Genomic DNA, 49,190 nt, shown 5'->3' with positions numbered 1-49,190 from the left:
GACGACCGCCGCTACCTCGATATGTCCCTGCTGAAGTCAAACTCAGACACCGCTGCATGACCCCGCCAAGGAGCATTCCTCCCCCGAACCCCCTCCGAACCAACTACACACGATTCGGGACTTGACCCGGGGGGCCCTTTTCGGATCCTCACCGGACTGGGACTCTCGGGATTAAGCCTTAGGCGTGGTGTCTCCTTGGAGCCTGTAGTTCGGATCCTTGGTGCTCCTGAACCGGCTGCGTGGATGTGAGCTTGGACGCAACACTGCTCGCCACCACCGCAGCGAGTCCCACTGGCACCGCGTTCCCGAGCTGGCGCATGACCTCGGACCAAGCGCCTTCAAATCGCCAAGCGTCCGGGAACGTCTGCATCCTCGCAGCCTCCCGGACGGTAAGGTAGCGTACGGAGCCATCCTCGAAGGCGATCATGTTCTCGCCGCCAGGTACGCCATGCACGCCCGCCTTGAGGGTCTTTGACGGCATGTCGATCGGGCTCCCCGTGTGCCCGGGGTAAACCTTGGCTCCCGACATGAGCTTGTGGTTCGTGAAGCCCTTCGCGTCCCTGTCCGCGCGAGGCTCGGGCATGTCCGCGATGGTATCCCGGATGGTGACCCAAGGCTTCGTCGTGATGGGAGGGCCGTTCTCCAAATCGCGCATGCGTACGCCGCTGAGTGAGAAAGACCTACTCGAAGCCGGGCGCCGAATCCCATGGCGCTTCCAGTACTCGCCCGTGACGTACTTGTCCCAGATGAGGGCGTCCTCGCTGTGCGTGGGCTCGGGAAAGTGCCACTCCAAGCCGGTATCCGCGCGGAAGCCCACGATGAAAACGCGCTCCCGCTGTTGCGGCACGCCATAGTTGGCGGAGTTCAAGAGTTGAGCGACGACGTTGTACTTGACCCCCTGGAACCGGCCTTTCGTGTGGACATCCTCCAGTCGGGCCCGATGCTCTGGCCAGTCCTCCGTCCGCTTCTTCGTGATGGTCGGGTACGTCAGGTGCAACTTGATGTACTCGAAGTAGTTCTGGAAGCTCGCCCGGAGCAGGCCCTTCACGTTCTCGAGAATGAAGGCTCGTGGCTGGAGCTCGCGCACGGCGCGTACGAACTCGGGGAACATGTTGCGTGCGTCATCTTGTGCGCGATGCTTCCCTCCCAGGCTGAAGGGCTGGCAAGGCGCTCCACCCGCCACGAGGTCCACGTCTCCACTCCCGAACCTGTCAAAGGAAAGGAGGCGGATGTCGGTATGGTGGATTCTCCAGTCATCGATGCCGGGAACCGAGTTGGCGCGCGCGTTGTTGCGCAGAGTGTCGCAAGCGTCCTCGTCCCACTCGACGAGTCCTCGATGGCGGAATCCGGCTTGGTGCGTGCCCAGGGCCAGTCCACCCGCTCCGGTGAACAGCTCGATGGAGTTCATGGGGGGCGTATCCATGTCGTTCCCGGCCTCGAAGTGCAAGGGGGTTTTGGTCGGGGCGCGGGCAACCGTGCGCCCGCCTCGCGTCTCACGGAGGAGGGATCGCATCCAGTTTCGGAGACGTGTCCAGAAACTCGCGGACGATTTCGCGCAAGGCGTCCTCGTCGCGCAGCTGGCACTCCCAGATAACGAGTGCCGACCAACCTAGATTCCGAAGCTCCTCGAGTTTTCGCATATCGCGTGCGCGGTTCCCCTCCAGCTTGGGTATCCAAAAATCGAGCCGGGATTTAGGCGTGCGCGCGAGAGGACAGCTCGGCTGTGGGTGTCGATGCCAGAAGCATCCGTGAACGAAGATCGCCTTCTTCTTTCCGGGGAATGCAAGGTCCGGGCGGCCAGGAACTTTCTTGTACTGGAGTCGATACCGATATCCCATTCCCGAGATAAGGCGGCGGACACGCAGCTCTGGTTTCGTGTCCCGATTGCGCACTCGGGACATTCGCTCGCTGCGTTCCTTGGGACTCAGCGTATCCATGCTCGAATCGGCTCAAGGCGTGAGGTGCACCACTACCTCGGAGCCGGGTCCCCCGCGGGCAGCGCCATCACATCTGGCATCTCCGCCAGCATGTTGGCGTTGGGATAGAGCGTGAGCTGTCCCGCTTGTCGCTCGATGAGCCCCGCGAGCCCGCCGGCCGTCTCCTCGAACGGCGCCCCATGCGTCTGGAAGGCGAACGCCTCCCACAGCCGCGCCACGTGCTCACGCCATGAGCCCGGCAGCTTCTGGAACGTCACCCGCGCCTGCTCCGCCAGCGCCGAGGACTCCGAGACCTCCTCCCCCGCGAACACCCGACGGCGGAACAGCTCCCGCTCCCGGTTCCGCTCCTGGGGCGTCGCCTTCGCCAGCGCGCGGATGCCCGCCGACAGGTCCTTCCACAGCTCCAGCGTCGCCGTGGACGGAATCGTGGTGATGAAGCTGTTCACCATGACATGCATCGCCCCGAAGGACTCCACGTGGTGCCACCAGAAGGGCGGAATCAGCAGCGCCTCCCCGGGCTCCACCACCGCCACGCACGCGTGCTCCATCGCCGTGCGAAACCGGGGGAAGCGCTCCAGGTCCAGGTTCAACAGGTGCACGGGCGTCGTGGGCGCCCCGCCGCCCAGCACGTCCAGCGGCGCGTGGTACAGGTTCGCAAGCTGCTCCGGCGGGAACATCGTCACCCGCTTGGTGCCCTCGAACATGCAGATGAAGTTGATGCAGTCGTCGTAGTGCAGGTTCACCACCTGCCCGTCCGAGCCCACCCAGAACTTGCTCTCCACCCCCAGCGGGTCGCTGAACGACAGGAAGTCGAACCGCAGCTTCTCGCGCACGTGGGACTGCTCGAGCATCCCGTTCTGCATGTACACGTACTCGCCCGTGCGCACCGCCGCCTTCAGCCGGTCCGCGAAGTCCGCGAAGCTGCCCTGCTCGGGCATCACCGCCACGCCCCCCTCCGCGTCGCTCACCACCAGCTTGGGCCGGTAGTGCCCGCCCGACTCCGGAGGCAACACGCAGAAGTAATGCTGCGGCCGCTCCCCCAGCTGCGCCTCCAGCACCGCGAGCTTCCCGTCCAACGTCCCCTGCGCGCGGAACGCGTCCAGCGCCCCCGAGGCGTCCAGGAGCCCCCGGACGATGACCGGCTCACGGTAGTGCCACTCCCGCAGCTCCTCGAGCGACGGGCGCTCCAACCTGCGGACCGGCCTGGCGGAAAAGGGCAGGGGCTTCATCGGCATGGGGCTCCAACTCGCGGCACGAGGGAGCCCTCACGCTACCACGTCCACGCGGGGGCCCTAGATGAGCCCCCCGGACACGGGCGGCGGCGCCGCTTCACGGTAGATGCGCAGCGTGTCCGCCACGCTGTGCCGGTACTCGAACCCCGTCGCCTCCAGGAAGCGCCGGTTGTCCACCACGATGGGATAGCGCAGGTGATCCAGCGCCCCCACCGACAGGCGCGGGAAGCCCGCCCGCCCCAGCAGGAACGACAACACCTGCGCCGGCAGCGGCACCGCCGTGCGCCGCGTCTCGCGCACGATGACCGACAGCGGAATCGGCGGAGGCCCGGCCACGTTGAAGATGCCCCGGATCTTCTTCTCCAGCGCCAGCTGCAGCGCCGTCACCACATCCTCCTCCTGGAGCACGTGGAACAGCGGGTCATAGCCGAGCACCAGCGGCACCCGTCGCCCCTTGAGGAACGAGGCCAGCGTCCCCGTGCCCGGCGCGCCCAGCGTGTACGGCAGCCGCAGCACCGCCGTCGTCACCTCGGGCAGGCGCCACAGCGCCGTCGCGGCGTACAGGTCCGCGGCCACCAGGTCCGCCAGCTCCGGGATGGCCTCCAGCGCGCGCGGCGGCTCGTCCTCGGAGTGGTACAGCGGCGAGTCCGGCGCCGCGCCATAGAAGGTGTGCCGCCCGACGAAGAGCAGCTGCTTCACGCCGTGCGTCGCGCAGTGGTCGAACACCGCCTTGGTGCCGTCCAGGTTGATGCGCCCGCGCTCCGCGCCCGGCACCGTGAAGGCCGTGACGGTGGCCATGTGCACCACCGCGTCCGGACGCCAGCGGCGGAAGACGTCCTCGGCCACGCGCTTGCGCACATCGCCGCGGAACACCTGGATGTCCGCCTCCTGGGCCGTGTCCCAGGGGCGGATGTCCACCCCCGCCACCTCGTGGCCCGCCCGCTTCAACCGCAGCGCCAGCTTGCGCGCGATTCCTCCGGAGATACCCGGGATGAGCACCCTCATGGCAGCAGCTTTCTGGCCAGCCCGCGGTGCTGTCGCCCCGCCCGGCCGCGCTCGATGAGACCCGCGATGCGCTCCTTCACCTTCGCCACATACCCCTCGATGACGTGGTCCTCCTCGTCCCCGGTGCCCCGGAAGACGAGCGGCTCGCCATAGTGGATCTCCAGCCGCACCGGCAGCGGCACCGGCAGCAGGTACGGCGTCAGCGGCACGTACGGCACCCCCAGCAGCCTGCCCAGCGTGTACGCGTTGAACACCGTGGGGATGGCCGAGCCGCCCCCCAGGAACGCGAACGGGATGATGGGCGAGCGCGTCTGGAGCGCCAGCCGCACGAAGCCCGTGCCGAAGTCCACCAGCGAGTAGCGGTCCGGGAACAGCTTCGCCGTGCCGCGCGCGCCCTCGGGGAAAATCATGAGCAGCCGGTCGTCCTCGAGCAGCCGCCGCGCGTGCTCGGGCAGGCCGGTGAACTGGCCGGTGCGGCTGGCCCACAGCGAGGAGACGGGGAACTTGTGGAGGAAGCGCTCCACCATGCCCTGGGCGAGCCGGGGCGGGTCCATCTCCAGCAGGGTGGACGTCAGCACCATGGCGCCGTCCACGGCCACGCCGCCCGAGTGGTTGCCCACGAGCATGCCCCGGCCCCGGGCGGGGATGTGCTCGATGCCGTGGCAGCGCACCCGGAAGTAGTACCGGTAGATGAGCGCGAAGACGCGCAGCGCATCCCTCACGTGCTTCCGGGAGATTCCGTACGGGTCCACGCCGTACTCGTTGAACGGCAACTCCAGCCGGTCAACCCGCGCATCCAATCCGTCGCTCAGGGCCACGGCGGCGGACCGTAGCACCCCCGGACGCGGCCCGCCGCATTCCACGCGCGCGCCGTTGGGCCCCGGCCCGCCTTGGGCCATACTGCCGCCCACTCCCCCCATGACATCCCCAGACGAGCTCGCCATCGAGGTGAAGGGACTGGTCAAGCGCTTCGGCGACATCACCGCCGTGGACGGCATCGACCTGGACATCCGACGCGGCGAATGTGTCGGCCTGCTCGGCCCCAACGGCGCCGGCAAGACGACCACCGTCGAGATTCTCGAGGGCCTCCAGGAGCCGACCTCCGGTCATGTACGGCTGCTCGGGCTGGACTGGAGGCGCGACGCGACGAGGCTTCGCCAGCGCATCGGCCTGACGCTCCAGGAGACGAAGCTGGTGGAGCAGCTCACGGTGGAGGAGACGGTGCGGCTGTTCGCGTCCTTCTATCCGCGCCCGCTGCCGCTCGAGGAGCTGATTGGCATGGTGCAGCTGGGCGAGAAGCGGCACGCCCGGGTGGGCAAGCTGTCGGGCGGCCAGCGGCAGCGGCTGGCCCTGGCGCTGGGGCTGGCGGGAGACCCGGACCTGCTCTTCCTGGACGAGCCGACCACGGGCCTGGACCCGCAGTCGCGCCGGGCCCTGTGGGACGTGGTGGCGACGCTCAAGGCCAAGGGGCGCACCGTGGTGCTGACGACGCACTACATGGACGAGGCGGAGGTGCTCTGCGACCGGCTGGTCATCATCGACCGGGGGCGCGTCATCAGCCGGGGCACGCCCGGGGACATCGTCGCGTCGCTGGGGGCCGAGCAGGTCATCGAGCTGGAGGCGGAGCCGTCGCTCGACCTGGGGCGGCTGTCGCCCCTGTCCACCGTCGTCTCCGCGCGGCGTCACGCGGACCGGCTGTCCCTGCGGGTGAGGGCGCTGCACGAGGCGCTGCCGTCGGTGCTTCGCGAGGTGGAGGCGTCCGGCGCGAAGCTCAAGCACCTGTCCACGCGGCGGCCCACGTTGGATGACGTGTTCATCGGATTGACGGGGCGCTCGCTGCGCGAGGGCCACGAGGAGAAGGCGGCGTGATGGGCTCGCTGGGTGAGCTGGTGTTGATGCGCCTGCGGGTGCTGTGGCGGCAGCCCGAGGTGCTGTTCTGGACGTTCGTCTTCCCCATCGTCACCACGCTGGTGCTGGGGCTGGCCTTCCGCAACGAGTCGCTCGGGCCCGTGCGCGTCGCCATCGCGCAAGGCGAAGGGGCCACCGAGCTCTCCGCCCGGCTCGCGGGCACGCCGGAGCTGGAGGTGGAGACGCTGGAGCTCCTCGAGGCGCGCCGGCAGCTCGCCCGGGGGCGCGTGATGCTGGTGCTGGTGCCCGGCACGCCGGAGCCCGAGGCGCTGGTGGACCCCAGCCAGGCGGAGGGGAGGACGGCGCGGCTGCTCGTCATGCAGGCCCTGTCGCGCGCGCCGGATGCGCCTCGGCTGGAGGCGGTGCGGACGACGCCGGTGTCGGAGCCGGGCAATCGCTACATCGACTTCCTCATCCCGGGCCTCCTGGGGATGTCGTTGATGTCCTCCAGCCTGTGGGCGCTGGCGGTGCCGCTGGTGTCCATGCGCGGCGGCAAGCTGCTCAAGCGACTGGCAGGCACGCCGATGTCGCGCACGCACTTCTTCCTGGCCTTCTTGCTGGGGCGCACGGCCTTCGCGGTGCTGGAGGTCGCCTTCTTCTGCGCCTTCGCGCGCTGGCTCTTCGGGGTGCCGATGTTCGGCAGCTACGTCGCGCTGCTGGGCATGGGGTTGATGGGCGCCATGTGCTTCGCCTCGCTGGCGCTGCTGGTGTCCATCCGCGCGCACAACGAGGAAGCGGTGGGCGGGCTGGTCAACCTGGTGTCCATGCCGATGCTGTTCCTGTCCGGCGTCTTCTTCGCGTCGGACAACTTCCCGGGCTGGTTGCAGCCGGTCATCCACGCGCTGCCGCTGACGGCGCTCAACGACTCGCTGCGCGCCATCATGCTGGAGGGGACGTCGTTGCTGGCGCTGGGCCCGGCCATGTGGGTGCTCGTGGCCTGGACGGTGCTCCCCCTGGTGGTCGCGCTGCGCTGGTTCCGCTGGGTCTGAAGGAGAGTCCATGTCGAAGCCTCCCGCGTCGCCCGCCTTCGTGCAGCAGCTCAACTTCCTCGGCCGTGACGCGAGCAACGAGTCGGCGGCGCTCCAGGCCGCGTTCTCGCTCGGGCTGTTCGGACAGCTCTCCGCGGGGCCGGGCGCGTGGCCCCTGTCCTTGGACTCGCTGGCCGAGCACCTGGGCGCGAATCGCCGCGGGGTCCGCGCCATCCTCGAGCCGCTGGTGGGCCTGGGCTTCGTGTTGTTCCAGGAGGGCCAGGGGTATCTGCTCGCGGAGGACACGGCCGCGTTCCTCGCGGATGCGTCGTTCCGTGCGCGGCTGCGGGCGGTGCCGGACTGGTGGCACGTGGTGGCGAAGCTGCCCGAGGCGGTGCGCACCGGCGCCGCGGTGGACGGGCGGGATTTGCTGGGGTGGTTCCGCGCCCTGTTCCTGGAGCCGTCGCCTGCCGCGCCCAACGCGCGGGCCGAGGAGTTCTTCGACCGGTACGCGCGCAACTTCGCGCGCACGCAGGCGCTGGTGACCGCCGCGGAGCTGGGGTTGCTCACGCGGCTGGTGGAGACCGCGACGCCTCGCGACGTGCTCGCCGCCGGGTTGAAGGTGCACCCGGAGGGGCTGGGCGTGCTCCTGGGCGTGCTCGCCTCGCTGGGCGTGGCGCGGGAGGAGGCGGGGCGCTGGTCCTTCACGGAGGCGGCGGCGCGGATGCTCGACGCCACGAGCCTGCCGTACTTCCAGCGCGCGCTGCCGGCGACCATGGCGTACTGGGAGGCCTTCGGGCATCTGGGGGAGGCCGTGCGTGAGCAGCGCTTCCGCCTGGACCTGCGGGACCCGGAGACGGCGCGCCGCATCTACCAGGAGAACGCCTCGCGCATCTCCGGCATCTTCGGCTCGCACCTCCGGCTGAGCCGCAAGGCGGCGGAGCTGGTGGGGCAGATGCGCTCGCTCGCTGGCGCGCGGGTGCTGGACGTGGGCACGGGCTCGGGCGTGTGGGGCGCGGCCTTCGGGCTCGCGGCGCCCACGACGCACGTGACGTACCTGGACTCGGTGCACGTGCTGGACGCGGTGCGCCCGCACCTGACGAAGCTGAAGCTGGAGGCGCGCTCGCGGCTGTGGGAGGGGGACTGCCTCTCGGTGGACTACGGCGAGGCGGAGTACGACGTCATCCTCCTGCCGCAGATCATCCCCGCGCTGCCGCCCGATGCGCTGCCCGGCTTCTTCGCGAAGCTCGCGCGGGCGCTCAAGCCCGGCGGACTGCTCCTCATCTCCGGCTATCTCTTGACGGACCGCCGCGATGGGCCGCTCGACGCGCTCTACTTCGCGCTGCGGCGCTACGTGTCCAATGAAGGGGACGTGCTGTCCCTGCCGGAGTTCCAGGCGCTGCTCTCGCCGGTGGGCCTCACCGCGGCGCGAGCGTTCGACATGCCCATCCAGCAGGTGGTGGTGGCGCACCGCGGGGATGTCGCCTGGCCCGAAGTCGCCGCCGTGCCGGCCGCCTGAGTCCTCACATCCGGAGTCGAGATGGAACCGCTGCGCTCATTCTTCATGGAGGACTACCTGGAGGGCTCGCGGTTCACCGCGCGCTACAACCTGGGGGAGTCCGGAGGCCGTCCCGTCACCGTGGGCGAGCTCTTGACGGGCTCGGGGGTGAGCCCCGACGAGGCCTCGGCCGTCTTCCTGTCCACGCTGCTGCGCGACAGCCCCAACTGGGGACGCGCGGACCTGCGCGACCTGGTCGCCGCGATGCACCCGGGCGCCACGCGGGAGAACGTGCTCATCACCACGGGCACCAGCGAGGCGCTGCTGCTGCTGTTTCGACAGCTGCGTCCGCGCAAGGTGGCGCTGGCGTGGCCCGCGTTCCAGCTCCTCTATGAGCTGCCCATGCAGCAGGGCGCGCAGGTGGTGCGGCTGCCCGTGCGCTGGGACGAGCGGGGCCGGCCGTCCATCGACGCGGGCGACTGGGCGGCGCGGCTGGAGCGCGAGCGCCCCGACGTGGTCATCCTCAACACGCCCCACAATCCGAGCGGCCTCGTGCTGGACGCGGGCCTCTTGGACACCGTGGCGAAGTGGGCGGACGCGAACGGGGCCACGGTGGTGGGCGACGAGCACTACCGCTTCCTGTCCTCCGAGGACGCGGTGCTGGGGGCCACGGTGTATCGGCCGGGCACGCGCTCGTTCGTGACGGGCTCGTTCATCAAGTGCCTGGGCTGTCCGGGGCTGCGCATCGGCTGGTGCGTGGGCGACACGGCGATGCTGGCGCGGATGCAGAACGAGAAGAACTACACGACGCACACGGTGAACCCGGTGACGGAGTGGATTTCGTACGAGGTGCTCAAGGACCTGCACAGCCCCGCGCTGAAGCGGGCGCGCGAGGACTGGCTCCAGAACCGGCGCACCCTGGCTGCGTTCCTGGAGCGCTCGCGGGGCGTGTACGGCACCGCGCCCCAAGGGGGCCTCGTCACCTGCATCGGCGTGAAGGGGGCCCTGGAGCCCGCGGCCTTCACCTCGCGGCTGGAGGCCCTGGCGGCGGAGGGCGTCTTCGTCCTGCCGCTGAGCGCCATGGAGGTGGGAGATCCAAACGGCAGCCACCCGCTGGAACGGGGCCACGGCTTCCGGCTGGGACTGGGCGCCGAGCCCGCCCATTTCGCGGAAGCGCTCGCGGTGATTGAGCGCGCCACCGCGCCGTGAACCCTCTCGGAGTGAATACGCGCGGAGATTTGTCACTCTCCGTCTGGAAATCTCTCGCGGAGACGGGGGCTGCTCTACAGCCCGGGTAGAAATCTCACAATTTTGTAAACAGGCAGAGAATTGCGGGGCGATCAGCAACTCAGCCAGGGGAACCCCGAGAATAGGGCAGGAGCTTTTATGGCCAACTACCGGATCAATCCTCGTGAGCGCCGTACGACCCCCAAGGACTACGTGATTCAGCGTGGCGACACGCTCACGAAGCTGGCGGCTCGGTTCGGCACCACCGTCGACAAGCTGGCGCGCGACAACAACATCGCGAACAAGGACCTCATCTTCACGGGCGCGTCCCTGAAGGTGGGCTACTCCGGCAAGGACACCTTCGAGCCGAGCGGCTCGCGTCAGGGCCTCCGCGGCGGTGGTCGTCCGACGGGCGGCCAGGACGTGGGCGGTCCCACGGGCGTGGGTCCCAGCAGCGCGTCGTCGGGCATGTCCCGGCTGGCGGATGCCGCGCGCCGCGCCGCGATGGGCATGGGCGGCTACAACAGCCAGGGCCTGTGCGCCACGGGCGTCAGCCGCGCCATCCGCGATGCGTACGGCATCGGCGTGTCCGGCAACGGCAATCAGATCGACAACAACCTGCCGCGCGACAAGTTCAAGCAGGTCAACATGTCGCTGGAGGAGGCGCTGAAGATTCCGGGCCTCGTCCTCACGTGGGAGAGCACCTCCACGCGCCTGGGCAGCATCTACGGCCACACCGCCATCACCCTGGGCGACGGCCACTCGTCCGCGAGCGACTTCATCGAGCGCAACACGACGAACAGCGGCCGCACCGGCTTCAAGGTGTTCATGCCCATCGAGTAACGTCCGGCCCACACCGGCGATGCTCCAGAAAGCCTCGGTCCCTTCAGGGGGCCGGGGCTTTTGCGTTCCGGCGTGACGCCTGGAACCAGGGGCCCCGGAGCGGTGAGGCCCTCGGGGCTCGCTGCGCCCTCGGCTTCGCTACCGCAGCAGCGCGGAGAAGGAGTGGTCCCTGGCCGAGTAGTCCGCGTCCTCGAGCAGCAGCTGGTGCACGCGGCCCTGGAACGCGGTGGGGACGGCGGGGAACAGGTGGTGCGTCAGGTGGTACTGGTCATGCCGGGGGAAGAGCACCCGGTTGAGCCAGCCCCACGCGAAGATGTGATTGCGCGATCGGTGGAACTCATCCGCCGAGCCGATGACCCCCGCGTGGTCCACCGCGTCCGACCAGTAGCGAATCACCTGGTACGGCACCACGTACGGCACCACGTAGAAGAGGGCGAACGCCTTCCAGCCGATGCCCCACTGCGCCAGCGCCGCGAGCCCCGCGATGAAGCCCCACCGCGCGAGCGTCACCATCCACGGGTCCGCGCGGTGGAAGAGCACCGGCTTGAGGAAGGCGGGCAGGTGCATCAGCGTCAGCGGCCGCAGCAGGTGGTCCTTCACGAACGGCCGGTCGGCCTCCGCGAAGCCGAAGCGGCGCCGGGGCGCGAAGTCCAAATCCTTCTGCGCATCCCCCAGGTGCAGGTGGTGCGTGAAGTGCTCGCGCGTGTACGGCTCCAGCGCCGTCCAGTCGATGATGGCCAGCACATGGCCGAGCGCGCGGTTGCGGCGCTTGCCGCGCACGAACATGCCGTGACAGGCCTCGTGCAGCATGTTGCCCAGCGCGCGGAAGCGGGTGCCGATGAAGAAGGCCACCAGCGGGTAGAGCCCCCAGCCGGCCCAGGGATGTATCGCCAGCAGGCTCGCGCACCCGAGCGCCGCGCCCGCGCCGAGACCGATGTGAAACAGCAGGTGTCCAACCCCGCCCGGCAGCGAATGCGAGTGATAGCCCAGCGAAGCCACCCGTCGGGCGAACCGTCCCCGGAGCTTCGCGGCGATGGACCCGCCCCGCTCGCCCGTCTCGGGTGAGGTCTGGGGGCCAGGGCTGTCGAGCTGCGGCGCTGCGCGCATCAGGACCTTTCAGGGGTCTTGCTCGAACGCGGGGGGAATCGGAACGGTAGTCGGGGTGAAGCACCGCGAGCAAGCAAGGGGCGGTGAAATCCCTCCGTGTGACGCGGCGCGTGCTCAGTCCGCCAGTCGGGAGGGCAGGGCCACCCCGGGCCGGGCCGCCAGAATCATCTCCTGCGTGGGCAGCGGGATGCAGACGGACGAGGACAACCCCACCGCCTGCAGGAGCTGTCCGTACTCGGAGGCGGACAGCAGATCCCCCTCGTTGGTCATGAACCGCCGCAGGCCGAAGTACAGGTGGTCCAGCGGACCGTCGCGCCGCTCGTTCAAGACATACTCGGCGATGAGCAGCACCCCGTCCGGCTTGAGCGCCCGGGCCACGCGCGCGAACAGGCCGGGCAGGCTCTCCGGCCTGAGCACGTTCAAGACCTGGGGAAGGATGATGACGTCGAAGGCCGCCTCGCCGAAGTCGTGGGTGAACAAATCCCCCGGCCAGAAGCGCGCGCGGTCCGCCACCTGGAGCCGCGCCAGGTTCGTCTTCACCTGCTCCAGCACCACGCCCTGGTCGAAGTAGGTGACGTGGGTGGTGGGCGTCGCGCGAGCGAAGGCCGCGCCCCACACGCCCGAGCCCGTGCCGATGTCCAGCACCGCCGCGCCCTCCAGCGGGTGCGCCTTCGCGAGCGTGGTGACCGCCTTGCGGCTGAGCTGGAAGTGCGACGCGAACACCGCGGTGATCTGATTGGAGTTGTCCGCGTAGAAGCGCCGGCTCACCTCCGGGTCCTTCAGGTCCAGGATGAAGCGCTCCTCGCGCACCGTCTCGTCCAGCCGGCCCAGCGCCTCGGTGTACTGCGCGGACACGCTGAGCGAGCGCACCAGGTACGCCAGCGCCTTGCCCTCGAGGAGCCGCTTCGCCTCCGTGCTCAGCCCGAAGGTCTCGCCCTCGCGCGTCACCAGCCCCAGCGCCTCCAGCACCTCCACCACGACGCGCAGCCCCGTCGTGCTCAGGTACGTGGCCGCGCCCAGCTCCGGCATCGTGCGCGGCGCGGACGCGAGCAGCTCCAAGAGGCCCAGCCTCCCCGCGGTGATGAGCACCTGCGTGCGCGCGCCGCTCCGGGCGAAGCGGTCGAAGAAGTCCTCCGCGCTCCCAGGTACTGCCTCGGCGCGCGTGTCCTCCAGGAACAGCGCGCGGTAGTGCCCGAGCACGTCCCAGCGCTGGCCCTCGTGCTCCACGGGCTCGCCCCGCTTCACCGCCTCGTCGAGCAGGGACAGGGGCCCCCACCAGGGCAGCTCGGCGCGCAGCCGCTCGAGAAAGGAGGCGTCGCGCAGGAACGTCGCGGCATGACGCGCCAGGGCGAAGTGGCGCGTGTCATCCAGGGAGGCGTAGCCCAGGCAGACGAGCAGCTCGAGCAGGGCTCGCAGCCCGCGAGGCGAGGACTTCGTCGCGGTGGCCAGGGCATCGAGCGAACACGCGGTGGTGGTGCCCTCCACCGGCAGTGCGTCGAAGAGGCCCAGGCGGAGCGAGGCGCGCAGGAGCGCGGACTCGTTCGCGGCGTTGCGTGCCCAGAAGTGGACCGACTGCGCGAGGGAGGGGCTGGGGGTGGCCGACATGCACTCGCAGCTTGGTCCGGTCGTCTCGCGTCGCGCAACCCGGCGGGGCGCATCGCTTGTATCGCCCGGGTGGGTTCTCTATCGTCGGGGGCTCCACGTCCGGTCGAGGACGCCCGCCCGCCCCGCTGGGGCGAGGGTGCAGGGTCCGCATCGCGAGGAGTCTCCATTGACGTTGCTGTCCTTCGCGCTTCAGAGCGTCGTGGCCCGGCCTCGGAGCTGGGTGGTCGCATTGCTGGCGCTCGGCTCCGCGCTGCTGCTCGCGTTGGGGCTCGCGATGGTGGCCGGCATCTCCGAGGGCACCCAGCGCAGCGTCATCGAGAGCGGCGCGGGGCACTTCCTCGTCTACAACTCCCAGTCCGCCGAGAAGGCCGTGGTGGTGACGGGCCCCACGGGCGCGCCGGTGCTGATGCCGCTGCCCGACTACCCGTCACTCGAGACCCGGTTGCGACAGACACCGGGTGTCCAGGACGTGGTGCCGCTCGAGGTGGGCATGGCCGCGACGTTCCGCGGCAACTACCTGGACGACAAGCTCTCCACCGCGCGCGCCGTGGCCCGTCAGCCTCCCTCGCCCGAGCGCGACGCGCGGCTCTCGCGGCTGGCCACCGATTTGGAGCGCACGCTGCGCGACGTGGCGCGCGACGCGGACCGTCAGACGGAGGCCTTCCTCACCGCCGACGAGGCGCGCATGGACCGCGCGGCGCTGGAGGAGACGACGAAGCCCGCGTTCTGGGAGCGCTTCCGCGCCGAGCCCCTGGTGGCGCTCGAGTACCTGGAGAACCACGTCGCCCGGCAGGTGGGCGAGGGCGAGTCCATCGACATCGAGTACCTGGGCAGCGACCTGTCCCAGTTCGCCCGCGCCTTCCCGCGCTTCGAGATGGTGACGGGCACGCTGCCGCCGGAGGGACACCGGGGGCTGCTCTTGGGCCACGGCCTCTACGAGCAGCGCTTCAAGCTGCCGGTGGCGGCGCGGCTGGATGAGCTGAAGCGGGAGCTGGACCGGGGCGCGCTGCTCGCGGAGGACGAGCGCCTGCGCACGCTGGTGGAGCGCGCCTCGGCGGAGCTGCCGGACCTGCTGGCCCGCGTGGACGCGGAGCGCTCCGATGCCGCGCGCGCGGTGCTCCAGCGTGTCCTGGGGCACGCGGGGGAGCCGGAGGCCCTGTGGCGCGAGTTCCTGCAACTGGACGACGGAAACTTCGCCGCCCGTCACCAGGTCTTCTACGCGGAGCTGGCGCCCCTGCTGCCGCTGTACCGTGTGAAGCCCGGGGACACGGTGGTGCTCAAGGGGTTGGACTCGCTCGTCAACGGCGTGCCGCTCAAGGTGTGGGGCACGTATCGCTTCCGGGGACTTGGCGGGGACACCAGCCGCGTCAACACGCTGAGCCTGATGGACCTGGTCAGCGCGCGCTACCTGTCCGGACGCCTGTCGCCGGACATGGTGGAGGAGGCGAAGCGCGATGCCCAGTCGCTGGGGCTCGACTTCCTGTCGGAGGCGGAGGTGGACCAGCTCAAGCCGGCCACGGTGGTGGAGGTGGAGACGGTGCCCGCGCGCGCGACGGACATCCCCGACTTCCCGCGCGCCCGCGCCTGGCCGGACACCTTCTCCGCGACGGAGCTGCGCGGAGGCAGCGTGCTCCAGGCCGCGGTGGTGGTGGCGCCGGACGCGGACCCCGCGCGGGTGGCCGAGGTCGTGGTGCAAGAGGGCACGAGCGCCTCGGCGCCGCTGGCCACGGTGGACTGGGAGGCCGCGGGCGGCTTCATCAGCGGCGTGGTGGGCATGACGCGGGTGGTGCTGCTGGCCTTCTCGGTGATGCTGTGCCTGTTCGTGGTGCTGGTCTCCGCGGGCACGCTGCTGCTGCTCGCGCAGGAGCGCGTGGGCGAGGTGGGGACGATGCGCGCGGTGGGCATGCAGCGGCGGGACGTGCTCGGCTCGCTCTTGATGGAGGGGCTCCTGTTGGGAGGCCTGGGCGCGGGCGTGGGCATGGCGCTCTCGGCGCTGCTGCTGTTCGGGTCCATGGGGGATGGCATCCTGGTCACCGACGAGGCGCTCCAGTTCTTCATGGGCGGCCCCGTGTTGATGCCCCGGCTGTCGTGGGGGCAGGGCCTGGGGGTGTGGCTGGGCGTGGTGGGCGTGGTGGTGGTGGCGTCGCTGGTGCCCGCGTGGCGGGGCAGCGCGGTGCCGCCCGCGGTGGCGATGCGAAAGAGGGAGGACTGAGGCGATGTTCTCCCTTCTGCATCTGGCGCTGCGAAACCTCTTCGCCCACCGGGAGCGGGTGCTCCTGCTGCTGGGCATCACCGCCGCGGCCAGCGGCGTCATCGTCGCCGTGTCGTCGCTGGCGGCCGGAGTGGCCACGGCCCAGCGCGAGGCCGTCACCACGTTCCTTACCGGCGACCTCAACGTGGGCGGCTTCTTCAAGGTCCACCCGGACTCGATTGCGCCGGTGGTGGGTGACGCCGGCAAGGTGCGCGGCGTGCTGGAGCCCCAGGTGCCGCAAGGCTGCTACCTGCGGGAGCGGGGCCGCAGCTTCGCGCTCGCGGGCGCGGGGCGCCGTCGCACGGGCTCCTTCCTGGTGGGCATGGACGTCGCGAGCGAGAAGGACTCCCTGGCCCGCTTCCGCGTGGCGTCCGGCCGGCTGGAGGACCTCGCGCGGCCGCGCACCCTGGCCGTGTCCACCACGCTGGCCGAGCGGCTCCAGGTGAAGACGGGAGACCTGGCCACGCTCTTCGCGCAGCCGGTGGGCGGAGGCCGTCGCAACGCGCTGGACGTGGAGGTGGTGGCCATCACCGAGAAGGCGGGCCTGCTGGGTGAGTCCGCCGGCCTGCTCGTCTCCAACGAGACGCTGCGGGAGCTGGACGGCTTCAAGCCGGGCTCGGCGGGTGTGCTCCAGGTGGTGTGCGGTGACACGCCGGTGGACGTGGACGCGCTGGGCACGTCGCTGCGCGACTCCCTGCGCGGCGCGGGCTTCGACGTGCTGCCCGCCGCGAACCAGTCCTACGCGGAGAAGCAGATGCTGCTTTTGCGCGAGGGCTGGCGGGGCCAGAAGCTGGACGTCAGCACGTGGGAGGACGAGTCCTCGTTCATGTCCTTCGTCACGCTGGGCCTCACGGCGCTGGCGGTGCTGGTGAGCCTGGTGGTGCTGGTGCTGGTGGTGATTGGCCTCTTCGTCGCGCTCAGCGTCGCGGTGCGGGAGCGCACGCGGGAGATTGGCACCCTGCGCGCCATGGGCATGCAGCGCCGGAGCGTGGTGGCCCTCTTCATGACGGAGGGGCTGCTCCTGGGCTTCGTGGGCTCCGCGCTGGGGGTGGTGGTGTCCTCGGTGCTGTGCGTGACCTTGCGCGGCGCGGTGCCCTTGCACGAAGAGATCGCCAACCTGTTCTTCAGTGGCACCTTGCCCCTGACGCCCAACGTGGGCCTGTGCGTCCTCGCCGTGGTGCTCGTCACCGTGGGCGCGGGGATTGCCACCTTCATTCCGGCGGCGCGTGCCGCCTCGCTGACACCTCGGTCCGCCATGGAGTCCCTGTGATGCAGACATCCATCCGCCGTCTCGCCGTGATGTTCGCCCTGTCGCTCGCGCCCCTGGCCCCGGCGGCGCAGAAGGAAGAGAAGCCCGCAGAGCCGAAGGCCGCGGAGTCCAAGGCCGCCGTGTCCGCCGAGGAGGTCATCCGGCGGGTGGATGCGCGCATGGCGCTCAAGAGCGACTTCAAGAGCACGGTGCGCCTGCGCGAGAAGCGCAAGGACGGCACCGAGGCGCTGCTGGAGATGCTGGTGTTCCGCCGGGACTCGTCGAAGGACCTGCTCATCTACATCACCAAGCCGCGCAACATGGCGGGTGGCGGCTACCTGCGCATCGGCCGCAACCTGTGGGAGTACGACCCGTCCGTGGGTCACTGGCAGCGGACCACCTCGCGCGGCAACATCGTCAACACCATCTCCTGCGAGGAGGACTTCGACCGCTCGCACCTCTTGGAGACCTACGAGGTGCAGGACGAGGGTGAGGAGACGGCGGCGGGCACGAAGTTCCGCAAGCTGTTCCTCAAGGTGCGCCCGGGCATGGAGGCGTCCTTCCCGCAGCTGCGTGTCTGGGTGGACCCCGACTACAACATCGTCAAGCGCGTGGGCTACGCGCCCTCGGGCCGGACGCTTCGCACCGACGTCATCCGCGGCTACCAGAAGATTCTGGACCCGGCCGCGGACAACCGGCCGGTGTACCTGATGCGCGAGGTGCTCGAGGTGGAGGAGGCCGAGGGCACGCAGCTCACCGTGCGCTACGACGAGGTGGAGCTGGCGCCGCTCAGCCCCAACATCTTCACCAAGACGTGGCTGGAGGGCCGCTTCCGCTAACGCGGCCCCCGCCTCACGCCTTGCCCAGCGCCGCGAGCAGCAGCGCGGCCAGGGTGTCGACCTCGGGCGGGTGGAGCACGGTGGCGTGCTCCCCTTCCATCTCCAGCACCTCCAGGTGCTCGGCGGGGAGGTGGTGCGTCCAGCCCAGGCGCGCGTCACCCACCTGCTCACGCAGCGCGCGGCTGGTGATGAGCGTCGGGCGCACGCGCGTCAGGGGGATGGTCCACGCGCGGGCCTGCGGCGTGAGCACCTCACCCAGCACCCGCCAGATGCGCGCGAAGTCGCTGCCCCGGAAGTGCGGCGCGGCCGTTCCCCGCTCGCGGGCCCGCTTCGCCACGTGCTCCCATTGCTGTTCGCGGGAGAGCGCGGCCAGCTCCTGCTCCATCGCCGCGTCTCGCACGCCGAACTCGCTGGCGAGCACCCGCACGGCGTCCTCATCGGACGACGGCGCGACGGCGCGGATGGCCTCCCACGTGGCGGTGTCCATCAGGGCGAGCAGCTCCACCGTCTCGCCCTGGGCCTCCAGCAGCGCGGCCACGCCGAGCGCCGGATAGCCGCCGTACGAGAAGCCCGCGAGCCGGTAGGGACCGTGGGGTTGGATGGCGCGGATGTCGCGCGCGTACGCCTCCACGCGAGCCTCCAGCGTCGCGTGTCCGTGGCCCGTGGCCAGTGTCTCCGGCGCCTGGATGCCATGGCAGCGGAAGTGCGGCTCCAGGCGGGGGACCAGGTCGCGGTAGTGGTGCACCTCGCCGTCGCCCGCGTGGAAGAGGAACAGCGGGGGCGTGTCCTCGGGGAGCCGGGGGCTCGACAGGCGCACCGCGCTGGTGCGGCGGGGGCCTTCTCGCAGCAGCGCGAGGATGGCCTCGGAGGACTCGCCCAGCGTGGGGCTCTGGAAGAGCGTGGCCAGGGGCAGCGGCAGGCCCAGCTCCTCCTCCAGCCGCGCGAGCAGTCGCATCGCCAGGATGGAGTCACCGCCCAGCGCGAAGAAGTCGTCGCCAGCCTGTACGCCCGGTCGGCCGAGCACCTCCGTCCACAGGCGCTGGAGCACCATCTCCAGCGTGGTGCGGAAGGGCGTCTCCAGCTTCGAGTCGGACGTGGGCGCGGACGCGGGTTCGGGCGCGACCACGGCGTCCGGGTCCGGCAGTGCCTTGCGGTCCACCTTGCCGTTGGCGTTGATGGGCAGCGCGTCCATCACCACGAACGTCGCCGGCACCATGTAGCCGGGGAGCTGTGAGGCGACGTGCTCGCGGAACGGCTCGGAGCGCGCGACGCCCGGAGCCTGCACGTAGGCGTACAGCGACGTCACGCCGGAGGGAGACACGCGCGCGATGACGACGGCCTCCTGGACCAGCGGGTGGCGGCGCAGGCACGTCTCAATCTCCGACAGCTCGATGCGGAAGCCACGGACCTTCACCTGGTGGTCGGCGCGGCCGAGGAAGCGCAGGCGTCCGTCGGGCAGCAGCCGGGCCAGGTCGCCCGTGTGGTACATGCGCGCGCCGGGCGTGGCGGAGAACGGGTCCGGCAGGAAGCGCTCGGAGGTGAGGTGTGGCGCGCGCAGGTAGCCGCGCGAGAGCGCCGCTCCGCCGATGTACACGCGGCCCGGCAGTCCGGGAGGCACCGGCTCCAGGTGCTCGTCCAGCAGGTAGAAGCACACGCGCGGCATGGGCCGGCCGATGGGGAACGTGGCGGCGGTGCCGAGCCCCTCCACCCCGGGGATGTCACAGGTGGCGGAGGTAATGGTGCACTCGGTGGGGCCGTAGACGTTGACCCACGGCGCGTGTCCACCGCCCACGCGCACCCAGGCCTCGAAGGTCTCCTTCTTGAGGACATCGCCACCGGGAGCGAGCAGCTTGAGGCGCGCGGGCACACGCTGGCCCAGCGCCTCCATCTGACGAATCCACTCCTCGATGTACGTGGGAGGCAGGCTGATGATCGTGATGCCCGTCTCCTCCAGGTACGGCGTCATCGCGTGCGCGGGCACCAGGCCGCTGCGCATCACCACCGTGCCGCCCACGAGGAGCGGTGGGTACAGGTCCTCGGCGGCGGCGTCGAAGGTGAGCGGCGCGAAGTTGAGCATCCGGTCCCCCTCCACCAGCCCGAAGCGCTTCGCGATGCCCACGTTGTGGTTCACCACCGAGCGGTGCTCCACCATCACGCCCTTGGGCTCGCCCGTGGAGCCGGAGGTGAAGACGATGTACGCCGTCTGCGCGTCGAGGACGCGGCGCGGCCCGGGCTCCAAATCGTCCGGGACGGACGCGGGCATGGGCGGCACCTCCACGTCCTCGACGAGTGACAGGTGCGGCTCCAGCACGTTCGCGTCCACCCACAGCCTGTGCACCTCGGCGCGCACGAGCACGTCGCGCTTGCGTGGCTCGGGCCAGTCCGCGTCCAGCGGGACGTAGGCGCCGCCCGCCTTGAGGATGCCGAGCAACACCGCCATGGCCTGGGTAGACGGCTCCATCACCACACCCACCCGCTCCTCGGGCTTCAGCCCTCGCTCGAGCAGGCGCGAGGCCAGGAGGTTCGCGCGTGCGTTGAGCTCCGCGTAGCTCCAGGTGACGTCCCCATGCGCGACGGCGGCCGCGTGCGGCGTGCGACGCACCTGGGCCTCGAACAGCGTGTGGATGCACGTGCCGGGCGCGATGTCCTGCGCGGGGCCGGCCAGCGCGGCGAGCACCTCCCCGCGCTGGGTAGGAGACAGCAGGGACAGCTGGGGCAGCGAGACCTCCGGCGCGCTCAGCGCGGAGGCGGCGAGCTGCTCGAAGGCGCGTGCGAAGCGCTCGCCGGTCTCGGGGGTGAAGAGGGCGCCATCCAGGGCGATGAAGCCGGACAGCGGGCCCGCGTCTCCGAGCGTGACGCTCACCACCACGTCATACGCGGGGATGACGCCGTCGACGTCCAGCTCCGTGACGGACAGTCCGTCCAGGCCGGGCAGCCCGGGACGCTCCGCCTGGAGCAGCGCCTGCGCGAGGCGGGGCGCGGTGCGGTCTCCATCCGGCTGCACCGTGTCCGCGATGCGCTTGAACGGCACCTCCTGGTGCGTGGTGGCGTGGGCCACGACCTCGCGCACGCGGCGCAAGAGCCTGCGCAGGCTGGGAGCGCCAGATACATCCGTGCACAGGGGCAGCACGTTGGCGAAGTAGCCCAGCAGCGACTCCACCTGGGGCGTGGAGCGGCCCGAGAAGGGCGTGGCGACGACGACGTGGGACTGTCCACTGAGGCGGTGCAGCCACGCCTGCGTCAGTGCCAGCAGGACGCTGAAGGACGAGACGCCCTCGCTCCGGGCGAGCGCGCGGATGGTGTCCGAGTGCTCCGCCGAGAGCGACACCGTCACCGCGCGCATGTTGTCGTTGAGCGCGGGCGCGCGGCGCGGGAAGTCGAGCGGCAGGTCCAGCAGCGGCGGTGCATGCGCCAGCGCCTGCTTCCACGACGCGAGGCCCTCCTCGAGCCTGCGCAGCTGCTCGGGCTGTCGCTGCCAGACGGCGTAGTCGGTGTACTGGAGCGCCAGCGGGGGCAGCCGCGCGGGGCGCCCCTCCACCGCCGAGTTCCAGGCCGTCGCCAGCTCCTCCGCGAAGGTGGCCAGACCCACGCCATCGTTCACGGTGTGGCTGAAGGCCAGGACGAGCGCATGGCGTGAGCCGCGCTCATCCAGCTTCAACAGCTCGAAGCGATACAGCGGGCCCTGCGCGAGGTCGAAGTGCTCCCGGTCCAGCCGCACCACGGCGTCGCGAGCGACCTCGAGCGCGTGCGTCGCGGACAGGCGGGACAGGTCCACGCGCGTGAGGACCGAGGCGCGTGGAGGATGGACGCGGACACGGAGCGCCTCACCCTGCTGGAAGAACGTGGTGCGCAGCGTCTCGTTGCGCTCGACCACGGCGGCCAGGGCCTCCTCCAACCGGTCCGCGTCCAGCGCGCCTTCGAGCAGCAGGCCGAGCGTGAGGACATACGGCGGCGCCTGGGGAAGCTGCAGCGCGTACCAGAGCCGCTCCTGGACCAGGGACGGGGGCAGCACCTCCGGGCGGGCGACGACGGTGGGGACCTCGAGCACCGCGCGAGGCGCCGCGTCGATGAACGCCGCCACCGAGGCGATGGTGGGGTTCGCGAAGAACACCGCCAGGGGCAGCTCGACGCCGAAGGCCTGACGCAGCCGCGCCACGAGCCGGGTGGCCGAGAGGGAGTGGCCGCCGTGCTCGAAGAAGTTCGCCTGACGGGAGAGCCGCGCCAGTCCCAGCGCGGCCTGGAACAGGGTGGCCACCCGCTCTTCCGTGGTGCCGTGGGGCGCGTCGTCACCGAGCGAGGGCAGCTCCTGTCGAGGCAGCTCCTGGAGCTCCAACGCCTTGCGGTCCACCTTGCGCGACGACGTGAGCGGCAGCGCGTCGAGGAGCACGAAGGCCGAGGGGACCAGGTGCTCGGGAAGGCGCTGACGCAGCCACGCGCGCACCGCGTCGACGACGAGGGCCCCGGGATGCGTGGGGACCAGGAACGCCACCAGCCGCGCGCCTCCGTCCACGTCCTCGCGAGGCACCACGGCGACTTCGCGCACGTCCTCGTGGCGGGTGAGCACGGCCTCGATTTCACCGGGCTCCACGCGGATGCCACGCACCTTGAGCTGCGTGTCCAGTCGACCCAGGTACTCGAGCTGCCCGTCCCCGAGCCAGCGCACCCGGTCTCCGGTGCGGTAGAGCCGCTCGCCCGGCGTGGTCGCCAGGGGATGAGGGATGAAGCGCTCCGCCGTCAGCTCCGGGTGCTCCAGATAGCCCCGAGCGAGGCCGGTGCCGCCGACGTACAGCTCACCGGGCACGCCGATGGGGCTCGGCTCCAGGCGCTCATCGAGCACGTAGAGGCGGGTGTTGGGCCAGGGCGTTCCCACCGTGACGCGGGACACTTCCGTGGACCCGCCGCCCGACGGACGTCCGAGCCCCGGGAAGGGCGTGACGGTGGCGGCCACCGTGACCTCGGTCGGGCCGTAGGAGTTGAGCAGCGCGCGGCCCGGGGCCCAGCGTCGGACCAGCTCGGCCGAAAGGGGCTCGCCGCCGGAGACGATGACCTGGAGCGACTCCAGTCCCTCGGGCTCGAGCAGGGTGAGGACCGTCGGCGTGAGCGCGCAGTCGGTGATGCGCTGCTCTCGCAGCAGCGTGCGCAGCGGCAGGTCGGGGAGCAGCCGCTCCTTGGGCGCCATCACCAGCGTGGCGCCGGAGAGCAGCGTGGAGAAGATCTCCCAGACCGAGCCATCGAAGGTCGCCGAGGCGAACTGGAGGACCCGCCGGCCCGGCTGGAGCCCATGGGCCTCCATCGCCGCGAGAGCCGTGTTGCACAGACCCTGGTGCGTCAGCAGCACGCCCTTGGGCTGGCCCGTGGAGCCCGAGGTGAAGATGACGTACGCGAGCTGCGCGCCTTGCGCGGACTCGGGCAGGTCCTCCACCGGCTTGCGTGAAATCTCCGCGGCGTCGGTGTCGACGTACGCGGACATGATGGCGACGGACGAGAACAGGTCTCCCAGGCCCTCTCGCGTCACGAGGACCCGCGCGCCGGCGTCGATGAGGAGCTGGGCGAGTCGCTCCGGAGGATGCGCGGGGTCCAGCGGCACGTAGGCCCCGCCGGCCTTCAGCACGGCGAGCATGGACACGATGAGCTCGGGGCCGCGCTCCAGGCAGAGGGCGACGCGCTCCTCGGGCCCCGCGCCGAGCTCCCGCAGGAAGTGCGCGAGCTGATTGGAGCGGGTGTGCAGCTCCCGGTATGTGAGCGTCTGTCCCTCGAAGGACAGGGCCTCCGCGTCGGGCGTGCGAGCGACCTGCGCGGCGAAGCGGGAGACGACGGTGTCGTGGGCGTCGCGGGCGCGTTCGGAGGCGTTGAAGTCGACGAGCACCTGTCGATGCTCCGCCTCCGTGAGCAGGGACAGCCGGCGCACGGGCGTCGTGGGCGCGAGCAGCGCGGATTCGAGCAGGCGCACGTAGTGCGAGACCATCCGCTCCGCGCTCGCGGACTCGAACAGCGCGGTGGGGTACTCGAGGTAGAAGCCGAACCGGTCTCCGTCCTCCTCGGCGGTGAGCATCACGTCATAGAGGCTGGCGGCCGAGCCGAGCTGCACCGGGCGCGCCTCCAGGCCGGGGAACCCATCCGAGAGTGTGCGCGGGCTGGGGCTCAGCTCGAACATCGCCTGCACGAGCGGCGCGTGGGAGAGGCTTCGCTCCACCTGGAGGGCCTCGACCACCCGCTCGAAGGGGACCTCCTGATGCGCGAACGCCTCCAGCGCCGTGGTCCGTGCCTGACCCAGGAGTGAAGCGAAGGAGGCCTCGGGGTCGACCTGCGTGCGCAGCGCGACGGTGTTGATGAACAGGCCGACCAGGGGCTCCAGGGACGGATGGACCCGCCCCGACACCGGCGTGCCGATGCTCAGGTCCGACTGTCCCGTGTAGCGATGGAGCAGCGCGGTGAAGGCCGCGTACAGCGCGATGAAGGGCGTGACCTGGTGCTCGCGGCACAGCTCCCGCAGCGCTTCGGCGAGGTGCACCGGCAGCGGATGGTGCCGTGTGAAGGCGCCCGCGTGTCCGCGCCCCGGATGCCGGGGGACGTCCGTGGGCAGCTCCAGCACGGTGGGCGCGCCGTCCAGCTTGCGCCGCCAGTACTCGAGGTGGGCATCCTGTCGAGCGAGTACGGCCGGCGTGCGCTGCCAGGCGGCGACGTCCGCGAAGTCGAGCGTCAGGGGCGGCGCCGTCGGCGAGCGGTTCTCGCGGCAGGCCGCATACGCTTCCGCCAGCTCGCGCAGGAGGAGGTCCATCGACAGGCCGTCCACCACGATGTGGTGGAACACGAGCAGCAGGACATGGTGCTCGGGCGCGAGGAGGAACAGGTGGAAGCGGTAGAGCGGCCCCGTGGCCAGGCGGAAGGGACGCTCAGACTCCTCCGTCAGCCGCCGCATCAGGACGTCGCGAATCGCGGCCTCGGCCGACAGGTCCTCGCGGTCGAGCACTCGCATCGGCACGGGCTGGAGCCCCAACCGCGGGCCCCCTTCGGCGGGCGTGAAGATGGCGCGCAGCGCGGTGTGTCGCTCCAGCAGGAACAACAACGCGGACTCCAGCGCCTCGACGTCCAACGGCCCGCGCAGCTCCGTGGCCTCCGGAATGGCGAGCGACGCGGAGTCTGGCTGGAGCTGCTGGAGGAACCACATGCGCTCCTGCGAGAACGACGGCACGGTGGGCGCGTCACCGGGCCGGGGCACGGGCTCGGGGAGCGGGAGGGCCTGTCCAGGCGCCAGCTCGGTCAGGGCTCGCGCGATGCCCGCCACCGTGGGCGCGAGGAAGAGGGTCTTGAGCGGCAGCTCCTGCCCCAGCGCCCGGCGGATGCGCGACACCAGCCGCGTGGCGCTCAGCGAGTGGCCACCCAGCGCGAAGAAGTCCGCGTCGCGGGAGACGCTCTCCAGTCCGAGGACCTGGCGGAAGAAGCTCGCGAGCAACTGCTCCAGTGGTCCGCGCGGCGGCGCATCGCCAGTGCCTCGCGCGACCTCCGGCTCCGGCAGGGGGAGCGAAGTGAGGGCTCGGCGGTCCGTCTTCCCGGAGGGCGTGAGCGGCAGCGCGTCCAGCACGACCACGGTCGAGGGGACCATGGCCTCGGGGAGCACGGGCTTGAGCGCCGCGCGTGACGCCGCGGCCTCCTCCGCGCGCCCCTCTCGCGGGACGACGTAGGCGATGAGGCGCGTATCACTCCGGGGGCTCGTTCGAGCCACGACGACCGCGTCGCGCACGGCGGGCAGTCGCCTCAGCGCGACCTCAATCTCCTCCAGCTCGATGCGCTGGCCGCGCACCTTCACCTGGAAGTCGGTGCGGCCCAGGTACTCCAGCGTGCCGTCGCCACGCCAGCGTGCGAGGTCTCCGGTGCGGTAGAGGCTCGCGCCGGGCGTGTCGCTGAAGGCGTCCGGGAGGAAGCGCTCGGCGGTGAGCTCGGGGCGACGCCAGTACCCGCGCCCGACCTGGAGGCCGCCGATGAAGAGCTCCCCCTGCACGCCCACCGGGACGGGGTGCCCCGCGGTGTCGAGGACGAGCAGGTGCGTGTTCGCCACCGGGCGACCGATGGGCACACTCGTGCGCGGGTCGCCCCGAGGGCAGCGCCAGTGCGTCACGTCCACCGCGGCCTCGGTGGGGCCATAGAGGTTGTGGAGCTCCGTCGTGGGCAGCCGCTCGTGGGCTCGCTGGACGAGGTCGGCGGAGAGCGCCTCGCCGCTGCACACGAGCGCGCGCAGGTCCGGGAAGGACTCCTGCCAGGGCTCATCGAGGAAGGCCGCGAGCATGGAGGGGACGAAGTGGGTGACGGTGATGTGCTCGTCGGCCAGGACTCGCGCGAGGTAGGCGGGCTCGCGGTGCCCGCCCGGCCGTGTCAGCACCAACCGCGCGCCCACGGTGAGCGGCCAGAACAGCTCCCACACCGAGACGTCGAAGCTGGTCGGCGTCTTCTGGAGCACGCTGTCACCCGCGACCAGCGGGTGGACCTGGCGCATCCACGTCAGTCGATTGACGACCGCGCGGTGCGCGTTCATCGCGCCCTTGGGGCGCCCCGTGCTCCCGGAGGTGAAGATGACGTACGCGAGCGAGTCGGGGTGCGGCCTGCCCGAGACGCGGGTGCTCGGCAGGCTCGCGAGCCGCGTGGCCTCCGCGTCGAGGAGGACCGTGTGGCCCGGGTGCGAAGGCAGGTGGCTCGCGAGCTCCTGGCGCGTGAGGACGACGGCGGCCCCTGCGTCCTCGAGCATCCCGGCCAGTCGCTCGCGAGGCAGCTCCGGGTCCAGCGGCAGGTAGGCCGCGCCGGCCTTGAGGATGCCCACCAGCGCGATGACGAGCTCCAGGGAGCGCTCCAGGAACACGCCCACGAGGACCTCGGGCCCCGCCCCGAGGGACTGGAGATGCCGTGCGAGCTGATTGGCCCGGGCCTCCAGCTCTCCGTAGGTGAGGTGGTGTCCCTCGAAGGTGAGCGCACGGAGCCCGGGCGTGCGCTCCGCCTGGGCCTCGATGAGCGAGACGAGCGTCGTGTCCGCGTCGTACTCCCGCCCGGTGTCGTTGAAGTCGCGGAGCACCTGGCGGCGCGCGTCGACCTCGAGGAGGGACAGGTGCGCGACCTGCCGACTCGGGGTGCGCAGTGCGTCCTCGAGCAGGTGGACGTAGTGGGACAGCATGCGCTCGATGGTGGGCGCGTCGAAGAGGTCGGTGCTGTACTGGAAGGACAGCTCGTGGCCCTGGGGATTCTCGGTGACGGTGAGGGCCAGCTCGGTCTGGGTGTTCAGGCCGTCGACGACGAGGGGCCGGGCCTGGAGGCCGGGGAAGGTCCCGGCGAGCGTGTTCTCCGCGCGCTCCCAGAAGAGGCCCACCTGGAACAAGGGTGCGTGAGCGAGGCTGCGCTCGACCTGGAGGGCCTCGACGACCCGCTCGAAGGGGGCATCCTGATGCGTGAAGGCCTCGAGCGCCGTGGTTCGTGTGTTCGTGAGCAGCTCGGCGAAGGTGGTCCCCGGGTCGAAGCGGGTGCGGAGGACGACCGTGTTGGTGAAGAGGCCGACGATGGACTCCATCGCGGGGTGCGGACGTCCGGAGACGGGCGTGCCCACGGACACGTCGTCCTGCCCGGAGTGTCGATGCAGCAGCGCCGCGAGCGCCGCGCTCAGCACCATGAAGGGTGTGACGTGGTGTTCCCGGCAGACCTGGGTGAGTGCCTGTTCCAGCGCGGGAGACAGTCGATGGAAGCGGCTCAGCGCGCCCGCGTCACCGAGGACGGAGGGGCGCGGCTTGTCGGTGGGCAGGGCGAGGAACGCGGGAGCGCCGGCGAGCTGGCGCTTCCAGTACTCGACGTGGTGGTCCTCACGGGCCCGGACGGGAGCGGAGCGTTGCCACGCGGCGACGTCGGCGTAGGTGAGCGAAGGCGTCGGCAGGGAGGGCGTCTGGTGCTGGCTCAGGGACGCGTAGGCCAGGGACAGCTCGCTCAACAGCAGGTCGATGCTCAGGCCATCGACCACCACGTGGTGCAGCACGAGCAGGAGGACATGGTGCTCGGGGGCGAGGCGGAACAGGTGGAAGCGGTAGAGCGGCCCCTGCTCCAGTGACAGGACGCGAGTGCTCTCCTCGCGCAGCCGGAGGTGCAGCGCGGGACTGTCCGCGTTGGTCGCGGAGAGCTCCTCGACGTGGAGCACCTCCACGGGAAGCGGGTTGTGTCGTGGAACCGGCCGCCCGTCCTCCGCGATGAAGGTCGTCCTCAGGACCGGGTGACGATCGAGCAGCAACCGCAGCGCGCCATCGAGCGCCGGGAGGTCCAGTGCGCCGCGAAGCTCCACGGCCTCGGGGATGTTGTAGGCGCGCAGCTCGGGTTGGAGCTGATGGAGGAACCAGAGGCGCTCCTGTGCGAAGGAGGGCTGGGGAGGCAGTGCGGAAGGAGCGGGAGAAGGGAGCGGAGTCGCGTCGTGGTGCTGGGAGAGGAGGAGAGCGAGCCCTGCGACAGTGGGGGAGGAGAAGAGGGCGGCGAGAGGAAGCTCGACGCCGAAGGCGAGGCGGATGCGGGAGACGAGGCGGGTGGCGGAGAGGGAGTGGCCGCCGAGGGAGAAGAAGTCCGCGTCGCGAGGGACGTGAGAGAGGGAGAGGACGTCAGCGAAGAGTTGGGCGAGGAGTGCCTCGGCCTGTCCACGAGGAGAAGCGTCGGAGGAAGGGACTTCCGCGGAGGAGATGTCGAAGGAGGAGAGGGCCGTCCTGTCGACCTTGCCGCTGGTGGTGAAGGGGAGAGAGGGGAGGGAGAGGAAGCGAGAGGGGACGAGGGCTTCAGGTAAGGAGGAAGCCAGTGCGTCGCGGAGGGAAGCCAGCGGAGGAGCGCCGTCGTCGAGGACGAGGAAGGCGACGAGGAAGGTGTCGCGAGAGGGGCGGAAGGGGAGGACGGCGGCCTGGCGGACGCCGGAGAGGCGAAGCAGAGCGGCTTCGATTTCTTCGACTTCGACGCGGACGCCGCGGAGTTTGAGCTGGAAGTCGGAGCGGCCGAGGAAGGAGAGGGAGCCGTCGTCATTCCAGCGGGCCCTGTCGCCGGTGTCGTAGAGGCGAGCGCCGGGTGAGCCACTGAAGGCGTCGGGGATGAAACGCTCTGCGGTGAGGTGGGGGAGTGAGTGGTAGCCGCGGGCCAGGCAGATGCCGCCGATGAAGAGGTTGCCGGGGACGCCAGGAGGGAGGGGCTGGAGGGAGTCGTCGAGGACGTAGAGGCGGCAGCGGGGAAGAGGGCTGCCGAGACGGACGGGCCGGTGAGGGAGGGAGATTTCAGCGGCGACGTTGATGCTGGCTTCAGTGGGCCCGTAGGTGTTGACGAGACGGGTGGAAGTCAGCGCGAGGGACTGGACGAGAGAGTCTGGGAGGACTTCGCCGCCTGTGACGAGGACGGAGAGGGAGCGGAAGGCGTCGAGGGCACCGGGTTCCTCGAGGGCGGTGGCGAGAGAGGAGGGGGTGATGACGACGTGGGAGACGCAGTGGCGGCGGATGTCGTTGGCGAGGCCAAGAGGGCCGACGTCGCGGAGGATGACGCGAGCGCCGCGGGAGAGGCTGAAGAGGATTTCCTCCTGGTGGATGTCGAAGGAGAGGCTGCCGGAGGCGGCCCAGGTGTGGCCCGTGGAGGTGGAGTAGAGGGCGTCGAAGGCGTCGAAGCAGTGGACGACATTCTGCTGGGTGGAGAGGACGCCCTTGGGAGTGCCGGTGGAGCCGGAGGTGTAGAGGACGTAGGCGAGGTTGTCGGGCAGGGCGCGCAGGGGCTCCGCCAGCGCCGCGTCAGCACGCTGCGCATCTCCTGGCTGCACCAGCACCGCGTCGAGCGCCACGCCCTCGAAGAGAGCAGGCGAAGAGACGACGAGGCAGGCACGGGACTGCTGAAGCAGTTGTGCGCGCCGGGCCGGCGGGTGCGAAGGCTCCAGAGGGAGGCACGCGGCGCCGGAGAGGTGGACGGCGAGGAGGGAGACGACAGCCTCGGAGGAGCGCTCGACGCAGACACCCACCACCGCTTCAGGACGAGCACCAAGAGCCGCGAGGTGAGCGGCGAGCCGCGAGACGCGCGAGTGGAGCTGGGAGAAGGTGAGGGTGGCGTCTGGCGCGACGAGGGCAACGGCGTCCGGAGTCCTCGCGAAGGAAGCGAGGAGCAGCGAAGCGACGGTGCCGTCGGAGTCGAAGGGACGGTGGGAGTCGTTGAAGTCGAAGAGGACGCGCTGGCGCTCTTCGACGGAGAGCAGCGAGAGGCTGGAGAGGGGCGCCTGGGGCGAGGCGAGGACCTGTTCGAGGAGGAGGACGAAGTGGGAGAGCATGCGCTCGACGGAGGCGTGCTCGAAGAGGTCGGTGCGGAACTGGAAGAAGAGCTGGAGGGAGGAGTCGGGCAGCTCGGTGGCGGTGAGTGCGAGGTCGAGCTGGCTGGTGCCGTTGTCGACGAAGACGTGCTGTGAGGAGAGGCCGGAGAAGGAGAGGGGCGAGTCGACGCGGCGCAGGTCGAACATGACCTGGAAGAGGGGCGCGTGACTGAGGCTGCGCTCGACGTGGAGCGCGTCGACGACTCGCTCGAACGGCGCATCCTGATGGCTGAAGGCGTCGAGCGAAGTGCTCCGGACCTGCGCCAGCAGCGCGGCGAAGGTCATCCCTGGTGGAAGCTGAGTGCGAAGGACCAGCGTGTTGAGGAAGAGGCCGACGATGTCCTCGGTGGCGGCGTGCGTGCGGCCGGAGACGGGAGTGCCGACGCACAGCTCGCGCTCACCCGAGTAACGGTGAAGCAAGGTGGCGAACACGGCATAGAGCGCCATGAACGGCGTCACCTGATGCTGTCGGCAGAGCGCCTCCAGTCGGAGGCGGACTTCACGAGGCAGGACCTGGTGACGCGAGAAGGCGCCTCGATCCGTGAGGACCGGCGGACGCGGCTTGTCCGTGGGGAACGCGAGCAGCGCGGGGGCATCGGCGAGCTGCCGCTTCCAGTAGTCGAGGTGGACATCCTCACGCGCGCGGAACTCGGGGGTCCGCTGCCACGCGGAGATATCCGAGTAGGTGAGGGGCGGCGTGGGGAGCAGCGGCGCTCGTTGCCGGCTCAGCTCTGAGTACGACTGCGCCAACTCGCTCAGGAGTCGGTCCATGGACAGGCCATCCACGACGATGTGGTGGATGACCATCAGCAGGACATGGCGATCGACCGCGACCCTGAACAAACGGAAGCGATACAGGGGCCCCTTCTCCAGTGAGAACGGGCGCGAGCTCTCCTCCTCCAGACGTTGCTGGAGCAGTGCGCGCAGTGCCTCCTCGCCACGGACGCGAGGCCGGAGGTCCTCCACGTCGAGCAATTGCTCGGGGACGGGCTGGAACGCCAACCGAGGCATCCCCTCCGACGAACCGAAGACCGCGCGCAACGATGAGTGCCGCTCCGGCAGCAGTCGCAGCGCGGCCTCCAGCGCGGCTGTATCCAGGACTCCCGTCAGCTCGATCGCCTCCGGAATCACATACGCGGCGGAGTCAGGCAGGAGCTGGTGGAGGAACCAGAGGCGCTCCTGTGCGAAGGAGGGCTGGGGAGGAAGAGAGGAGGGAGCGGGAGAAGGGAGCGGAGTCGCGTCGTGGTGCTGGGAGAGGAGGAGAGCGAGCCCTGCGACGGAGGGGGAGGAGAAGAGGGCGGCGAGAGGAAGCTCGACGCCGAAGGCGAGGCGGATGCGGGAGACGAGGCGGGTGGCGGAGAGGGAGTGGCCGCCGAGGGAGAAGAAGTCCGCGTCGCGAGGGACGTGAGAGAGGGAGAGGACGTCGGCGAAGAGCTGGGAGAGGAGCGCCTCGGCCTGTCCACGAGGAGAAGCGTCGGAGGAAGGGACTTCAGCGGAGGAGATGTCGAAGGAGGAGAGGGCCGTCCTGTCGACCTTGCCGCTGGTGGTGAAGGGGAGAGAGGGGAGGGAGAGGAAGCGAGAGGGGACGAGGGCTTCAGGTAAGGAGGAAGCCAGTGCGTCGCGGAGGGAAGCCAGCGGAGGAGCGCCGCTGTCGAGGACGAGGAAGGCGACGAGGAAGGTGTCGCGAGAGGGGCGGAAGGGGAGGACGGCGGCCTGGCGGACGCCGGAGAGGCGAAGCAGAGCGGCTTCGATTTCTTCGACTTCGACGCGGACGCCGCGGAGTTTGAGCTGGAAGTCGGAGCGGCCGAGGAAGGAGAGGGAGCCGTCGTCATTCCAGCGGGCCCTGTCGCCGGTGTCGTAGAGGCGAGCGCCGGGTGAGCCACTGAAGGCGTCGGGGATGAAACGCTCTGCGGTGAGGTGGGGGAGTGAGTGGTAGCCGCGGGCCAGGCAGATGCCGCCGATGAAGAGGTTGCCGGGGACGCCAGGAGGGAGGGGCTGGAGGGAGTCGTCGAGGACGTAGAGGCGGCAGCGGGGAAGAGGGCTGCCGAGACGGACGGGCCGGTGAGGGAGGGAGATTTCAGCGGCGACGTTGATGCTGGCTTCAGTGGGCCCGTAGGTGTTGACGAGACGGGTGGAAGTCAGCGCGAGGGACTGGACGAGAGAGTCTGGGAGGACTTCGCCGCCTGTGACGAGGACGGAGAGGGAGCGGAAGGCGTCGAGGGCACCGGGTTCCTCGAGGGCGGTGGCGAGAGAGGAGGGGGTGATGACGACGTGGGAGACGCAGTGGCGGCGGATGTCGTTGGCGAGGCCAAGAGGGCCGACGTCGCGGAGGATGACGCGAGCGCCGCGGGAGAGGCTGAAGAGGATTTCCTCCTGGTGGATGTCGAAGGAGAGGCTGCCGGAGGCGGCCCAGGTGTGGCCCGTGGAGGTGGAGTAGAGGGCGTCGAAGGCGTCGAAGCAGTGGACGACATTCTGCTGGGTGGAGAGGACGCCCTTGGGAGTGCCGGTGGAGCCGGAGGTGTAGAGGACGTAGGCGAGGTTGTCGGGCAGGGCGCGCAGAGGCTCCGCCAGTGCCGCGTCAGCACGCTGCGCCGTAGCAGGCTCGACGAGCGGAATCCCAAGCTGCACATCCGCGAAGAGAGCAGGCGAAGAGACGACGAGGCATGCACGGGACTGCTGAAGCAGTTGTGCGCGCCGAGCCGGCGGGTGCGAAGGCTCCAGAGGGAGGCACGCGGCGCCGGAGAGGTGGACGGCGAGGAGGGAGACGACAGCCTCGGAGGAGCGCTCGACGCAGACACCCACCACCGCTTCAGGACGAGCACCAAGAGCCGCGAGGTGAGCGGCGAGCCGCGAGACGCGCGAGTGGAGCTGGGAGAAGGTGAGGGTGGCGTCTGGCGCGACGAGGGCAACGGCGTCCGGAGTCCTCGCGAAGGAAGCGAGGAGCAGCGAAGCGACGGTGCCGTCGGAGTCGAAGGGACGGTGGGAGTCGTTGAAGTCGAAGAGGACGCGCTGGCGCTCTTCGACGGAGAGCAGCGAGAGGCTGGAGAGGGGCGCCTGGGGCGAGGCGAGGACCTGTTCGAGGAGGAGGACGAAGTGGGAGAGCATGCGCTCGACGGAGGCGTGCTCGAAGAGGTCGGTGCGGAACTGGAAGAAGAGCTGGAGGGAGGAGTCGGGCAGCTCGGTGGCGGTGAGTGCGAGGTCGAGCTGGCTGGTGCCGTTGTCGACGAAGACGTGCTGTGAGGAGAGGCCGGAGAAGGAGAGGGGCGAGTCGACGCGGCGCAGGTCGAACATCACCTGGAAGAGGGGCGAGTGACTGAGGCTGCGCTCGACATGGAGCGCGTCGACGACTCGCTCGAACGGCGCATCCTGGTGACTGAAGGCCTCCAGCGCGGTCGCCCACACGTGCGCCAGCAACATGGAGAACGGCGCGGAAGGCAGCAGATGTGTCCGCAGGACGAGCGTGTTGATGAACAGCCCGACGATGTCCTCGGAGGCCGCGTGCGTGCGTCCGGAGACCGGCGTGCCGATGCACAGCTCGCGCTCGCCCGAGTAGCGCTGGAGCAGCGTGGCGAACACGGCGTAGAGCGCCATGAACGGCGTCACCTGGTGCTCTCGGCAGAGCGCCTCCAGCCGCAGCCGGACCTCCCGAGGCAACACGTGGCGACGCGAGTACGCGCCGCGGTCGGACAACACCGGCGGCCGAGGCTTGTCCGTGGGCAGCGCGAGCAGCGACGGCGCGTCGGCGAGCTGTCGCTTCCAGTAGTCGAGGTGGATGTCCTCGCGCGCGCGGACCTCGGGCGTGCGCTGCCAGGCGGAGAGGTCCACGTAGTCCAGGGTGGCGGGCGCGGGAGGCGGGACGCGGCCTTCCTGGAGCGCGGAGTACGTCGTCGCCAGCTCGTTGAGGAGGATGCCCATCGAGAGGCCATCCACCACCAGGTGATGCAGCACCAGCAGCAGCACCTGGTGCTTGGGGCCGCTCGTGAACAGGTGGAACCGATACAGCGGCCCCTCCTCCACCGAGAGCGGTCGCGAGGCCTCCTCGCGCAGCCTGCGCTGGAGCAACGCCTCCGCGGTCCCACTCTCATTCGGCGGGCGTGACACGTCCTCCACCGTGAGCAGCGGCTCGCGGACCGGGTGGACGCGCAGTCGCGGGCTCCCCTCCACGGGCGTGAAGGTGACGCGGAGCGCGGCGTGCCGCTCCACCAGTCGCCGCAGCGTGTCCTCCAGCGCGGTCCTGTTCAGCGTGCCCCGAAGCTCCAGCGCATCGACGACGAGGTACGCCGCCGAATCCGGCTGGAGCTGCTGGAGGAACCACAGCCGCTCCTGCGCCAGGGACGGCATCGGCGCGACGTCCGCGGGGAGCGGCGTGGGGCCGGCGAGTGACGCAGAGAGCGACTCGGAGATGGGACCCAGCGCCCGGGCCAGACGAGCCACCGTCGCGTGCGAGAACAGCGCCGTCAGCGGCAGGTCCACACCCACCGCGTGCCGCACGCGCGCCAGCAGTCGCGTGGCGCTCAGTGAGTGCCCGCCCTGCTCGAAGAAGTCGCTGTCCCGGCCCACCCGCTCCACGCCCAACACCTGCTGGAACAACCCCGCCAGCAGTACCTCCAGCTCTCCACGCGGCGCGCTGTCCGCGGACGCGCTCGCGGCGTCGACGCGGCCGAGCGACAACGAGCCCAGCGCCTTCCGGTCCACCTTCCCGGAGGACGTCAGCGGAAGCGCGGTGAGCGTCACGAGCGCGGAGGGCACCAGGTGCTCGGGGAGCTGCTGCTTCAACCACGGGCGCAGCACCGCGCTCACCCGGGTCTCATCCTGTCCCTCGGCGGGGACGAGGAAGGCCACCAGGGCCAGCTCGCCCTCCGCGACTTCGCGAGCCACCACCGCGACCTCGCGGACCTCCGGATGGCGCGCGAGGACGGCCTCCACCTCGCCCGGCTCCACGCGCATGCCGCGCAGCTTCACCTGCGAGTCGACGCGGCCCAGGTACTCGAGCTCGCCGTCCACCGTCCACCGCGCCAGGTCTCCCGTGCGGTAGAGCCGCTCACCCGGCGTCGAGCCGAATGGATGCGGCAGGAACCGCTCCGCCGTCAGGTCCGGTCGCCCCAGATAGCCACGGGCCACGCCCACGCCGCCGATGAACAGCTCTCCGGCGACGCCAGGCGGCAGCGGCTCCAGCGCCTCATCGAGCACGTACAGCCGCGTGTTGGGCCACGGCGTGCCCAGGGTGATGGCGCCCGGCACCACCGCGTATGGCGTGATTGCCGCGCAGACCGTCGCCTCCGTCGGTCCATACGCGTTGAGCAGCCGCCGGCCCTGGCCCCAGCGCTCGGCCACCGCGATGGGAAGGGCCTCGCCCGCGGAGATGACGGTGCGCAGGCACTCCAGCCCGTCCGTCTCCAGCTGCGCGAGCACCGACGGCGTCAACGTCACCGCGGTGACGGCGCTCTCTCTCAAGAGAGTCCGCAGGGGCGCGTCCGGGAGCAGCCGCTGTCGGGGCGCGAGCACCAGCGTCGCGCCCGCGAGCAGCGTGGCGAACACCTCGCACACGGACGCATCGAAGCTCATGGACGCGAACTGGAGCACCCGGTCCTCGGGCCGGAACCCATGCGCCCGCACCGCGGCCAGGGCCGTGTTGCGCAGACCCGCGTGCGCCACCAGCACGCCCTTGGGCCGCCCCGTGGAGCCGGACGTGTAGATGACGTACGCCAGATGGTCCGCCGAGGCGACCGCCTCCAGCCGCTCCACGGAGTGCCGGGCGAACGGCGGCAGCAGGCCGTCCAGCTCCACGGTCAGCTCGCCTCGCAGCGGCAGCTCGTCCAGCATCTGCTGCCGCGCGAGCACCACGGGCGCGCCGCTGTCGGAGAGCACGAAGCCCTGCCGCTCCGCGGGATGCGCCGGGTCCAGCGGAACGAACGCGCCTCCCGCCTTGAGGATGCCCAGCATTCCCACCACCTGCTCCACCGAGCGCTCCGCGCACAGCGCGACGCGCGTCTCCGGCCCCACGCTCAGCGAGCGCAGATAGCGCGCGAGCTGGTTGGCGCGCTCGTCGAGCTGCCGGTACGTCAGCCGGGTGCCCTCGAAGTCGAGCGCCGTCGCGTCCGGCGCGCGGTCCACCTGCTGCTCGAAGCAGGCCACCACCGTGTCGCCGCCCTCCAGGTGCTGCTCGGAGGCATTGAAGGTGACGAGCACCCGGTGCCGCAGCGCCTCGGTGAGGACGGGACGTGGGGCCATCGCGCGCTCGGCCACGGGGGCGGCGTCGGGCGCGGCGGCGGAGTCGACAGGGGGAGCCTTCCGTCCGTGCGGACCGGGGGAGGTCGGGGCGGAATCGTCGTGAGCGGTCATCGTGAAGTCTGTGCTCTCAGAGCCGGAGTCGAACGTTGATGCCGGCGCGGAACAGGCCCATGTCCACCGGCGCGCTGGGGGCGATGCTGGCGTCGGGCTGGAAGCGGAACTCGCCGCCGCGCTCTCCAAAAGGAACTTCCACGTAGGCGGCGACCGTCACGTCGCGCAGCCGGGAGGCATTGATGTCCAGGCGCGCCACGTAGGACGGGTCTCCCACGTTGCCCATCACCGTGAGCGTCGTCGTGGGCTCGTAGATGTTGCGCGCGGTGACGGCCACCTGCGCCATGCCGTAGAAGCGGCCGAAGTAGAGCGGCTGGAAGTCACCCACCGCCTGCACCCACGTCAGCAGCTCGCGGTCGTCGCTGCCCAGCTGGTTGTAGAACCCCTCCAGCCGCACCACCGTCTTGAACGTGTCCGCCACGCGCAGCTCCACCTGCGCGCCGCCGCTGGCCTGCACCTGGAGCCCGTCGAGCGCCCGCACCTGGAAGCCCCCCGCCTGCGAGCGCTCCCACGTGGCCACGTCCGCGCCGTGCACCAGCGCAATCTCGGTGTTGAAGTCCAGTCGCCCCAGGCCAATCGAGTAATCCACGCCGTAGCGGGGCCGCCGGCCCTCCATGAACGAGCCCGAGACCGCCAGCTCGCTGGTGCCCAGCGCCATCTCCGCGCGCACCGCGCCGCCGTAGCGCACGCGGTCCCCGTCCGCCGTCACCTCGTCCAACAGGTCCGCCGTGCCGATGAGCCACAGGTTGGCCGCCATCTCCTCCCACGGCACGTTGACCTTCACCATGTCCACGCCCGGCCTCAGGTCGTAGAGGAACAGCGGGTCCGGGTTGCGCGCGCGCAGGAAGTCGGTGGTGTTCCAGATCTTCGAGCTGCCCCACTTGATGTGCTGCCGCCCCGCGGTGATGAAGACGTGGTCGAACAGGCCGAAGTAGATCCACAGCCGGTCCAGGCTCGTCGCGGGCGTGGAGAGCACCGGGTCCAGCGGGTCGTACGCCATGCGGCCCACCGCGAAGCTGCGCAGCCCGTCGAACGGCTTGAAGTCCAGGTACACGTCCAGGAGCGCCGGGAAGAACGGGTCCACTCCCGTGGCCGACGTGCTCGCGCGCCTGGCCCCGGCCACCTCCGCGCGCTGCAGATAGAAGCCGCCCACCGTGAGCAGCTCGGGCACCTTGAGGAACGCGGAGGGGTGCAGCGGGTCCTCCTCGACGGCGTCCTCCGTCACCGGCTGGGGCCCCGCGGTGGGACCTCCCGCCGCGGAGGCGATGCTCGTGCCCGACGCGGCCACGTCATCCACCACCACCGGCCGCAGCGACGTGTCCACGTCCATGGGCGGCGCGGGGCGCGGGGCCGCCGTCTCGCCCTCGATGGTGGGCACCGCCAGCTCCAGGCTCGCCACGGCGGGCTGCGTGGCGGCGGCGGGCTCCGCGAAGGCCTCCACCGTGTTGCCGTCCGCCGTCTCCGTATCGTCCTCGGACGCGGTGCCGGAGGCGGACACCGTGTCGCCTGCCTCCGCCGGGTCCACGGTGCCGGCGGAGGACAGCTCCGGCGGCGGCTCCACGCTCGCGGTGAGCGCGAGCTTGCCTCGCACGGGCTTCTGATACGTCAGCGCGCGCACGTCGCCACCGGCGAAGAACACCGCGAGGCCCCGCGACGGATAATGGAAATACAGCGAGGTGTCCGCCGTGGCCTTCACCACGTAGCAGGGCTTCTTGCTCCAGCCCGTCTTGGGACACGCGGGGCCGAATTGTTTCTCCACCGCGGCGCGCGTGGGCGCGCGGGTGGGGAAGACATCGATGCGCCGCAGCTTGCGCGTGCGTGTATCGACGGTGAAGCGCGCGCGCTGCGTCCCCGCTGGCGAGGACTGCCCTTGATAGTCGAGCACCAGCGCGCCGTCCTCGCGGCGTCTCGCGTCGGGCTCGCCGAACAGCATGCGCAGCTGCGCCTCGGTCGTGACGCCCGGTCTGGCTTTCTTCCAGGGCTCCGCGTGAGCCGTGCCATGAATCAGACACAACATGGCCACGATGCGCACGACAGAGGGGGCAGGGGGCATGGAGGGCCGCAGTCTAGTGGTGTTGTGACACGCGTGGAAACCCACGGTGGGTTGACATTCCCCCGCTCTTCCTCCGAGCATCCACCTCCCCCTGCGTAGTGGAGGCCACCCACATGGCGTCGGAAGAGGCGGTTCAGTCCCCATCCGAAACAGCGGCGAACGCGGTATCCACTCCGAATCCCTCCGAGGCTCCCGAGGCGGTGTCAGCTGCTCCCGAGAAGCTCGATGAGATAGAGGAGATCGACTTCCTCCTCGAGGAGATTGAAAGCAAGATCGCCCCGCTCGCCCTGGCATGAGCACGGCTGGCGAGGTCCGCTCGTACCGGGACACCTTCGTCCCGTACTGGCATCCGGTGGCGTACGCCCATGAGCTTCGGGAAGGCCCCCTGGCCGCCCGGCTCCTGGAGACGGAGCTGGTCCTCTGGCGCACCGCCTCCGGTGTCGCGGCCACCCAACGCTACTGCGCGCACCGCGGAGCAGACCTCTCCGCCGGGACTGTCACACCCCAGGGACTTCGCTGCGCGTTCCATGGATGGACATACGCCCAGAGCGGCTCGTGTGTCCGCATTCCCTCTCAACCCCAGACGCCCGTCCCCGAGCGGGCCCGGGTGAGCAGCTACCTTGCCGCACAGCGGCATGGGCTCATCTGGGTCTGTCTTTCGCCCGAGCCCGCGGCGCCGCTGCCCGAGTGGCCGGAGCTGGCCGACAGCGCGACGGTGGCCACGGTGCCGCTGCCCCGCCTGGACTGGGACACGTCCGCCGGACGCATGGTGGAAATCGTCCTGGACGTGGCTCACCTATCGTTCGTTCATGAGGGCACGTTCGGCAATCCGGAGCAGCCCGAGGTGCCGGCGTATGACGTGGAGAAGCTGCCGGACGGGCTGCGCGCGCAGATTGTCTACCCGGCGCTGGCGCCCGCGGTGGGGAGCGCTCCACCCCGGGTGGACCGCACCACGCTCACGTACGAGGTGACGTTCCCCTTCACCGCGCGGCTCACCTTCAAGCCCACGCTCTTCTATCCGCACACCGTCTACGCGGTGGCCTCGCCCTGGTCGGAGGAGAAGATGCAGTGCTTCTACTTCGCCTCGTACCACCCGAGGATCCGCAACTTCGCGGAGCTGTTCGTGAAGTCGGAGTCGGCCATCCTGGAGCAGGACCGCCGCGTCGCGGAGGGGCAGCGCCCGCGCGCGCACCCGCTGGACTTCTCCGGAGAGGTCCCCGTGAAGGCGGACCGGCTCCCCATCGAATACCGCCGGGCCCTCGCGGCCCTGCGCCTGGGCCGTCCTCCGGACGCGCCCGCATTGGATTAGCCACAGGAGTCGCTCGAACGTGAATGCCGGGGGCCGAAGCTGGGAGAGGTGCGTGTCCGTGGTGGCGCTGCTGGTCGCCGTGAGCGGCTGCCGTGAGAAGGACGCGGCCCCCAAGCCGCCGCCGCCCGCCGTCGTCGAGGCGAAGCCCGCCGCGCCTCCCGCACCCAAGCCCGTGTCCGCCCAGGCCGCGCTCGTGGAGCGGGGCCGCTACCTGGGTGAGTCGGTGCTCGGCTGCGTGGACTGTCACACGCGGCGCGACACGGGCCGCTTCGGTGGACCCCTGTCGGGTCCCCCGCTCGCCGGCGCGTGCTTCGGCCCGGAGTGGGACCTCCCCGGCACGCTGTGCGCGCCCAACATCACCTCCGACCCGGTGCACGGCGTGGGCAGGTGGACCGACGCCCAGCTGCTGCGCACCCTGCGCGAGGGCTACGGCCAGGGGGACCGCACGCTCTTCCCGATGATGCCGTACATGGAGTGGCGCGCCACCCTGTCCGACGGTGACGCGAAGGCCGTCGTCGCGTGGCTGCGCACCGTGCCCGCCGTGGCCCTCCCCACGCCTCCCTCCCAGCTCGCGCCCGAGGTGCTCGCGGACATCAAGGACCTGGCCGGCCCTCTGCCCGGACCCGTGGCCGAGCCCGCCCAGGACGACGTCTCCCGGGGGCGCTACCTGGCCACCATCGCCCAGTGCGCCTTCTGCCACGCCAGCGCGGACGAGGAGCCCAGGCCCTTCGCCGGAGGCCGCGCCGCCCCCACGCCCCTGGGCGAGGAGCCCGTGCCGTCCCTGCTCCCGGAGGGGCCCATCCTCAAGGACCTGAGCGAGGACGCCTTCGTCGCCCGCTTCACCGCCTTCAAGGACCTGGCCCCCGCCCCCAGCAAGAAGGGCCAGGTCAACAAGCTGTCCATGCCCTGGCGCGCCTTCTCCTCCATGAAGGAGGAGGACCTTCGCGCCGTGTACCGCTTCCTCAAGACCCAGGGCGTGGCAACGCAGCGCGCCACGGGCCCATGAATTGGCGCGGCGCTTTCTGAGAAAGTAGGATACACGCCTTGCCCTCCGCTGAACGTCACCGTGCCCTGCGCTGGTGAGCCGCGCTGGACTCGAATCTCATGACCCTGTCCTTCAAGAAGTGCGTCCTGCTGCTCCCGGTGCTGGCGGTTGCCTCGGGATGCAACCTGCTCGACACGTCCGACGTGGAAGGTACGCGTGGCCGTGGTGCGCGAGCGTTCGACCCGTACTCGAGCTCCGCCTCCGGGGCCATCTCGCTGTCCCTGCTCTGGTACAAGGGCTGCGCCATGCTTCCCACGGGTGAGCCCGTGACGAAGGGCGACCTGAACCTGCCGGACTATGGCGCCACCTGCTACAACCTGAACAACGGCTACCCCTCGGAGACGAATCCCTTCGAGCCGGTGGAGCCCTTCGCCCGGATGATCGTCACGCCGGGGGAGCTGTACTTCCTGCGCGAGTTCTCCGCGATGGACGTGGAGCTGGCGCGCTTCGAGGACCCCAACGACAGGCGCACGCCGGCCGCGTGGATGCGGATGGAGTCGCTCTTCAAGGACCTGGACTGGTCCGGCCTGTCCTCGGGGCGCGACGCGTGGAAGCGCCTGGAGCCGAAGACGTTCCTGCGCGAGACCTTCTACGAGAACGCCGCGTGGATGCTGGCCACGGACGACACGTTCCTCCTGGAGGTGCTGGACGCGGACGGCAACGTGCGCACCAGCATCACCTACTCGCGCCGGGACTTCCTCGCGGAGAGCGCCGTCACGGGCCGCACCCGCGCCAGCTTCACGGTGACGGGCCTGCAGCGCCCGCTGTTCCCCGGAGACCCGACGCCGCGCCGGGCGGAGGGCTACGACGCGCTCGAGTTCGCCACGGCGGTGAAGGTGTCGCTCGCCAACTCCACCAACCCGTTCAAGTCCTTCACCATGCCGGACCTGCGCGGCGAGGGCGTCATCCGCCTCACCTGGAGCCAGCTGCCGCTCAAGCCGTTCCTCTTCCCCGTCACCTTCCAGCCCTCCTCGGAGCGGCTCGCGACGTGCTACCAGCTGGGGCCGGACGGGCTGGCCACGGACGTGCCCACGCCGTGCGGCTTCGGCCTCAAGCAGCAGGTGCAGGTGTCGCGCCCCGCCAACGGCACCTTCTTCAACGCCGGTGAGACGGTGGACTTCGTGGTGTCGCTGCAGGACGGCGACGGCCACGGCCTGCACCCGCGCGACTCCATGCCGTCGTACTTCGACTACCTGGGGGAGGGTTCCAACGGCCTGGCCTACTTCAACGAGCAGATGCTGCTGACGTGGCGTGACAGCAGCGCGTCCGAGTCCGGCTTCAAGGTCGTGGGTCCGCTGCAGAACCTGAAGGTGGTCAACGGGGACTACGTGCCCAAGGACTACTTCGCCTACCCGGCCGCGAGCGAGCCGCAGTTCTACGTGCCGCCGGACATCATGGCCGTCGCGGGTGGCATGGCGGTGCGTCCGACGACGCGCTACGCGGTGCCGCTGCCTCCGGACGCGAAGCCCGGCACCTACGCCATCCTGCTCAAGGGGCACCGCAACTACGAGGGTGAGCGGCTCAACCGGTTGGACCCGTTCTTCTTCCAGGTGGGCCAGGCCGCGCCGACCTCGTACCCGGGTCGCATCGGCAACTGCCAGGTGTGCCACAACGGCGTGGGCTCGCTGAGCAACGTGCACCACGGCGTCTCGGTGGACCACGTGGAGACGTGCAAGGTGTGTCACCACGACGACGTGGTGGGGCACGTGTCGGACTTCATCCACCGGCTGCACATCTCGTCGCCGAAGTACGCGCAGAACAAGGGTGACTGCACCCTGTGCCACCTGACGCGCGAGAGCACGCTGCGTCCGAGCATGAACGCGTGCGCGGGCTGCCACCCGGGCACGCACGGCACCGAGTACTTCGACCTGCAGTTCCAGGAGCTCAACTCTCCCCCCAACGCCTTTGGCAACTGCGCCAACGCCTGCCACGTGACGACGGTTCCCGCCGAGCACGTGCTGCCGGCGCGCTGAGCCCTTCGAGGACCGCGATGAAGCTCCGCTCCCTAGCCTCCAGCTTCCTGCTCTTCGCCGCCGCCGGTGGGTGTTCCAGCTCCGACGCGCCCGTCAACATCCCGCCGGACACCGCGCCCGTCGTCGACCTGCCGGCGCGCACGACGAACGTCTCCGGCGTGCTCTACGACCCGGAGGCGTTCCTCGTCGCCTTCATGACGGTGCCCGAGGAGGAGGCCGGCAACGCGCTGCCCGGCCTCTTCGAGGGGCCGTACACCTTCCTGTCCGCCATCATGGGGGGGCAGGTGTCGCTGTCGTCACCGGAGGGCGACGGCGCGCTGGTGTCGGCGCCGTCGGACTTCGGAGGGACCTGGTCGGTGGTGGGGGCTCCGTCGGGTGAGACGACGGCCTATCTCGCGTCCGCGACGCCTCCCGAGGAGCCGGTGGAGCCGAACCCCGACTTCCCCGTCCCGATGCCGACGACGACGTACTTCCCCACGACGTACGTGCGCCCCATCCTGGCGAGCGTCACGCAGTGCTACGGCCAGGCCGCGGTGCTCGTGGGCAACACGGGCGCGCTGGACGCGGTGGCGCAGGCGATGACGGAGGCGGGCACGCCGACGACGCCCGCGGACCTGTTGGACCCGACGAAGACGGGCGGTGTCGCGCTCCTGTTCGTGCACGACATGAGCTTCCTGGCGGACCTGTTCCAGACGCCGGTGTCCAGCATCGCGGAGGCGTCCGCGGGGCGGCTCTTCGCGCTCGACTGGGCGCCGGTGGAGGAGGCTCCGCTGCCGGGGCAGTCGCCGATGGGCTTCATGGTGCTGCCCGGCTCGGAGAGCTTCCTGGGCTACTTCGCGCTGGTGCTGCCGCCCAACGCCACGGAGCCGGTGACGGTGAACCTGGTGGACACCTTCGTGCCGGAGCCGGAGCCGGACCCCGAGGCGCCGCCCCGGCCGTACCTGATTCCGCCGGTCATCGTGGAGCCGCGTCCGGGTGAGGTGAGCGTGTACCGGGCCTTCGGGCAGATTCCAATGCCGCCGGGTGAGGAGCCGCCTCCCGGTGGTGGGCTCGAGGACCCGCCTCCGCCGGAGCCGGAGCCCACGTGGACCTGCTACATCCCGCCTCCGCCCGTGGAGCTGCCCGAGGAGCCTGTCGACCCCGAGGGGCCGCCGGCGGAGTAGCGACGAGGGCCCCGAGGCCTTTGGGTCGTGACACGAGGACGCGCTCCGATGTCGAGGAGCCGTCCTCGGTTCGTTTCGTGGGGATGCTTCGGTCGTGAGGGTTCGTGTGTGGCGGCGGTACGCCACGCGAGCACGCGCTCCGACTTCGAGGCGCCTGGTCTCCGCCTGCTCGGCGGGGATGCCGCGGCCGTGAGGCTCGCGCCCGGAGGGCGGTAGGCCACGCGAGCCTTCGCCCCGAGGTTTCGCGTCCTCGGCTGGAGGAGCGAGCTCGTGGCGGCAGGTGCCCGCCTCGGGCCTCCGCTCAGGTCCCGGGCCGCACGCGCAGCTCGCGGAAGCGGACCGAGGGCTGGCCGAAGGACACGGGCAGAGGGCCATGGTCCAGCTTGCGGCACCCTCGCGTGGCGAAGAGGTTGCGCGCGTCGGCGCCCACCGCATCGATGTGGGCCAGCGCCGTCAGCCCGTTGCCGGAGAGGACGCCGGGGCCCACGCGAGGGCCCGCGCGCCCGTCGCGCACCAGGCGCGCCTCGACGAGGTGGAAGCTGAAGTCCCCCGACAGGAGGTTCATGTGCCGCGGCGTGAGGTGCTGCACGAGCAGCCCGTGGCCCACGTCCGCGAGGAGTGACGCCAGGTCGCCTTCATGCGGCTCCACGCGGGTGTGCGCCATGCGCGGCAGGGGCGGGTGACGGAAGTCCACGCGCCGGCCATGACCGTTGGGCTCCAGGCCGAGCGCGCGGGCGCTGCGCGCATCCAGCATGGGCGAGGTGACGATGCCTCCACGCAGCAGGGGCACCGCGCGCGCGGCGTGCCCCTCGTCATCCCACGTGAAGCCGAGCGCGCCTTGCGCATCCGTGGGGTCGTCGGACACGTGGACGAAGGGCTCGGCCACGCGCTGTCCCAGGCTGCGCGCGAGGAAGGAGCCGCCGCGCGCGACGACATCGCCCTCGAGGGGATGGCCGCAGACCTCATGGAAGAAGCACGCGGACGCCGCGCCCGGAGGGAAGAGCACGGGCAGCGCTTCGTCGGGGCACGGCACGGCGGGAGTTGTCTCCCGGAGCTCACGCACCAGCGTGTCCACCCACGCTTCCAGCGAGGGCAGGGCGGCATGGAGGCGCGCGGCGTCGGGATGCGTGACGCAGCGCCACGCATCGAACCGGGGACCGCCGGCCTCGCCATGGAACGCCTTCACCTCCAGCAAGGCATGGCGCGTGTGGTCCTCCACCATCCGCTCGGGCTGAGCGTGGAGCGTCCAGCGGTCCACCTCGCGCAGCGTCACCTCGAGATGGAGCGCCCCGGCCGCGCGTGCGACGTCCACGAGCCTTCGCACCACGTCCTCACGAAGCGCGGCGCCCTCCGAGAGTCTGGAGGTCTCGGCGAGCGGCGCACGTGCCCGTTCGAGCACTTCGGACGGGAGGAGCCCCGGAGCGGGTGTTCCACGAGACAACTCCGTCCACGTGTATTCACCGTGGCTCGGGGGACCTTTGCGGACACAGGCGCCACGCTCGAAGGTCGCGGGCAGAATCCGTGTGCCGGAGCGGAGGTGGAGCACGTCGGAGACTTCGCGCCGCTCCACGAACCAATCCAAGACGAGGGCTCCTTGTGTCAGCGTCGGGGGCGCGCGAGGGAACGCGTCCCTCCGGGTTGTACCACGCTGCGCGCTGCTGGACCGAGACCCCACCCGCGCGCACGCGCCGCGAAGATGTCGAGCATGACCTCCGGGCGGCTTCGGCCTCGAGCCTGTCTGGGTGCACCGATTGATTCCGATGAGGCCCGCCAGCCTGTGTCGACAGGGTGCTTCGCGGTGGGTGGGTCTCAGGCCGAGGGGCACGACGGCCCCAGGGAGAGGGCCCTCGGTCATGCGCGATGGCGCGCGCCGACTGATTCTGATGGGAGCCTGCGAGCCCCTGAGGCCGGGGCGCTTCGCGGTGCGCAGTTCATCGGGTTGAGGCCGCGACGGACTTCGGACAGGTCTCTGCGACGAGCCTGTCTCGGTCTGGCCCTCGGGCTCCGATAGGAGCCGGCCTCCGCCGCTCGCGCGCTTCGTGGCGAGCAAGGTGTCGGGTCGAGAACGGCGATGGACTCCCGCCAGGTTCCCGCGATGAGACTGGCTCGGTCAGTCCCGTGGGCTCCGATGGGAGCCGATCTCCACGGAGAGCGTGCTTCGTGGTGCGCGGGGCCTCCGGTCGAGGGCCGTGGCGGACTTCCGTGATGCATCTGTCTCGGTCCCGCCGGTTGATTCATGATGGGCTTCATCCCGTGATGACGGTGGGCAGGTCGTCAGGTTTCGGATGTGCCGAGTGATGCGAGTCGGGAGTCTGCATGTCGGAGCATGACGAGGACGCGGGGTTGGAAGACGCCAGCCTGGTCTACACGGGCGGCCTGTCGCCCCAGGACTGGAGTGTCCTGGCGCGGGAGGTGATGGACCGTCTGGGACGCGAGCGTGGCTGGCGGGGCGTGGAGCTCTACCTGCTGTCGTACGACAACCTGTCGCTGGACTACGACGTCGCCTCGAAGACCTTCTCCAGCAGCTCCGGTGGTGCGCTCACCGTCTCGGCCCGGGTCTGGCTCGGGGAGGCCGTGGGCACCGCCATCGAGTGCGTGCATGACCGGGCGACCCTGGAGCAGGTGTTGCTGTCCGCGGAGGAGAAGGCTCGCACGGGGTCGACCGGGGTCTTCCCCACGACACCGTCGTCAGGATCCCCGCTGCCCACGGACGCATGGCGCGGGGCGACGGACTTCTCTCGCGCCCGCCGGTGCGCCGAACGCATGGTGAAGGACGTGCTGCCCCCCGGCGTCGTCGTGCAGGCCCTGGTGGTGAAGCAGGAATGCACGGGCGCCTTGTCCGTGCGAAGCGACGGCTTCGAGGCGTTCCGTCGGACCCATCAGGAGGTCGCCTTCCTGCGCTGCGAGACCGCTCGCGGCGCGGTGGTGGACGCCGTGCCCCTTTCTTGGGAGGCCTCGAAGGGGAAGGGCGACCTCGAGCCCATCCGCGCCCGGCTGGCCGACGCCGTGGCCGCGCTCGAAGGACCCGCGAAGCCAGCGGACCGCGCGCTCCCGCTCGTGCTGCGGCCCCTGGTCGCGGCGCCGCTCGTCGCGGGGCTCGCCTGGCTGTTGCGAGGAGACATCGCCACCGCGACGCCCGCGCTCGTGCGCGCCGTGGGCCGCAAGCTCTTCCCGTCCATCCTGACCGTGGAGGACGACCCGCTGGACCCGTGCGGCCTCCAGCGCCGTCAGCTCGATGACGAAGGCCGGCCCACCCGCGTCCTGCGCCTCGTCGACGAGGGGCGCCTCGTGGGCTTCCTCCACTCGGAGGAGACGGCCGCGCGCCTCGGCGTCGAACCTGGAGGCCGAGGGCTCCGCGACCTCGTGCACCCCGCCACGCCCACGGCCCTCAACTTCTGCGTCCTGCCGCGCGAGGACGCACTGCCCGCCGACTACACGGAGCTGGTGGCGCGCGTGGAGAACTTCTCCACCATGCCCACGCCCGGCACCGTGTCGCTCATCGCGGGAGGCTGGGAGGTCCGCGACGGTCGCCGCGTGCACCGCGTGGAGCCGCTGGAGCTGGAGCTGCCCGTGCTCGAGACGTTCCGCTCCCTGCGCGGCGTGGGCTCGGACCTGGCCTTCTTCCCCTCGGCGGAGGGCTGCGGCACGCCCACCCTGGTCCTCCCTCCGCCGGGAGGCTGAGCCGTCAGCGCCGACGCACGGGCTCGTGGCGCCACACCGCGCGCCACCGCGCCAGCTCATCCAGCAGCGAGCGCACCCCCGCGCGAGGAAACGCACGCGGCGGCAGTCGCCGGAAGAAGTCCTCCTCCAGCGTCCCCACCGACACCGGCCTGCCAGAGCTCAGCGTCTCCGTCAGCGCCTCGAGCCGCCGCCGCGCCACCGGCGAAGGGCGCAGCGTCCGCGAATATCCATTGGCCGCCACCACCACCTGCCCGCCCTCCAGCGGCACGGTGACGATGGGACGCTCGGAGCTGCCCACCACCGTGTCCTCGGGCGTGAGCGGCGCGAGCCCCCGCGCCTCCGGAGGCGGCCCATCCAGAGCGCCGTTGGTGAGGAAGCGCACCCAGCCCTCGGTGAGCGTGTTGCGCGTCGTGCGCAAGCCCTGTCCACGCCCCTGCTTGCCGAGCGCGTCGCGCACCGACTTCGGCAGCGCCCAACCCTCGACTCGGGGCAGCTCCCCGTGAGGCAGCCGCTGCGGCCACGGCTGCTCGGGCGCGCGGTCCAGGAACATGGGCGCGCGGAAGTTGAAGCCCAGCGAGGCGGCGATGGTGAGGCCCTCGCTCGGCTCCGAGCGGTGCCAGTACGACGAGGGCCAGTACATGATGTCGCCCGCGCCGGCCTCCAGGAAGCTCGCCTGCGCCATCACCTGACGTGTGTCCTCCGCGTCGCGCAGCACCACGCCATGTGGCCGGTCCTTCAGCCCCGGGTCCGCGTGCGGCGCCACCTCCGGTCTGGAGAGCATCGCCTCCAGCGGCCAGAAGCTCATCCGTCGACGTCCCCGGATGACGAAGTAGAAGACGTGCAGGTCATCCTTGTGGATGCCGAAGGGCGTGTGTCGGTAGTTGCCCAGGAACAGCGCGGAGTCCGCGCCTCCCAGCGGCACGCCGAGCGCGCCGTGGACGCCGGACAGGAAGGTGCGCATCTGGAGCCAGTGGCTCCAGTGGTGGCTCTGCGTGTTGCTCAGCACCAGCCCGAACCTGCGTCCGTGGAGCAGGTGCTCCATCCGCCGCGCGTACCCGTCGACGTCGCCGTCTTCCGCCAGGGGCAGGTAGCGCGACATCGCCACGGCCGCGAAGACCTCCGGCGGTCCCTCCGCCGTGGCCTCGTGCTCCACGTAGAAGCGCACCGGCAGCATCACCTCGCCCTGGCGGTAGCGCGTGCCCACGTCCACCAGCGCCTCGAAGATTTCGGCGGGCGATGGAAAGTGGCGGGGGAACAGGCTGGGGAAGAGGGTGGGCCCCACGTCCCAGTGCTCGCGGGCGAAGCGCTTCCAGAAGGCCCTGGGCAGGGCGAGGGACGGTTCGACCGGGAGTGCGGCGGAGGCTCGTGCCATGGGTCCGGGGGGATGCGCGAGGAGAAGGCCGGGTGATACTAGCATCCGGCATCCGGGCTCCACGACACGGGGCGCCCGGCCAGGAGAATCGAGCATGGGGAAGGAGTCATCAGTGGCGGCGCGCGTGGACCCTTCGGTGGAGCGCGGCGTCGCGGCCCTGTGGACCGCGAAGCCGACGGAGCTGGTGGGCGAGTCGCGGGTGCTGCGCGCCCTGCCCAGGGTGGAGCTGCGGCGCGTGGGCCCCTTCGT

At 70.7% G+C, this 49,190-nt stretch carries 25 protein-coding genes; 14 read left to right on the top strand and 11 right to left on the bottom strand.

Annotation, left to right across the window (positions count from 1 at the left end; translation table 11 throughout):
- Nucleotides 1-178: 178 nt before the first annotated feature.
- The 5 genes from FL311_RS07860 to FL311_RS07840 all read right to left on the bottom strand — a co-directional run bounded on the left by FL311_RS07860 (nt 179) and on the right by FL311_RS07840 (nt 4,992).
- The gene (locus FL311_RS07860) at nt 179-1,408 is read right to left on the bottom strand and encodes a DNA cytosine methyltransferase (protein ID WP_141324313.1); all 1,230 of its coding nucleotides are present in this window, start codon (nt 1,406-1,408) and stop codon (nt 179-181) included.
- A gap of 85 nt (nt 1,409-1,493) precedes the next feature.
- Nucleotides 1,494-1,937: a very short patch repair endonuclease gene (locus FL311_RS46250; protein ID WP_141324312.1), complete on the bottom strand. Its 444-nt coding sequence runs from the start codon at nt 1,935-1,937 to the stop codon at nt 1,494-1,496.
- A gap of 32 nt (nt 1,938-1,969) precedes the next feature.
- Nucleotides 1,970-3,166 (bottom strand): cupin-like domain-containing protein, encoded by a 1,197-nt coding sequence (locus FL311_RS07850; RefSeq protein WP_194869104.1) that lies wholly within the window; start codon nt 3,164-3,166, stop codon nt 1,970-1,972.
- Between the two features lie 63 nt (nt 3,167-3,229).
- The gene (locus FL311_RS07845) at nt 3,230-4,174 is read right to left on the bottom strand and encodes an SDR family oxidoreductase (protein WP_141324310.1); all 945 of its coding nucleotides are present in this window, start codon (nt 4,172-4,174) and stop codon (nt 3,230-3,232) included.
- Nucleotides 4,171-4,992, bottom strand: a complete 822-nt coding sequence (locus FL311_RS07840) for a lysophospholipid acyltransferase family protein (protein WP_141324309.1) — start codon at nt 4,990-4,992, stop codon at nt 4,171-4,173. Before FL311_RS07840 ends, FL311_RS07845 begins: the two co-directional genes overlap by 4 nt.
- A 100-nt stretch (nt 4,993-5,092) precedes the next feature.
- Here FL311_RS07840 and FL311_RS07835 point away from each other — a divergent pair, with 100 nt between their 5' ends.
- The 5 genes from FL311_RS07835 (at nt 5,093) to FL311_RS07815 (ending at nt 10,618) form a co-directional block, all read left to right on the top strand.
- Entirely contained in the window at nt 5,093-6,043 is a 951-nt protein-coding gene (locus FL311_RS07835; RefSeq protein WP_141324308.1) for an ABC transporter ATP-binding protein, read from the top strand.
- Nucleotides 6,043-7,071 carry an ABC transporter permease gene (locus FL311_RS07830; protein ID WP_141324315.1) on the top strand — a complete coding sequence of 343 codons (1,029 nt, stop codon included), beginning with the start codon at nt 6,043-6,045 and terminating at the stop codon, nt 7,069-7,071. The genes FL311_RS07835 and FL311_RS07830 overlap by 1 nt, the downstream gene beginning before the upstream one ends.
- A 10-nt stretch (nt 7,072-7,081) precedes the next feature.
- Nucleotides 7,082-8,569, top strand: a complete 1,488-nt coding sequence (locus FL311_RS07825) for a class I SAM-dependent methyltransferase (RefSeq protein ID WP_141324307.1) — start codon at nt 7,082-7,084, stop codon at nt 8,567-8,569.
- A 21-nt stretch (nt 8,570-8,590) separates the two neighbouring features.
- On the top strand, nt 8,591-9,757 hold the full coding sequence (locus FL311_RS07820; RefSeq protein WP_141324306.1) for a pyridoxal phosphate-dependent aminotransferase: 1,167 nt from the start codon (nt 8,591-8,593) through the stop codon (nt 9,755-9,757).
- A 177-nt stretch (nt 9,758-9,934) separates the two neighbouring features.
- Complete coding sequence (locus FL311_RS07815) at nt 9,935-10,618, top strand: LysM domain-containing protein (RefSeq protein ID WP_141324305.1); 684 nt, start codon at nt 9,935-9,937, stop codon at nt 10,616-10,618.
- A 138-nt stretch (nt 10,619-10,756) separates the two neighbouring features.
- Here FL311_RS07815 and FL311_RS07810 read toward each other — a convergent pair whose 3' ends face one another.
- Both FL311_RS07810 and FL311_RS07805 read right to left on the bottom strand, forming a co-directional pair.
- Nucleotides 10,757-11,725, bottom strand: a complete 969-nt coding sequence (locus FL311_RS07810) for a fatty acid desaturase (protein ID WP_141324304.1) — start codon at nt 11,723-11,725, stop codon at nt 10,757-10,759.
- 114 nt (nt 11,726-11,839) lie between these two features.
- A complete protein-coding gene (locus FL311_RS07805; protein WP_141324303.1) occupies nt 11,840-13,330 on the bottom strand; it encodes a class I SAM-dependent methyltransferase in 1,491 nt (496 codons plus the stop codon).
- A gap of 166 nt (nt 13,331-13,496) precedes the next feature.
- On the opposite strand from FL311_RS07805, the gene FL311_RS07800 reads away from it, so the two are divergent.
- Genes FL311_RS07800 through FL311_RS07790 form a run of 3 tightly spaced genes read left to right on the top strand, consistent with a single transcriptional unit; the run spans nt 13,497 to nt 17,669 of the window.
- Nucleotides 13,497-15,542, top strand: coding sequence for an FtsX-like permease family protein (locus tag FL311_RS07800; protein ID WP_228556743.1), 2,046 nt, complete (start codon nt 13,497-13,499; stop codon nt 15,540-15,542).
- A gap of 4 nt (nt 15,543-15,546) precedes the next feature.
- Complete coding sequence (locus FL311_RS07795) at nt 15,547-16,851, top strand: ABC transporter permease (protein WP_141324301.1); 1,305 nt, start codon at nt 15,547-15,549, stop codon at nt 16,849-16,851.
- Nucleotides 16,851-17,669 (top strand): outer membrane lipoprotein-sorting protein, encoded by an 819-nt coding sequence (locus tag FL311_RS07790; RefSeq protein ID WP_141324300.1) that lies wholly within the window; start codon nt 16,851-16,853, stop codon nt 17,667-17,669. The genes FL311_RS07795 and FL311_RS07790 overlap by 1 nt, the downstream gene beginning before the upstream one ends.
- Nucleotides 17,670-17,682: 13 nt before the next feature.
- Here FL311_RS07790 and FL311_RS07785 read toward each other — a convergent pair whose 3' ends face one another.
- Both FL311_RS07785 and FL311_RS07780 read right to left on the bottom strand, forming a co-directional pair.
- Nucleotides 17,683-36,234 (bottom strand): non-ribosomal peptide synthetase, encoded by an 18,552-nt coding sequence (locus FL311_RS07785; RefSeq protein ID WP_141324299.1) that lies wholly within the window; start codon nt 36,232-36,234, stop codon nt 17,683-17,685.
- Nucleotides 36,235-36,361: 127 nt separating this feature from the next.
- Complete coding sequence (locus FL311_RS07780) at nt 36,362-38,398, bottom strand: hypothetical protein (protein WP_141324298.1); 2,037 nt, start codon at nt 38,396-38,398, stop codon at nt 36,362-36,364.
- A 113-nt stretch (nt 38,399-38,511) separates the two neighbouring features.
- On the opposite strand from FL311_RS07780, the gene FL311_RS07775 reads away from it, so the two are divergent.
- The 5 genes from FL311_RS07775 to FL311_RS07755 all read left to right on the top strand — a co-directional run bounded on the left by FL311_RS07775 (nt 38,512) and on the right by FL311_RS07755 (nt 43,888).
- Nucleotides 38,512-38,694, top strand: coding sequence for a Xan family putative trans-acting RiPP leader peptide (locus FL311_RS07775; RefSeq protein ID WP_046711779.1), 183 nt, complete (start codon nt 38,512-38,514; stop codon nt 38,692-38,694).
- Entirely contained in the window at nt 38,691-39,707 is a 1,017-nt protein-coding gene (locus tag FL311_RS07770) for an aromatic ring-hydroxylating dioxygenase subunit alpha (protein WP_141324297.1), read from the top strand. Before FL311_RS07775 ends, FL311_RS07770 begins: the two co-directional genes overlap by 4 nt.
- A gap of 52 nt (nt 39,708-39,759) precedes the next feature.
- Nucleotides 39,760-40,713 (top strand): c-type cytochrome, encoded by a 954-nt coding sequence (locus FL311_RS07765; protein WP_228556742.1) that lies wholly within the window; start codon nt 39,760-39,762, stop codon nt 40,711-40,713.
- 98 nt (nt 40,714-40,811) lie between these two features.
- Nucleotides 40,812-42,725 (top strand): hypothetical protein, encoded by a 1,914-nt coding sequence (locus FL311_RS07760; protein WP_141324295.1) that lies wholly within the window; start codon nt 40,812-40,814, stop codon nt 42,723-42,725.
- A gap of 17 nt (nt 42,726-42,742) precedes the next feature.
- Nucleotides 42,743-43,888: a hypothetical protein gene (locus FL311_RS07755; protein ID WP_228556741.1), complete on the top strand. Its 1,146-nt coding sequence runs from the start codon at nt 42,743-42,745 to the stop codon at nt 43,886-43,888.
- A 301-nt stretch (nt 43,889-44,189) separates the two neighbouring features.
- Here FL311_RS07755 and FL311_RS07750 read toward each other — a convergent pair whose 3' ends face one another.
- On the bottom strand, nt 44,190-45,200 hold the full coding sequence (locus FL311_RS07750) for a TldD/PmbA family protein (protein ID WP_228556740.1): 1,011 nt from the start codon (nt 45,198-45,200) through the stop codon (nt 44,190-44,192).
- A gap of 1,004 nt (nt 45,201-46,204) precedes the next feature.
- Between FL311_RS07750 and FL311_RS07745 the strand changes: the two genes are divergently transcribed.
- Entirely contained in the window at nt 46,205-47,569 is a 1,365-nt protein-coding gene (locus tag FL311_RS07745; RefSeq protein WP_141324293.1) for a metallopeptidase TldD-related protein, read from the top strand.
- A 4-nt stretch (nt 47,570-47,573) separates the two neighbouring features.
- On the opposite strand, the gene FL311_RS07740 is transcribed toward FL311_RS07745, so the two are convergent.
- The gene (locus tag FL311_RS07740) at nt 47,574-48,941 is read right to left on the bottom strand and encodes a cupin-like domain-containing protein (RefSeq protein ID WP_141324292.1); all 1,368 of its coding nucleotides are present in this window, start codon (nt 48,939-48,941) and stop codon (nt 47,574-47,576) included.
- Between the last annotated feature and the right edge of the window lie 249 nt (nt 48,942-49,190).

Origin of the sequence: Myxococcus sp. AB025B (genome assembly GCF_006518215.1) — a bacterium.
Classification (GTDB): Bacteria; Myxococcota; Myxococcia; order Myxococcales; family Myxococcaceae; genus Myxococcus; species Myxococcus fulvus.
The sequence above is the reverse complement of the archived record's forward strand: the minus strand, read 5'-3'. Positions and strand labels throughout refer to the sequence as shown.

Coding starts and splice junctions, on each gene's coding strand:
- FL311_RS07860 (WP_141324313.1), bottom strand. CDS start 1,408: ATGAACTCCATCGAGCTGTTCACCGGAGCGGGTGGACTGGCCCTGGGC.
- FL311_RS46250 (WP_141324312.1), bottom strand. CDS start 1,937: ATGGATACGCTGAGTCCCAAGGAACGCAGCGAGCGAATGTCCCGAGTG.
- FL311_RS07850 (WP_194869104.1), bottom strand. CDS start 3,166: ATGAAGCCCCTGCCCTTTTCCGCCAGGCCGGTCCGCAGGTTGGAGCGC.
- FL311_RS07845 (WP_141324310.1), bottom strand. CDS start 4,174: ATGAGGGTGCTCATCCCGGGTATCTCCGGAGGAATCGCGCGCAAGCTG.
- FL311_RS07835 (WP_141324308.1), top strand. CDS start 5,093: ATGACATCCCCAGACGAGCTCGCCATCGAGGTGAAGGGACTGGTCAAG.
- FL311_RS07830 (WP_141324315.1), top strand. CDS start 6,043: ATGGGCTCGCTGGGTGAGCTGGTGTTGATGCGCCTGCGGGTGCTGTGG.
- FL311_RS07825 (WP_141324307.1), top strand. CDS start 7,082: ATGTCGAAGCCTCCCGCGTCGCCCGCCTTCGTGCAGCAGCTCAACTTC.
- FL311_RS07820 (WP_141324306.1), top strand. CDS start 8,591: ATGGAACCGCTGCGCTCATTCTTCATGGAGGACTACCTGGAGGGCTCG.
- FL311_RS07815 (WP_141324305.1), top strand. CDS start 9,935: ATGGCCAACTACCGGATCAATCCTCGTGAGCGCCGTACGACCCCCAAG.
- FL311_RS07810 (WP_141324304.1), bottom strand. CDS start 11,725: ATGCGCGCAGCGCCGCAGCTCGACAGCCCTGGCCCCCAGACCTCACCC.
- FL311_RS07805 (WP_141324303.1), bottom strand. CDS start 13,330: ATGTCGGCCACCCCCAGCCCCTCCCTCGCGCAGTCGGTCCACTTCTGG.
- FL311_RS07795 (WP_141324301.1), top strand. CDS start 15,547: ATGTTCTCCCTTCTGCATCTGGCGCTGCGAAACCTCTTCGCCCACCGG.
- FL311_RS07790 (WP_141324300.1), top strand. CDS start 16,851: ATGCAGACATCCATCCGCCGTCTCGCCGTGATGTTCGCCCTGTCGCTC.
- FL311_RS07785 (WP_141324299.1), bottom strand. CDS start 36,234: ATGGCCCCACGTCCCGTCCTCACCGAGGCGCTGCGGCACCGGGTGCTC.
- FL311_RS07780 (WP_141324298.1), bottom strand. CDS start 38,398: ATGCCCCCTGCCCCCTCTGTCGTGCGCATCGTGGCCATGTTGTGTCTG.
- FL311_RS07775 (WP_046711779.1), top strand. CDS start 38,512: ATGGCGTCGGAAGAGGCGGTTCAGTCCCCATCCGAAACAGCGGCGAAC.
- FL311_RS07770 (WP_141324297.1), top strand. CDS start 38,691: ATGAGCACGGCTGGCGAGGTCCGCTCGTACCGGGACACCTTCGTCCCG.
- FL311_RS07760 (WP_141324295.1), top strand. CDS start 40,812: ATGACCCTGTCCTTCAAGAAGTGCGTCCTGCTGCTCCCGGTGCTGGCG.
- FL311_RS07755 (WP_228556741.1), top strand. CDS start 42,743: ATGAAGCTCCGCTCCCTAGCCTCCAGCTTCCTGCTCTTCGCCGCCGCC.
- FL311_RS07745 (WP_141324293.1), top strand. CDS start 46,205: ATGTCGGAGCATGACGAGGACGCGGGGTTGGAAGACGCCAGCCTGGTC.
- FL311_RS07740 (WP_141324292.1), bottom strand. CDS start 48,941: ATGGCACGAGCCTCCGCCGCACTCCCGGTCGAACCGTCCCTCGCCCTG.